Origin of the sequence: Thalassospira tepidiphila MCCC 1A03514, assembly GCF_001662875.1 — a bacterium.
In the GTDB taxonomy this organism is placed as follows: domain Bacteria; phylum Pseudomonadota; class Alphaproteobacteria; order Rhodospirillales; family Thalassospiraceae; genus Thalassospira; species Thalassospira tepidiphila.
In genome coordinates, this window is the sequence record NZ_JPVZ01000001.1 from 806,803 (window position 1) to 864,473 (window position 57,671).

Annotated in this window: 38 protein-coding genes (1 of these 38 running past the window's edge); 10 read left to right on the plus strand and 28 right to left on the minus strand. The window is 56.4% G+C overall.

What is annotated here, in order from left to right; translation table 11 throughout:
* The 3 genes from TH4_RS03570 to TH4_RS03580 form a co-directional block, all read right to left on the minus strand.
* On the minus strand, positions 1-18,332 hold the 5' portion of the coding sequence (locus TH4_RS03570; RefSeq protein WP_064779916.1) for a M10 family metallopeptidase C-terminal domain-containing protein. Its footprint begins 3,529 nt before the window's first position; only the first 18,332 of its 21,861 coding nucleotides appear in the window; its start codon is at positions 18,330-18,332; its stop codon lies off the left edge, out of view.
* A gap of 245 nt (positions 18,333-18,577) precedes the next feature.
* Entirely contained in the window at positions 18,578-19,885 is a 1,308-nt protein-coding gene (locus TH4_RS03575) for an HlyD family type I secretion periplasmic adaptor subunit (protein ID WP_008888392.1), read from the minus strand.
* Positions 19,885-22,371 carry a type I secretion system permease/ATPase gene (locus tag TH4_RS03580; protein ID WP_064779917.1) on the minus strand — a complete coding sequence of 829 codons (2,487 nt, stop codon included), beginning with the start codon at positions 22,369-22,371 and terminating at the stop codon, positions 19,885-19,887. The genes TH4_RS03575 and TH4_RS03580 overlap by 1 nt, the downstream gene beginning before the upstream one ends.
* A 419-nt stretch (positions 22,372-22,790) precedes the next feature.
* Between TH4_RS03580 and TH4_RS03585 the strand changes: the two genes are divergently transcribed.
* The 3 genes from TH4_RS03585 to TH4_RS03595 all read left to right on the plus strand — a co-directional run bounded on the left by TH4_RS03585 (position 22,791) and on the right by TH4_RS03595 (position 24,874).
* Entirely contained in the window at positions 22,791-23,684 is an 894-nt protein-coding gene (locus TH4_RS03585; protein ID WP_064779918.1) for a M48 family metalloprotease, read from the plus strand.
* Between the two features lie 6 nt (positions 23,685-23,690).
* Entirely contained in the window at positions 23,691-24,026 is a 336-nt protein-coding gene (locus TH4_RS03590; RefSeq protein ID WP_064779919.1) for an HNH endonuclease signature motif containing protein, read from the plus strand.
* A 110-nt stretch (positions 24,027-24,136) separates the two neighbouring features.
* A complete protein-coding gene (locus tag TH4_RS03595; RefSeq protein ID WP_083996959.1) occupies positions 24,137-24,874 on the plus strand; it encodes a MarC family protein in 738 nt (245 codons plus the stop codon).
* A gap of 38 nt (positions 24,875-24,912) precedes the next feature.
* Here the strand turns inward: TH4_RS03595 and TH4_RS03600 are convergent, their stop codons facing one another.
* Together TH4_RS03600 and TH4_RS03605 are read right to left on the minus strand one after the other, a co-directional pair.
* Positions 24,913-25,830 carry a calcium/sodium antiporter gene (locus tag TH4_RS03600; protein ID WP_008888398.1) on the minus strand — a complete coding sequence of 306 codons (918 nt, stop codon included), beginning with the start codon at positions 25,828-25,830 and terminating at the stop codon, positions 24,913-24,915.
* A 173-nt stretch (positions 25,831-26,003) separates the two neighbouring features.
* Complete coding sequence (locus TH4_RS03605) at positions 26,004-28,388, minus strand: transketolase (protein WP_064780035.1); 2,385 nt, start codon at positions 28,386-28,388, stop codon at positions 26,004-26,006.
* A 561-nt stretch (positions 28,389-28,949) separates the two neighbouring features.
* On the opposite strand from TH4_RS03605, the gene TH4_RS03610 reads away from it, so the two are divergent.
* Positions 28,950-29,837 (plus strand): substrate-binding periplasmic protein, encoded by an 888-nt coding sequence (locus TH4_RS03610; protein ID WP_157097703.1) that lies wholly within the window; start codon positions 28,950-28,952, stop codon positions 29,835-29,837.
* 63 nt (positions 29,838-29,900) lie between these two features.
* On the opposite strand, the gene TH4_RS03615 is transcribed toward TH4_RS03610, so the two are convergent.
* Positions 29,901-31,127, minus strand: coding sequence for a methionine gamma-lyase (locus TH4_RS03615; RefSeq protein ID WP_064779921.1), 1,227 nt, complete (start codon positions 31,125-31,127; stop codon positions 29,901-29,903).
* A 225-nt stretch (positions 31,128-31,352) separates the two neighbouring features.
* Here TH4_RS03615 and TH4_RS03620 point away from each other — a divergent pair, with 225 nt between their 5' ends.
* Entirely contained in the window at positions 31,353-32,987 is a 1,635-nt protein-coding gene (locus tag TH4_RS03620) for a sigma 54-interacting transcriptional regulator (protein WP_064779922.1), read from the plus strand.
* 104 nt (positions 32,988-33,091) lie between these two features.
* Positions 33,092-33,874, plus strand: a complete 783-nt coding sequence (locus TH4_RS03625) for a 3-hydroxybutyrate dehydrogenase (RefSeq protein WP_008888403.1) — start codon at positions 33,092-33,094, stop codon at positions 33,872-33,874.
* A gap of 86 nt (positions 33,875-33,960) precedes the next feature.
* Here the strand turns inward: TH4_RS03625 and TH4_RS03630 are convergent, their stop codons facing one another.
* Both TH4_RS03630 and TH4_RS03635 read right to left on the minus strand, forming a co-directional pair.
* Complete coding sequence (locus tag TH4_RS03630) at positions 33,961-34,143, minus strand: YegP family protein (protein WP_008888404.1); 183 nt, start codon at positions 34,141-34,143, stop codon at positions 33,961-33,963.
* A 69-nt stretch (positions 34,144-34,212) separates the two neighbouring features.
* Positions 34,213-35,097, minus strand: coding sequence for a LysR substrate-binding domain-containing protein (locus tag TH4_RS03635; RefSeq protein WP_064779923.1), 885 nt, complete (start codon positions 35,095-35,097; stop codon positions 34,213-34,215).
* Between the two features lie 120 nt (positions 35,098-35,217).
* Between TH4_RS03635 and TH4_RS03640 the strand changes: the two genes are divergently transcribed.
* Both TH4_RS03640 and fghA read left to right on the plus strand, forming a co-directional pair.
* Positions 35,218-36,342 (plus strand): S-(hydroxymethyl)glutathione dehydrogenase/class III alcohol dehydrogenase, encoded by a 1,125-nt coding sequence (locus TH4_RS03640; protein WP_064779924.1) that lies wholly within the window; start codon positions 35,218-35,220, stop codon positions 36,340-36,342.
* A 75-nt stretch (positions 36,343-36,417) separates the two neighbouring features.
* Entirely contained in the window at positions 36,418-37,275 is an 858-nt protein-coding gene (gene fghA, locus TH4_RS03645; RefSeq protein WP_064779925.1) for an S-formylglutathione hydrolase, read from the plus strand.
* Positions 37,276-37,382: 107 nt separating this feature from the next.
* Here the strand turns inward: fghA and TH4_RS03650 are convergent, their stop codons facing one another.
* From TH4_RS03650 to TH4_RS03735, 18 genes are all read right to left on the minus strand, one after another.
* A complete protein-coding gene (locus tag TH4_RS03650) occupies positions 37,383-37,979 on the minus strand; it encodes an energy-coupling factor transporter transmembrane component T family protein (RefSeq protein WP_064779926.1) in 597 nt (198 codons plus the stop codon).
* Entirely contained in the window at positions 37,976-38,650 is a 675-nt protein-coding gene (locus tag TH4_RS03655) for an energy-coupling factor ABC transporter ATP-binding protein (RefSeq protein WP_064779927.1), read from the minus strand. The genes TH4_RS03650 and TH4_RS03655 overlap by 4 nt, the downstream gene beginning before the upstream one ends.
* Before the next feature lie 80 nt (positions 38,651-38,730).
* Positions 38,731-39,279, minus strand: coding sequence for a biotin transporter BioY (locus TH4_RS03660; protein WP_008888412.1), 549 nt, complete (start codon positions 39,277-39,279; stop codon positions 38,731-38,733).
* A gap of 196 nt (positions 39,280-39,475) precedes the next feature.
* Positions 39,476-39,778: an ArsR/SmtB family transcription factor gene (locus TH4_RS03665; RefSeq protein ID WP_245227718.1), complete on the minus strand. Its 303-nt coding sequence runs from the start codon at positions 39,776-39,778 to the stop codon at positions 39,476-39,478.
* Between the two features lie 43 nt (positions 39,779-39,821).
* The gene (locus TH4_RS03670; RefSeq protein ID WP_064779929.1) at positions 39,822-40,268 is read right to left on the minus strand and encodes an SRPBCC family protein; all 447 of its coding nucleotides are present in this window, start codon (positions 40,266-40,268) and stop codon (positions 39,822-39,824) included.
* 198 nt (positions 40,269-40,466) lie between these two features.
* The gene (gene ureG, locus TH4_RS03675; protein WP_008888415.1) at positions 40,467-41,087 is read right to left on the minus strand and encodes an urease accessory protein UreG; all 621 of its coding nucleotides are present in this window, start codon (positions 41,085-41,087) and stop codon (positions 40,467-40,469) included.
* Positions 41,084-41,878 (minus strand): urease accessory protein UreF, encoded by a 795-nt coding sequence (locus TH4_RS03680; protein WP_342418094.1) that lies wholly within the window; start codon positions 41,876-41,878, stop codon positions 41,084-41,086. Before TH4_RS03680 ends, ureG begins: the two co-directional genes overlap by 4 nt.
* Positions 41,781-42,338 (minus strand): urease accessory protein UreE, encoded by a 558-nt coding sequence (locus tag TH4_RS03685; protein WP_064779931.1) that lies wholly within the window; start codon positions 42,336-42,338, stop codon positions 41,781-41,783. Before TH4_RS03685 ends, TH4_RS03680 begins: the two co-directional genes overlap by 98 nt.
* An 18-nt stretch (positions 42,339-42,356) precedes the next feature.
* Positions 42,357-44,069: an urease subunit alpha gene (ureC, locus tag TH4_RS03690; RefSeq protein ID WP_008888418.1), complete on the minus strand. Its 1,713-nt coding sequence runs from the start codon at positions 44,067-44,069 to the stop codon at positions 42,357-42,359.
* 17 nt (positions 44,070-44,086) lie between these two features.
* Entirely contained in the window at positions 44,087-44,392 is a 306-nt protein-coding gene (locus tag TH4_RS03695; RefSeq protein ID WP_008888419.1) for an urease subunit beta, read from the minus strand.
* Positions 44,393-44,405: 13 nt separating this feature from the next.
* Positions 44,406-44,708 (minus strand): urease subunit gamma, encoded by a 303-nt coding sequence (locus TH4_RS03700; RefSeq protein ID WP_044829632.1) that lies wholly within the window; start codon positions 44,706-44,708, stop codon positions 44,406-44,408.
* A gap of 27 nt (positions 44,709-44,735) precedes the next feature.
* The gene (locus tag TH4_RS03705; protein WP_064779932.1) at positions 44,736-45,668 is read right to left on the minus strand and encodes an urease accessory protein UreD; all 933 of its coding nucleotides are present in this window, start codon (positions 45,666-45,668) and stop codon (positions 44,736-44,738) included.
* Between the two features lie 161 nt (positions 45,669-45,829).
* Positions 45,830-46,525 (minus strand): urea ABC transporter ATP-binding subunit UrtE, encoded by a 696-nt coding sequence (gene urtE, locus TH4_RS03710; RefSeq protein ID WP_008888422.1) that lies wholly within the window; start codon positions 46,523-46,525, stop codon positions 45,830-45,832.
* An 11-nt stretch (positions 46,526-46,536) separates the two neighbouring features.
* Positions 46,537-47,337, minus strand: a complete 801-nt coding sequence (gene urtD / locus TH4_RS03715; protein ID WP_063086766.1) for an urea ABC transporter ATP-binding protein UrtD — start codon at positions 47,335-47,337, stop codon at positions 46,537-46,539.
* Complete coding sequence (urtC, locus tag TH4_RS03720) at positions 47,334-48,509, minus strand: urea ABC transporter permease subunit UrtC (RefSeq protein ID WP_064779933.1); 1,176 nt, start codon at positions 48,507-48,509, stop codon at positions 47,334-47,336. The genes urtD and urtC overlap by 4 nt, the downstream gene beginning before the upstream one ends.
* 3 nt (positions 48,510-48,512) lie before the next feature.
* Positions 48,513-50,216, minus strand: coding sequence for an urea ABC transporter permease subunit UrtB (gene urtB, locus TH4_RS03725; RefSeq protein ID WP_245227719.1), 1,704 nt, complete (start codon positions 50,214-50,216; stop codon positions 48,513-48,515).
* A gap of 126 nt (positions 50,217-50,342) precedes the next feature.
* Entirely contained in the window at positions 50,343-51,617 is a 1,275-nt protein-coding gene (gene urtA / locus TH4_RS03730; protein WP_008888426.1) for an urea ABC transporter substrate-binding protein, read from the minus strand.
* Positions 51,618-51,980: 363 nt separating this feature from the next.
* Positions 51,981-52,934, minus strand: a complete 954-nt coding sequence (locus tag TH4_RS03735) for a LysR family transcriptional regulator (protein WP_064779934.1) — start codon at positions 52,932-52,934, stop codon at positions 51,981-51,983.
* 100 nt (positions 52,935-53,034) lie between these two features.
* Between TH4_RS03735 and TH4_RS03740 the strand changes: the two genes are divergently transcribed.
* Positions 53,035-54,018 (plus strand): MBL fold metallo-hydrolase, encoded by a 984-nt coding sequence (locus TH4_RS03740; protein ID WP_064779935.1) that lies wholly within the window; start codon positions 53,035-53,037, stop codon positions 54,016-54,018.
* A gap of 106 nt (positions 54,019-54,124) precedes the next feature.
* On the opposite strand, the gene TH4_RS03745 is transcribed toward TH4_RS03740, so the two are convergent.
* Positions 54,125-55,321 (minus strand): urate hydroxylase PuuD, encoded by a 1,197-nt coding sequence (locus TH4_RS03745; protein WP_064779936.1) that lies wholly within the window; start codon positions 55,319-55,321, stop codon positions 54,125-54,127.
* Positions 55,322-55,621: 300 nt separating this feature from the next.
* Between TH4_RS03745 and TH4_RS03750 the strand changes: the two genes are divergently transcribed.
* Complete coding sequence (locus TH4_RS03750) at positions 55,622-56,533, plus strand: LysR family transcriptional regulator (protein ID WP_064779937.1); 912 nt, start codon at positions 55,622-55,624, stop codon at positions 56,531-56,533.
* A 56-nt stretch (positions 56,534-56,589) separates the two neighbouring features.
* Here TH4_RS03750 and TH4_RS03755 read toward each other — a convergent pair whose 3' ends face one another.
* Complete coding sequence (locus TH4_RS03755) at positions 56,590-57,627, minus strand: histone deacetylase family protein (RefSeq protein WP_064779938.1); 1,038 nt, start codon at positions 57,625-57,627, stop codon at positions 56,590-56,592.
* Between the last annotated feature and the right edge of the window lie 44 nt (positions 57,628-57,671).

The window sequence follows — 57,671 nt, forward strand, 5'->3', positions numbered from 1 at the left end:
ATGTCGGCTTCGACATTGTCAAACGTGTCATTACCCGCACCCAGATCAACTTCGTTGTTCTGGCTGTTGCCATAGACATAGTCGTCATGGGCGGATGCGATGACCTTTTCGAAGTTGGCAAGGATATCACCAACCGCATCGCCGCCAAAGGCACGTCCGCCCTCACCCGGGTTATGGGTATGGGCGTCGGTGTCACCAAGGAAGATTTCAACGCCTTCGTCGGATCCTTCGTAACTGATGGTGTCGCGGCCTTCACCACCATCAAGATAGTCGCCACCTGCGCCACCTTCGATGGTGTCATCACCCGCACCACCGATCAGCGTGTTGGCGCCACTTGATCCGGTCAGAACATCGTCGCCATCTGATCCGATGACATTTTCGATGTTGCTGATCGCATCCGTTCCGGTCTCGGCCGAGGTCGCGCTACCAGCCGACAGATCCACTGTCGAACCGTTGGCAGCAGACATATCAAGCGTATCTTCGCCGGCGCCACCATCAAGGGTGTCGTCGCCAGAAGACGCCATCAGGGTATCGTTACCCGCACCGGCATCGACCACGTCGTTGCCCGCACCATCATCAATGACATCCGCACCATCGCCAGCGGCAATCGTGTTGTTGGCCGCGTCACCGGTAATGGTGTCTGCCGCGGCACTGCCGATCACATTTTCAAAGCCGGAAATGGTGTCATTGCCGGTTTCAGAACTGCTTGCCGTACCGGCCACAAGGTCAACCGTGGCGCCGCTGGTGGCATCACTGAGATCAAGGGTGTCGTTACCTTCGCCACCGGCAAGAGTGTCATCACCTGCACCTGCCATGACGGTATCGTTGCCCGCACCACCATCAACGATATCCGCACCGGCACCGGCAGTGATCACGTCGCTGCCGTCACCGCCATTGATGGTGTCATTGCCTTCGCCGCCATCAAGGATGTCGTCACCGGCACCACCTTCAAGCAGGTCATCGCCCGCACGACCCGACAGGATGTCGTTACCAAGGCCGCCGGTCAGGGTGTTGTTATCGTCCGAGCCGGAAAGCCTGTCGTTGCCATTCGAGCCAATCAGGTTTTCGATGCCCGAAAGCTTGTCGGTTTCGGTTGTGCCGACCTTGGCCGTGCCGGTCGCAAGATCGGCATTTACCGGGTTGCTTGCGTTGCTGTAATCAGCGGTATCAACGCCTTCGCCACCAATCAGGGTGTCGTTTCCAGCACCGCCCGACAGCGTATCGTCACCGGCACCACCATCAAGAATGTTGGATTTCGCATCACCAGCGATTGTGTCGTCGTGATCAGAACCGATGACGTTTTCGACATGATAGATCGCGTCATTCCCGGCACCACCGGTCGCGGTGTAGTTCGCCAGATCAACATCAACAGCAGACGTCGCATCGTCGTACATGACGACGTCTTCATCTGCACCACCGACAATGATGTCATTGCCCGCACCACCGCGCAGGGTATCGTCGCCGATACCACCCTGCAGCGTATCATCGCCAACGCCACCATTGATGATGTCGTCGCCATAGCTGCCATCAAGGTAATCGTTACCCGCACCACCATGCAGGTTGTCATGACCAAGTTCACCATTGATGGTGTCGTCACCGGCGTTACCCCAAAGGGTATCGTTACCCGCACCACCATTGATGGTGACATCGCCATAGGAAAGGGTGTCACTGGTCAGGTCGACAACGTCATCGCCAGAACCGGCATTAATGACCTCGACCCCGTCAAGGCGTGCGCCGTCGGTCGTGGTTTCATCGACGGTGGTGTCGAAGCTGATCGAGCGGACAAAGAAGTCACTGCTGTCAGAACCGGTCGAGCCATTGGCATACGGCTCGCTTTCAAATGCGATATAGCGGAATTCGACCGCATTGCCAGTACCATCGGTGGCGTTGATGGTTGCCGTGCCGACACCGTTGCTGGTGTAGTTGACGGTGCTGTCATCAAGCGTGCCGGATGCGACAAGGTTGCCATCGGCATCAAAGGCCTTCCATGACCCGATCTCACCGCCGCCTTCACCGGCCATCAGGTTGGAAACCTGAACCGTGGCTGTTGAGGCATCCGAACCAAGATCGACAACGATGGCTTCGCTTTCGCCGGACTGGGCATCGTGGTTGATCTGACCACCAGCGATGCCGCCGCCGTCATTACCGATGCCATTGCCATCAAAGTTGACCGCGTCATCCGCCGCCGCGAGGTTCAGCTTGCCATCGACATCGACATAGGACGTTCCAAAGTCAAAGGCATAGAGGTTGGCATCGGACCAAGCCGCCTGAACATCAGCGGAGCTTGCCGATTCTGTCAGGCCAAGGGTGCGGGTTTCGGTCGTCGGCGTGGTGGTTTGACCATCACGAAGTTTCGAACCATCGAGAACCAGTGCGTCCTCACCATCGGACATATCAAGGGTGTCATTACCCTCGCCACCGATAAAGGTATCGTCAGAGATGTTCTTACCGCTGATATCAGCAACATCCCCGGTGCCATCAACACCCGGGCTGCCAGTGTTTTCGGTTGTATCACCGCTGGTGGCTGTGCCGTCTGCTTCGAAGTTCAGGACGTCGTCGCCTGCACCGCCATCAAGGGTATCGTCACCGGCACCGCCGCTGAGTTCGTCATTGTCGGCCCCACCCGAAAGGGCGTCGTCGCCTTCACCACCGGTCAGCGTATCGTTGCCTGCACCACCATCAAGGCTGTCACTGCCCGAACCGCCGTCAAGGGTGTCGGCACCGTCATTGCCAAGCAGGGTGTCATCGCCCGCACCACCGGCAACCGTGTCATCACCGGCAAGGGCATCGATGGTGTCATCATCATCGGTCCCTTGCAGGGTATCGTCGTACGGGGTCGCGCCATCAGTGATGTTGTTGAAATCATCAGCACTCAGGTCGCTGAGAGCAACATTGACGAAGGTCACCGTACCGCCAGCAGGCAGGGTCAGGACCGCGTTACCGTCGCCGTTCTCACTTAGCAGCGGAACCAGATCACCCCAGCTTTCGAGGCCAAGATCATCAATCGAGATTTTGTCTTCGCCAGGAGTGAAGTCGCTTACGACATCATCATCGGTGCCATCGGCAAAGATGAAGGTATCGGAGCCAGCACCACCGGCAACCGTGTCATCGCCAGCACCGCCGTCGATGGTGTCGTTGCCTGCGCCGGCCTTGATGACGTTATCGCCGTTCGATCCGGTAATCTGGTCATCACCGGCACCGGTCGTGACATTTTCGATGTTAGAGAACTGATCATTGCCGGTTTCAGTCGAGCTTGCCGTGCCCGCACCAAGATCGACAACCGCACCACCGGTTGCGTTCGACATATCAAGGGTATCAGTGCCGTCGCCACCATCAAGGCTGTCATTGCCTGCACCGGCAATGACCGTATCGTCACCGGCACCACCCAGGACAAGGTCGCTGCCCGCGCCGTCGGAAATGACGTCATTGCTTGCACCGCCATCGATCAGATCGATGCCATCGCCGCCATCAATGGTATCGGCACCGGCACCAGACGAAATGGTGTCATCGGCGCTGCTGCCGGTAATGACATCGTCACCTGTACCGGTGGTGACATTTTCAAAGCCGGAAATGACGTCATCGCCGGTTTCGCTGCTTTGAGCAGTGCCATCCTGCAGATTGACCGCGATGTCAGCCTCGACATCGGACATATCAAGCGTGTCAAAGCCGTCACCCCCCGAAAGGGTATCGTTGCCAGCACTGCCGACCACTGTGTCATTGCCTGCACCGCCATCAACGATGTCATTTCCTGCACCGGCATTGATGTGATCATTGCCATCACCACCGCTGATGCTGTCATTGCCTTCGTTGGTCCAGACGGTGTCGTCACCCGTTCCGGCATCAACCGATACATCGCCATAGGAATCCGTCTGGCTGGTCAGGTCGACAACGTCGTCGCCAGCTCCCGTGTCGATGACTTCGACGCCGGAAATCGACGGTGCGTTCGATCCATCGGCATGATCGTTATCGAGAATGATCGCGTCGCCACCCGATGTCCCGAGAAGGGTATCGATGCCTTCGCCGCCATCAAACTGATCATCGCTTAGACCAAGGCCCTCAAGGTCGGCAACATCACCTGTACCATCAACGCCCGGGCTGCCGGCATGGTCGGTTTCATCACCGGCCTGGCCAATACGGTCCGCTTCGAACTGAAGAACATCGTTACCGTCGCCGCCATCAAGGGTGTCAGATCCTTCGCCACCGCCGAGCGTATCATTGCCGCCACCGCCAATCACGGTGTCATCACCCGAACCACCACCGACAGTGTCATCACCATCGCCGCCGTCGACGGTGTCGTTTCCGTCGCCACCGTCGACCGTGTCATTCCCGGCACCGCCGCCGACAGAGTCATTACCACTGCCACCGCCAAGGGTGTCTTCACCCGGCGTGCCGACATTGTCGATACCGGTAAAGTGATCCGGGGTCAGGTCACCAACGGCCACACCCGACAGGGTCACCGTGCCGCCAGATGGCAGGGTAATAACCGCACCGTCAGGGCCGTCAGACAGCAACGGTTGCAGATCGGTCCAGGCCGAAATGCCCAGATCCGGCAGCGAAATCGTATCCGACGTCAGATCGAAATCAGTGACAAGGTCGGTATCCGTACCGTCTTCGAAGACAAACGTATCGGCACCTTCACCACCTGAGAGCGTATCGTCACCTTCACCACCATCAAGTGTGTCGTTGCCAGCCCCACCATCAATGATGTTGGCATCATCCGAACCGTTGATCACATCGGCATCGTTAGAGCCGGTGACATTTTCGAAGTTCGCAATACTGTCCGATCCGGTATTGGCACCACTTGCCGTACCAGCCGCCAGATCGACATTCACTCCACCCGTGGTGCCAGAAAGATCAAGGGTATCAATACCGTCGCCGCCATCGATGTCGTCATTGCCGCCATCAAGGGTAACGGTGTCATTGCCCGCACCGGCATCAATCGTGTTATCGCCGGACGATCCGGTAATGGTGTCATCACCATCGGTGGCGATGACATTTTCAAAGCCCGAAATGCTGTCACTGCCGGTTTCACCGCTGCTTGCGGTGCCTGCGCCAAGATCAATGGTCGCGCCATCAGCAGCGGACAGATCAAGCGTGTCATCGCCGTCGCCGCCCAGCAGGACGTCATCGCCAGCACCGGCTTTAATGGTGTCATTGCCGGTACCACCGTCGATGGTGTCAGAACCTTCGCCGCCATCAAGAACGTCGTCACCCGCACCACCATCAAGGGTATCGTTGCCGGCACCGCCATTGATGTTGTCGGCACCTTCGCCGCCCAGAAGGACGTCATCACCATCGTTTGACCAGATGGTGTCATCGCCCGCGCCGCCCTCAACCGTGACATCGCCATAGGAATGGGTGTTGCTGGTCAGGTCGACGACGTCATTGCCGTCACCAGCATCGATGTTTTCGATATCAACGATGGACGGGTTGGCCGCACCGTTTTCATGATCGCGATCAAGAATGATCGCATCGTCACCGGAACCGGCAACCAGCGTGTCATTGCCTTCGCCGCCAACGAAACTGTCATCAGACAGGTTCTTGCCCGAGATATCGGCAACTTCGCCAGTCCCATCGGTGGTTGGGCTGCCGACATGGTCGGTGGTGTCGCCATCTGCGGCAATATTTTCACCTTCAAACGACAGAACGTCATCACCGGCACCGCCATCAATCAGGTCGGCACCTTCGCCACCGGCAAGCGTATCATTGCCCGCACCGCCCGAAAGCGTATCGTTTCCGGCACCACCAGAAAGGATGTTGTCACCGGTCGACCCGGTCAGGGTGTCATCACCCGCACCACCTGTCGCACCTTCGATACCGTCAAGGGTATCGGTGCCATCGGTCGCTGTACCGGTGCCGTTTTCAAGATCGACAACCACACCATCGGTCTGGTCGGAATAATCGACGATATCGTCGCCTTCGCCGCCGATCAGGGTATCGTTACCCGCGCCGCCCGAAAGCGTGTCATTGCCTGCGCCACCATCAATGACGTTGTCGAATTCGTTGCCCGCCAGGGTGTCATCATGGTCGGACCCGATCAGGGTCTCGAAACCATCAAGCGTGTCATTGCCCGCACCACCGGTTGCAGTACCGGCATCAAGGTCGACATTCACGCCACTTTCAGAGTCTTCGTAGGACAGGACATCTTCGCCTTCGCCGCCGATCAGCGTGTCATCACCGTCATTGCCAAAGACCGTGTCATTGCCTGCACCACCATCAAGGATGTTGGCATTTTCATCACCGATCAGAACATCGTCACCATTACCGCCGGTAACGTTTTCGATGCTTTCAAGGGTATCGTTGCCAGCCTCACCCGTCGCGGTGCCTGCACCAAGGTCAACGGTGACGCCATCAGAGGTGTCGGAATAATCGGCGGTATCACTGCCATCGCCGCCGCGCAGGGTATCGTCACCTGCGCCACCGATCAGCGTGTCATTACCCTCGTCGCCATAGATATCATCATCACCGGCCTGACCGTCGACGATGTCGTCGCTTTCAAGGGCATGGATTTCGTCACTGATCTGGCTACCGGTGATGTCATCTTCGAACTCGGTGCCAAAGATGGCGTCATAGCCAAAGAAGTTTTTCTGACCAAGATCATCGACCGAGACACCTTCAAGGGTGATGCTGTCGCCATCGCCAAGGGTGATGACGGCATTGCCGTTTTCATCATCGGCCATCTGGTCACGAAGGGTGGCATAATCCTCGATGCCGTAGGCCGACAGATCGATGATGTCTTTTTCAACGTCAAAGTCGGTAACGGTGTCATGACCGCTACCAGGCTCAAGCACGATCAGATCTTCGCCTTCGCCGGTGATCAGGACATCATCGCCCGAACCGCCAACGAGGGTATCGTTGCCCGAACCACCATCAAGGGTGTTGATCCCGTCGCTGCCAACAAGGGTATCGGTGTAGTCGGTGCCGATGACGCGTTCGAAGTTACGAACAATGTCGTCCCCGCCGCCACCGGTCGCATATTCCTTGACCAGATCGACCGTGACACCAGCATCGACATTGGAATAGTCGACTGTATCGATATCATTCTCGCCGTTACCACCATCAAGGATGTCATCCCCGGCATCGCCAAAGACCCAGTCGCTGCCAGCGCCGCCTTCGACAATATCGTCGCCTTCGCCACCGCTGATGGTGTCGTTGCCAGCTTCACCCAGAAGGATGTCGCCACCGGCACCACCATCGATGATGTCGTCGCCTGCACCACCGCTGATTTCGTCAATGCCTTCGCCGCCATCAATAACGTCATTGCCAGCACCACCATTGATCGCGTCGCCACCGGCACCGCCGGAAATGGTGTTGTTGCTCTCGTCACCGGCAATCTTGTCGTTGAAGTCGGAACCAACGACGTTTTCGATGTCGACCAGCGTATCATTGCCCTGACCGGTTGCGATGCCCGCCCCCAGATCGACATCAACGCCCTGATCCGCACTGCTGTAATCGGCGGTATCGGAACCTTCGCCGCCATCAAGCACATCATCGCCCGCGCCACCGACAAAGGTGTCATCACCTGCAAGACCGGTTAGGGTGTTGTTTTCATCATTGCCCGACAGGGTATCGTCAAACAGGGTACCGGTGACGTTTTCAATACTTTCAAGGACGTCATCGCCGTCACCACCGGTGACTGTTCCCGCCTCAAGGTCGGCATTGATACCTGCGCCTTCGGTCGAGTAATCGGCGGTATCGTTACCGTCGCCACCACGCAGCAAATCCGATCCAGCATTACCAACCAGCGTATCATTGCCGATACCACCATCGACGGTATCGTTGCCTTCGCCTCCGATCAGGCGGTCATTGCCGGCACCACCATCAATCGTGTCGTCGCCTTCAAGGGCGTTGATGATGTCATCGCCACTACCGCCGATCATTTCATCGGCATTCTCAGACCCGAGCTGGACTTCAACACCGATGAAGTTGTCTGCGCTAAGCTCTGACGGAGTGACGCCTTGCAGCGTGATGGTGTCACCACTGTCAAACGTGATGGTCAGATCACCATTGGCGTCCGTGCCAAACATTTTCTCAAGCGCACCATAACCAGCAATGTTGAAACTGGTCAGGTCAATGGTATCGGCGAGCGGATTGAAATCAGTAACCGTATCCTGCCCGTCGCCCGGATTGAATATCACCTGGTCCGAACCGCTTCCAAGCGTCAGCGTGTCATCACCCGCACCGGCATCAAAGGTGTCATCCCCTGCACCCCCGATAAAGGTATCGCTCTGTTCACCACCGATAAAGGTGTCGCTGAACTCGGAACCACGGATCGCCTCAATACCCTCAAGGGTATCGGTTCCGGTTGCAGTGCCGGATACGGTATTGTTGCTGGTATCAACTGTGACGGCAGACTGAGAGTCGACATAGCTTGCAGTATCCAAGCCTTCGCCACCAATTAGGCGGTCATCACCGGCACCCGACTGCAAGGTGTCGTTGCCTGCGCCACCATCGAGCGTGTCACTGCCGGCACCGCCTGAAATGATATCATTTCCAGCGCCACCTTCGACAAGGTCATCTCCGCTGCCAGAAGAAATGACGTCGTCACCTTCACCGCCAAGAACGGTATCCGCCCCGTCACCGGTATTGATGGTGTCATTACCCGCACCGCCATCGACAATATCGGCGCCCTCGCCGGTGGTGATAACGTCACTACCGTCGCCGGCATTGACGGTGTTGTCGCCGTTACCTGCATTGATAACGTTGCCATTGTCGTCGCCAGTGATCAGGTCATCGCCGTCGCCGGTCGTGACATTTTCAATATTGGTAAAGGTGTCGGTATCAATGCCATTGGTGGCTGTGCCGTCGGTGAAATCAACGGTCTGGTCGCCGGAGATATCACTCAGATCGAGGGTATCGTTCCCTGCACCACCGTCGATGGTGTCGCTACCAACACCGCCGCGCAGCGTATCATTGCCAGCACCGCCCAGAAGGACGTCATCGCCGGCACGACCATCAAGGATGTCATTGCCCGCTTCACCTGACAGTGTGTTGCGTCCACCATCCCCACGCAGGGTATCCGCGCCAACGGTACCAGTGATGTTTTCAAAGTTCGAAATCGTATCACTGGTGCTGGTTCCGCCCGTCTGAAGATCAACTGAAACACCTGACTCACCGGTAAACGAGAGGGTATCTTCGCCCTCGCCTCCGTCAAGCGTATCGTTACCCGCACCGCCGGAAATAGTATCGTTGCCAGCGCCACCTTCGACAACGTCATTCCCGGCACCACCGGTGATGCTGTCATCGCCGTCGCCGGCAAGAATGGTGTCGTTGTTGCCACCACCGGTGATGACGTCATCATGGTCAGATGCAATGATCTGTTCGATGCCGCTAAAGGTGTCGGTACCGGTATCTTCACCGGTTGCCGTGTTGGTGCCCAGATTGATATTCAGGCCGGACGCAGCATCCGAGTAATCAAGCGTATCGGCACCCGAACCACCAATATAAGTGTCATCGCCAAGTTCACCGACGAAGCTGTCATCGCCTGCGCCGCCATCAAGGATGTCGTCTCCAGCACCGCCGATCAGCATGTCGTTACCGGCACCGCCAGTGATCACGTTATCGGCTTCGTCGCCCGTGATGGTGTCATTAAATTCTGTACCGGTGACGTTTTCGAAACCGGAAATCGTGTCATTGCCATCTGCGCCGGTCGCAGTTCCAGCAGACAGATCAATGTTCTGCGCCCCGGTTGCCTCGGAATAATCAAGGGTATCGGTCCCTTCACCACCCGACAGGGTGTCATCACCCGAGCCACCGGAAATCACGTCATTGCCAGCGCGACCTTCAATCGTGTCATTACCCGCCCCACCCGACAGGGTATTGGCTGCATCCGAACCACCGATGCTGTCATTGGCATCCGAGCCAATCACGTCTTCGATATTGCTCAGCAGATCGGTACCGTCAGATTTGGCGGCCGAACCGGCTTCAAGGTCAACATCAACGCCGGTTTCGCTGTTGCTGTAATCAATCACGTCCTGACCGGCGCCACCATCGATCACGTCATCACCGGCACTGCCGTTGATAATGTCGTTCCCGCCGCCAGTCAAAATGGTGTTATCACTATCCGAACCGGTAATAACGTCGTTCCGGTTCGAACCGACTACATTTTCAACATTAAGAACCGTATCACCAGTCTCTTCGTCGGTTTTACCCGTCGCAAGGTCGAGGGTTACCCCCTGCTCTGCGCCGGAGTAATCAACCGTATCAATCCCGTCACCACCATCAATCAGGTCTTTGCCAAGGCCACCGATCAGGGTGTCGTCACCGGCACCACCAAGAAGGGTGTCGTTACCTTTGCCACCTGACAGAATGTCATCACCCCCCTCACCGGACAGGACGTTGTTCCCCTGATCACCCGTGATGGTGTCATCAAAATCAGAGCCGCTGAGATTTTCGATACCCGAAAGCGTATCATTGCCAAGCCCGGTTACAGTGCCCGCGCCCAGATCAGCCGTAATACCGCCAGTCGCATTACCGTAATCAACGCCATCAACCCCGGTACCACCGCGCAGCACATCATCGCCGCCACTTGCGATCAGGGAGTCATTGCCTGCGCCAGCATCAATCGTGTTGGCACCAGCATCGCCAATCAGAATATCGTCGTGGGCCGAACCGGTGACGTTTTCGATGCTTTCAAGCGTATCTTCACCCGCCGCACCACTTGCCGTTTGTGCAGCAAGGTCAACAGTAACCCCGCCCTCGGCATTGGTGTAACTTGCGGTATCTTTGCCCGCACCGCCCGACAGGGTGTCATCCCCGCCCAGTCCTTCAAGAAGGTCGTCACCTTCGCCGCCTGCGAGGATGTTATCGACATCAGAACCAATCAGGACATCATTGCCCGCACCGGCAACGATGTTTTCGACATTCCGAATCTGATCATTGCCACTTTGTGCCGCGGCCGTCCCGGCGTTGAGATTGACATTGATACCAGCAGTTTCGTCGGAATAATCAACTGTATCGACGCCTGTGCCACCATCCAGGATATCATCACCTTGACCGCCAATCAGGGTGTCGTCGCCAGCACCGCCAAAGATGCTGTCATCGCCTTGAACACCATCAATGATGTCGTTGCCATCAAGACCCGACATCGTGTCCCGACCATCGGTCCCCGACATGGTGTCATCACCAGACGTTCCGACAATGTCACGCACCCCGATGAAGTTGTCTGCGGTGATATCTTCAAGGCTGACACCTTCAAGCACCATCGATGTGCCTTCGCCGAAATCGATGACAAGGTCACCGTTTTCGTTTTCGGACATCATCTCGTAAAGCGCGCCGTAGGTATCAACACCCAGAGCACGAATATCAATCTGGTCCTCGCCAACGGCAAAGTCGGTGATGGTATCGGTTCCGGCATCCGGACCAACAACGTAAACATCCGACCCCGTCCCACCGGTCAGGGTGTCATCACCCGCACCACCGGTGATGGTATCAGCACCGGCCCCGGCATTGATAACGTTGTTACCGTCATCGCCGGTGATGATATCGGCCTGGCCAGAACCGATGACATTTTCAACGCCACTAATGCTGTCAGTACCGCCGGCATTGCTCGCCGTTCCTGCCGACAGGTCAACGTTAACCGCGCCGCCATTCGCATAGGTTACAGTGTCGTCGCCGTCGCCACCTTCTATGGTGTCACTGCCTGCGCCACCGATCAGAAGGTCGTCGCCGGCACCACCATCAAGGATGTCGTCACCCGAACCACCGGAAAGGGTGTTGTTGGCATCGTCACCAATCAGGGTGTCGTCGTGATCTGAACCCAGGACACTCTCAATGCTTTCAAGGGCATCGTTGCCAGCGGCACCGCTTGCAGTCCCCTCGGAAAGATCAACGGTTACAGAGCCGTCGGCATCGCTGTAGTCAGCTGTATCTGTACCATTACCGCCGACAAGGGTGTCATTGCCAAGGCCGCCGGCGAGTAAGTCGTTGCCCGAACCACCCAATACGGTGTCATTGCCTTCACCGCCTGAAAGCCTGTCATTGCCTGTCCCACCAAGCAATGCGTCATCACCGGCACCGCCGGAAATGGTGTCATTACCAGCACCGCCGGACAATGTGTTGGCACCATCATTTCCGATGATCGTGTCGTTCTGGTTTGAACCAAGAACATTTTCGATATCAATCAGTGTGTCTTCGTTCCCGACACCGCCGATGCCAGCTTCGAGATTGACTGAAACGCCATTGTCGGCCGAATAGTCAACCGTATCTTCGCCGTCACCACCGTCGATGACATCCCGACCCAAGCCGCCGGAAATGGTGTCATCACCGCTGTTACCGAAAATTGTGTCATCACCTGCACCGCCAGCAATCGTATCATTGCCCGCAAGGCCATCAATCACCTCGGCCGCCAAGGATCCCTGCAAAACATCATTACCCTCGGTCGCACCCAGGGTTTCAATGTCAATAAAGTTGTCCGCGGTCAGGTTTTCGGGTGAAACACCATTCAGGACGATAGTGCTGTCATTTATAGTGATGACTGCATTGCCCGCATTGTCCGTACCGAGCATTTTCTTGAGTGCTTCAAAGTTCGGAACATTGAAGCCAGCAAGATCAATCTTGTCTTCTGCCGGATTGAAATCTGTGATGACGGTCCGGCCAGTCTCGGTACCAAAGACAAAGGTATCAGCACCTTCACCGCCGGAAACAACATCGTTGCCGCCACCTGCAGTGATGGTGTCATCACCAGCGCCACCTTCGATGACGTTACTAAACTGATCGCCAGTCAGCACATCATCGAAATCCGAGCCGACAATATTTTCGACAGAGCTTAGCGTGTCGTTGCCATCCGCACCCGATGCCGTGCCCACAGCAAGATCGACATTTACGCCACCGGATGCATCGGCATAGGTAACGGTATCGGAGCCAAGACCACCAGAAATCCGGTCATTGCCGGCGCCACCCGCCATTGTATCGTTACCGGCACCGCCATTGAGCACATCATCGCCAGCACGACCATCAAGAACATCGTTACCTGCGCCGCCATCAAGCACGTTCGCAATGTCATCGCCGGCCAGAGTGTCGTTAAAGGACGAGCCCGTGACATTTTCAAAATTGGCAATTGTATCTGTGCCGTCAGACGCAGTTGCCTGTCCGGTCGCAAGGTCGACAACAACACCACCGTCAGCACCCTGATAGCTTAGGGTATCGTTACCATCGCCACCATCAAGATCATCATTGCCGGCACCGCCATTGATCGCATCGTCACCCGTACCGCCGGTAATAGTGTCAGTGCCGGTTCCACCGGTTATGAAATCATTGCCAGCACCACCATCAATCGTATCGTTTCCGGCACCGCCGGAAACCATATCGTTGCCGTCTTTGGCACTAATCACATCACTTCGGTTAGTACCAATCAGGACGTCCCTGTCCTCGGTACCTTCCAGCGAACGGATGCCCTTGAAATTGGCATAGGTCAGGCTATCGGGATTAACACCTTCAAGGGTAATGACGGCATCGCCGACCGTAATTGTCGCATTGCCCGCCGCATCTTCGCCGATAAAGTCGGCGACATCAGAGAACAGCTCAAGACCGTCAATACCCTGAATATCAATGACGTCGTTCACAGGATCGAAATCGGTTACGAGATCATTACCGCTGCCAGCCCGAACAACGAAGGTATCGGCACCCGATCCACCGGTCAGCGTATCGTCACCGCCGCGACCATCAATGGTATCGCTGCCCGCACCGGCGAAGAAGATATCGTCACCGCCGCTGCCCAGCATGGTGTCGCTGGCCGATGAACCCTCGATCTTCTCGAAACCGGAGATAACGTCGGTAGAGTCGTTTCCGGAAACCGTTCCTGCCTCGAGGTCAACCGTCACGGCCGACCCAGGACCTGTCACACCAGCGTTATAGCTTAGGGTATCGTTGCCCTCGCCACCAATCAGGGTGTCATCACCGGCACTTCCAAAGACCGTATCGTCGCCAGCACCGGTATCAATGATGTTGTCGGACGCGTTGCCATAAACCGTATCGTCACCGGAACCGGAAACAACGTTTTCAAAGCCCGAAAGGGTGTCATTGCCGTCACCGGTTGCCGCGCCGGTCGAGAGGTCAACCGTCACACCGCCATCAACGTCGGTGTAATCAACTGTATCGTTCCCAGCACCGCCAGAAAGGACGTCGTCACCGCCGCCACCGGAAATGGTGTCATCACCAGCCATGCCCGAAAGCGTATTCACACCGTCGTCACCGGAGATGACATCGTTGTTTGCAGACCCGGTAATATTTTCGATGTTGGACAGTTGCGTCGTGCCGGAACCCATCGTGGCGGTACCGTTCGCAAGATCGACATTCAGCCCCGACTCATTGCCAAAGGAAACCGTATCATTGCCATCACCACCGTCGACGGTGTCGCTACCGCCAACGCCGCGAATGACGTCATCCCCTGCGCCGGTCGAAATGACATTGGCGTCACTGGACGCAATGACAGTGTCATCGCCAGCACCAGTAATTACGTTCTCAACACTAATCAGTGTATCAGTTTCGCCGGTTTGGCCGTCACGCGCGGATCCATCCTCGAGATTAACTTCCTGACCGCTTTCGCGCGCACTCAGATCAAGTGTGTCACTGCCTTCACCGCCGATGAGGGTATCGTTGCCTTCTTCGCCAACAAACAGGTCGTTGCCTTCGCCGCCATCAAGGGTGTCATTGCCACCACGACCAACAAGCGTGTCATTGCCCGCACCGCCGCGCAAAACGTTGACACCGTTATCGCCGTAAAGTTCGTCATCATAGGCGGAACCAGTCGCATTCTCGATACGATCAAGAACATCGTTGCCATCGGCACCCTTCGCAGTCCCTGCGCCAAGGTCAACCTGAACACCGCCATTCGCACCGGAATAGTCGACGGTATCAATACCTTCCTGACCACGCAGGGTATCGTTACCTGCCCCGCCCGAAACCGTATCATCGCCATAGCCGCCAGAAATGACGTCATCGCCACCCCCACCGCTGAGCGTATCGTCACCGCCATACCCATAAAGCGCATCATTGCCGTCTGTCCCGGCACCGACGTCATTGTCTTCGGTTTCGAAAATGCGACCAAAACCGCGGAAATCATCCGCGGTCAGGCTGTCGCTGCTGACACCTTCAAGGGTGAGCGTGCCCTGATCCCCGAAATCGATAACGGTGTTGCCATTACCATCATCGGACATCATGGTTTGCAGGTTTGCAAAGTCCTGAATGCCGAGTTTGGAAAGATCTATAATGTCTTCCGAACCGGCAAAATCAGTGATCGTGTCATTGCCGAAATTCTCGGTCAGCTCAAAGTCATCGGCACCCGAACCACCGGTCAGGGTGTCATTACCCGCACCACCGGTCAGCGTATCGATGCCCGCACCGCCTTCAAGGACGTTGTCGGCATCATCACCCGCAATGTGATCGTCAAAGTCGGAACCGACGACGTTTTCCACCATCTGAACGACGTCATTGCCTGCTCCGCCCGTCGCGGTTTCATTGGCGAGGTCAACCGTGACGGCACTTTCAGCATCGCTATAGCTTACAGTATCGACACCACTGCCACCCTGGATGTGATCATCGCCCTGGCCCCCACGCAGGAAGTCGTCACCCGATCCACCCGCCATGACATCATTGCCGGAACCACCCACCAGAAGGTCGTTGCCAGCCCCGCCCTGCAGCACGTCGTCGTCATCGCCACCAAACAGGCTGTCGCTACCATCACCGCCCTGCAGGATGTCGTTGCCGCTTTCACCGCGCAGGACATCATTGCCGCCACCACCCTGCAAAAGGTCATTGCCAGCACCGCCTTCAAGCGTGTCATCGCCGTCATTGCCCTGAAGGGTGTCATTTCCGCCAGCCCCACCCAGAGTATCTGTCTCGCCGTCGCCCTGAACGACATCGGCCGCACCCGAAGGATTATTGTCAAAGGCGTTGGCATCGCCGTCATCGGCATCGGTTACGTCGCCATCCGCTTCACCCTCAGCACTGCCGGTTGTTTCACCACCCGTTGCGTCCTCGCCCGAGGCTGCATCGCCAGAGGTTTCTTGTCCGGCGTCACCTTCGGGTGCTGCGCCAGCTTCGCCGCCTTCGGTGGTATCGTCCGATGCGGTTTCTTCACCGGTGGTTTCTTGGCTTGCGGTCTCATCGGAAGTTGAACCCGCGTCAGACGCCTGATCGCCATCAGCGGCACCGTCGCCTGATCCTGTCTCGCCGGAGCCTTCTGACGGTGTTTCGTCGCTGCCTTCGCCAGTGGTTTGAGAACCAGCCTGTGCCTCAGTTGTCTCACCGCCGGTTTCCGAACCAGCTTCGGCACCCGCCTGGGCACCGGTGCCTGTATTGTCTTCTGTCTTCGGGCTGGTTTCGCCAGCCGGGCTGTCGGCACCGGCTTCGTCACCCGCGGTTTCTTCACTGGTCTCTGCTTCGCCAGAGGAAGCACCCGCGCCAGCGGTTTCATCGCCGGATGTCTCGCCAGTTGCTTCGTCTACCGGCTGCTCAGTACCTTCGCCCGCAGCATCACCGGAATCCGTACTGCCAGTATCGGTTGCACCACCTTCGGTATCGCCGGAACCCAGCGTATCTTCACCGCTGCCAGCAGAAGCACTTTCAGAACCAGTCTCTCCGCTGGTTTCGCCGCCAGATGTGGCTTCACCAGAGGTCTCGGTGCCCGTACCAGCTTCTGAACCTGCGCCAGAACCCGTATCAGAACCGTCAACGACTTCAGCGCTGTCAGAGCCTGAAGCTTCTTCTCCGCCGGTTGCGTCATCAGAATCGGAACCACCCGTAACGGGCTCCGTCTCACCTGATGCGGTTTCGCCTGTCGTGCTTCCACCGTCCGTCGATCCGGAAGTTTCGCCCGAAGACGCACCGGTTTCGTTACCGGTCGCTTCGGAACCGGATGCAGCACCTGAACCGCCATCGGTTGGTGTTTCCGACGCGCTATCGCCGGTGCTGCCCGTTTCGTCTGTGCTTTCTGAACCGCCAGATGTGGCCTCGCCCGAGGTGGTATCTTCCTGTGTTTCAGAACTGCCCGTTGAACCGGTTTCCGTTACCGCATCGCCAGTCGTGGTTTCACCGGAACTGCTGGAATCACTAGTGGCCCCGCCATCACTCTGGGTGGTTTCTTCACTACCGGATGCACCGGTCGCGCCATCACCGGAAGCCTCATTAGAAGCCCCGCCAGAGGTTTCACCAGAATCTGTCGAACCCGCTTCCCCGGTGCTGCCGGAACCAGTTTCCGTACCACCGGCTTCCGTACCGCCTGTGCCACTATCGCCTGTCGCATCACCGCTTGCGGCACCATCGGCTGAGCTACCGGTATCGCTTTGCGACGGCGTATCTTGCGCGTCATTTGTGCGACCAGCGCCGGACTCCAGATTGACTTCAACACCCTTATCAGACTGGCTGTAATCAAGGGTATTTTCGCCCGCGCCACCGTCAACAACGTCCGCACCGTCGCTTGCGGCAAAGGTGTCGTCACCATCACCACCCGACATGCTGTTATTGCCGGAATCACCCGTCAGAACATCATCACCCGATGAGCCACGGAGATTTTCAATATTTTCAAATGACGTCCGATTGGCACCGGTGGCATCGGTTGAGGAACCTTGCGAAAGATCGGCGCGTACACTGTCAGAAGCCCCGTCAAATGACAGGGTATCTTCGCCAGCACCGCCATCAATGCTGTCAACACCAGCGCCCGGCAAAATAACATCATCACCATCCGAACCGATGATGATGTCGTCGCCTGTCCCACCTTGAATCACATTGGCTTCGCCATCGGTGGAGGCAGCATCCCCGCCCTCGGTCGCGACATAAACTTCGTTGATCTGCGGGACATCCACCAGCGTCACATTGGCAAGATCTGCCTTCGACACGCCCTCGAAAATCACCTTGTCGCCGGTGGCAAACACGATGAAGGCATTGCCGGATGCATCTTCACTGGCCAGCGCCATGAGTTCGCTGACACTGTCGACGCCAAGGTCGCTGAGTGCCAACTCATCTTCGTCAATGTTGAAGTCGGTGATTGTGGTTTGCTCGAAACCACTTTGGAGCACGAAGGTATCGCGCCCTTCGCCGCCGGTAACAACATCCTCACCCTCGCCCGATTCGAGAATGTCGTCGCCTTCGCCACCAATCAGGGTGTTGTCACCACCATCGCCCACCAGAACATCGTCATAGGCAGTGCCAATCACGTTCTGGATGTTGGTGAAAACCTGCGTTGCAGCGGATTGAGAGTTGCCTTCGCCCGAAGAGCCTGCCCCAGAATCATTTTTGACCGCAGCAGAATCCCCTTCTGCGCGGTCATCAAGAACCTGATCAATATCGGTGTCGGTAATTCCAACACCATCGTCTTGGTTGGCGGGCGAGACCAAAACACATACTCCCTACATGGGAATTATTTTTACCAGTACTGCGGCGAACAATCGGCCCCAGAATCGACTTATACCGTAGTATAAATTAGATTTATGCGAATCATCAATAGAAAATGACTCGCCCGGGTACGGTTGATGCGTTTTTTCTCATATTTTCCGGCGTTTTGGAAGGAAAAAGCCCGGCCTGTCAGAATCTGTCAGGTTGTATAAATTCACCTGCCATGACCTATACGTTATTTACCGGATCATTGTTCGCGGAATGCGCGATCAAAGCTGGTGGTGATCGGTGAAAACAGGTAAGCGAGAATCGTTCTGGCACCCGTTACGATCTCCAACTGGGCGGGCATGCCGGGCGACAAAATCATCCCTTCATGCTCTGCCAGGCTTTCGGCATCAATCTCGACCATGGCCTGGAAATAGGATCGGCCTTCGGAGTCCGTCAGCCGGTCCGGCGAGACATCAGTTACCGTGCCCTTGACCGGCGCAAACCAGCGCTGACTGAACGATGTCACCCGGATATTGACCGGGAGACCGGCCGAAACGACGTCAATATCGTTCGGGGAAACGCGGGCCTCGATCACAAGCCGATCATCCGCCGGCACGATTTCAAGCACCTGTGCACCGGGCGGGATGACCCCGCCGACCGTGGTGAACTGCATGTTGGTGACTGTGCCGTTGCGTGGCGCCTTGATGTCGGAACGCACCAGAATATCCTCGGCCGAGCGCAGGCGTTCGTTCAGATCGGAAATCTCGCTTTGGATATCGCGCAATTCTGTGTTGATCGATTGCAGGTGGTCGCGCATCAGCTGTGACTGGCTGGCCTTGACCTGCTGGATTTGCTGTTCGATCCGGGCAATGTCGGCGGAAAACCGCCCGATATTGCCAAGGGTTTCGACCAACCGGCTTTCGAGTTGCAGCAACCGGGTCCGCCGTGCATAGCCAAGATCGACCATCGGCTTGACCATGGCGAGCTCTTCCTTGACGATCCCGACCTGCTGTTCGGCAGCGGTCTTTTGTTCGCGTGTGCCAATAATCTCGCGACGCAATTCCTTGATGCGCTCGTCATAGAGCGCAAGTTCACCGGCAAAAGCACTGCGACGACTGTCAAACAGGGTGCGTTGTGCATCGGTGATGGAAAAATAGCGCGGATCTTCAAGCGGCGGCGGGAATGACAAGTAATCATCCTGCGCCCGTTCGGCAATCAGCCGCGTCTGGGTCGCCAGCGCATTGAGGTAACGGTTATTGAGCAGATCAAAACTTGCCCGTGAACGGGTATCATCAAGCCTGATCAGGACATCACCCGCCTGGACCCGCGTACCATTGCGCACAAGAATGTCGCGAATGATGCCGCCTTCAAGATGCTGAACGCTTTGCCGGCCCGAAAATGGTGCTACCACACCACTGGCCGTGGCCGCCGAATTAACCTCGGCCGTACCGGCCCACAGCAGGACCGAACCAAAGCCCAAAAACAGGATCAAAAAGCCGATCCGCACCAACGGCTTAACATCGGTACTAAGCTCGCGCGCGGTTGGAAGTTGCACACCACCAGACATCAGGCACCACCCTGTCGACGTTCAGCCGATCCTTCAACCACACGCAATTGCGGACGTCCGCGACGGGTATTTTGTGCACTTGGTTGTGCGCGATCCATCGGGCGGTCTTCTGCCTCGGCCGGTTTGCGGCGCGGTGCACGCGCAGCAGCGGCGCGTTCGGCATCTTCGCGCACTTTGCGCATGCGCATCGCGGCTTCTTCGCGGGCCTTGGCGATGGCTTCAGCTTCGCTCATTTTGCGCTGTGGCGCAGGCTTGCGGGCCGCTTGCGCTGCGCGTTCCGGCTGGGCCTTTGGCTTGGTCGGGGCGCGCTTGGGCGCAAGGTCGGCGGCACTTGCCGGACGGGCTTCACGCGATGCGCGGGCCGGTGGGTCCTTGCGGGCTGCGTCATTTGTCGCGGCTTGTTTCTTGCTGACCGGGCGCATGGTCATCATCGTGCCACCCGGGGTCGGCTGTGGTTTCATTTCTGTTTTGGCGATACCTGCCGCCTGCTTCGCAGCTTGTGCGCGACCAGAACCTGCTTCACCGGTGGCACCGAAATCCGCGATCTCAGGTGTTTCCTCGATCCCGACCTCAGGTTCCGGCGCGCTCATGGCTGCTGCCGGATGGGTATTGGGGACCGTGTTTTTCTCGACAATCGGGCGCGGTGCGTCGGGATTGGGCACGGCAATCTGTTTGGGGGTGATGCGCATTTGACCATCAGATGGCAACGCGTCGGCCATTGGCTCGGCCGGGCGGGACATTGGTGGCAGGCCACGCGCAATTTGATCACTTTCCGGAACCGGTTTTGATACTGCTGATTTCGCGCCACCCTTAACCGGCACAACCTGAATTTGCCCGTCGGCCAGTGCCAGAATGGCATCGGCGCGTGCCAGAATTTCGCGTTCGTGACTGACGATAAAGGTCGTGATGCCGTTTCGGCGCAAAACATCGATCAGTTCGCTGATATGGGTAACGCCATTGTCATCAAGGGCTGTTGTCGGTTCATCAAGCAACAACAAACGCGGACGCGAAAACAGGGCGGCAGCGAGTGCGATCAATTGTCGCTGCCCGCCCGAAAGATTGCGACCGCCACGATCAACCCGCGTGTCATAGCCATCTGGCAAATCCAGAATGAACTGATGCGCGCCTGCCAATTCAGCAGCCTGAATGATGTCGCGCATTTCCGCATTGCCAAGACGGGCAATGTTTTCGGCAATTGTGCCTGGGAACAGGAACGGGTTTTGCGCCAGATACCCTATCTGCGCGCCCATTTCGGTGCGATCTGCGCGGGATGCTTCAACGTCGTCAAGCTTGACCGACCCCGAACCCGGCAACCAGATGCCCATGATCAGCTTCAAAAGCGCGGTCTTGCCGACCCCGTTGAACCCGGCGATTGCAATGATCTGCCCCGGTCCGGCCTTGAACGAGAATCCCTTGAAAAGCACATTGCGGCTGTTGGGCGGCGCAAAGACAAGACGATCGACACTGACCGACATGCCGCGTCCGCGCGGCATGGGTGCCGGGACCGTCTGACGTTTTTCAAGCAGGATATTATTAAGACGCTCGAACGAACTGCGGGCCGCATTCCAGCTGCGCCATGCGGTCACTGCGCCATCAAATGGCGCCAAACCGCGCATGCCAAGGATCATGGACGCCACCATGATGCCGATCGTAATGCTTTCGGACAGAACCAGATAGGCGCCAACCCCGATAAAGCAGACCTGCATGGCAAGGCGGACAAAATGCGATAACGTGGTCGATGTGCCAACACGGCGGCTGGCCTGACCTTCCCAATAAAGCGAGTCTGACTGGTCCGCCTGCCAACGCTGACGGGCAGACTGGGTCATGCCCATCGCTTCCATCGCCTCGGCATTGCGGACATAGGTTTCTTCCTGCGCAATACCGCGGTTCTGGCTTTCTTCGGACCGGTCGACGGAAATCTTGGCCGCGGCTTCGTTGGCAATCGCAATCACGATCAAAAGCAACGCCCCACCACATGCCACCATGCCAAGCCGGGTATCAAAGATGAACACAACCCCGATATAGACCGGGGCCCACATGAAATCGATCAGGGCAAACGGCCCACTACCGGTCAGGAACCCGCGCAAACCATATAGATCGCGCAAAGGTCGCTGGCGCATCTGGCTGCCGCGTGCCGATTGCTGCACAACGTGGGCAAACAGCTCCCCGCCCAAACGCAGATCAAGTGCCGTCCCGACCCGGATCAAAACCCGTGATCGCAGCTGTTCCATTGAGGCGATGAAAACCAGAACAAGACCAATGCCCAGGGTAAGGAGGGCCAGCGTATCCACCGACCGGCTGGAAAGAACCCGGTCAAACACCTGCATGGAATATATCGGGATCACCATGTTCAGCAGGTTGATCACCATCGAGAATCCGCCGACAAGCGCAATCGACCGCCAGAACAACCGTTCCAGCGGGGTACGATCCCCTTCGCGTCCCGCATCCGATTTGCGGGTTGGTCGGATTCTATCCAACAGGCTCATCAAGTCCTTCCACTACCACCGCCCATGAAACAAGGGCAGATCTCTTATATCTGTTGCCGTTGACCATTTGGCAATTGCGCATGACAAACCACCCGCGCGGCAAAGCCACAACGGGTATCCTAGCCAATGGCATACTCCCACTATTCTAGTCGAATATATAAGGATGTGTTAAGATTTCGCCTCAAAGCCCTTTATTTCATTGCCTTACCGCGTCATCACATCGCGCAATTCTTCCCAAATTCCGGCCTCGAAACCCAACCGCGTCTTGGTGGCAGAAACCTGTGCTGGATCAATGCAAACAACCGATTGTTTGACATAAATTTTTCCGACCATCCCAAAGGTTGCATTTGCGTATCTGCAGTGATCATCCCTATCTTTGGATACGTCCCCCAACCCGAACCCTGACAGGCAAAACGCGAATGGCTGACAACACGCCGCAGCTTCCCGACTTCATTCAACGGTTTCTCGCCATTCAGCCCGGTGGAGTCTCCCATGCGGGCGGGCTGATGGCATGCATGATCGGCGTGCTTGCCGCCTGTGCATGGATGCTGGGCGGGATATCGATGATGATTTCGGCCGGTATTGCGGTTGCCCTGATGCTCGTACTTTCACCGATGATCTCGCCAGAAATCCTGATGAAAATGCTGCGCGCCAGTCCGCTTTCGGGGGAAGATTATCCCGCAATTCATGAAATGAGCCGCCTGCTTTCCGAACGCGCGGAACTTGGTCACAAACCAAAATTGTTCCTGCTGCCGGGCAAGGGGGTCAATGCCATCACGACCGGAACGGACGACAACACCACAATCGCGATTTCAAGCGATGCGGTTCATGGCCTGTCACCACGTCAAATGCGCGCCATTTTGGCCCATGAAGTGGCGCATGCATGGCATGGCGATACCCGTATTTTGCTGATTACCGATGTGCTTTATCGCGCAACATGGACCATCGCGCTGTTTGGGCTGGCGATCTTTATCTTTGGCGATTTCAATCCACCCACCTGGATGATTATCCTGTTTGGTGCGGTGCCAACTATCAGCTTTCTGTTCCAGCGCGCGGTCATTCGCGACCGTGAATTTGCCGCCGACCATGGGGCAAGTGATTTGCTCAATGGGCCGGAAGACATGATTGATGCGCTTTTGCATATCGATCAGATCAATCGCAAACGTCTTGGCCTTGTGCCATATCGCAGCACCCAGCCGCCAAGCCTGCTGGATACTCATCCATCGGTTGGGGCGCGGATCAAGGCGCTCCGCGCCCTCAAACCCGGCACATGGCAGAAATTCTTTGAAAACCGGCGGATGCCGCCGCAATAATCGGCCATGGCAATACCGGGAAATTCTGATCGTTCTGATCTTGGACAATGTGCGATCTGTGGTCGGGCGATGATCGCAGGCCCCAGTGTTGATCGCCATCACTGGCACCCGAAATCACAGGGCGGGACTGAAACCGAATGGCTCCATCGCGTTTGCCATCGCATGATCCATCGCCTGTTTGATGAAGCCACCCTTGCACGCGACTATAACAGCCCCGACAAGCTGCTTGCCCATCCTGACATCATCAAGTTCGTCAAATGGGTGCGCAAGAAACCGGTTGATTATGTCGACTGGCCGGAAAGTGCCGGGCGTTACGGACGCAATCGCGGCAAACGGCGATAAGGCCCTGCATTGCCAACCCACCCAAAAGAACTGCCCATTTAACCATTTACCTGCGAAGATGGGCACAATATACGCATCCATCGCGCAATCGCCGAAAGCAGGAAGAACCGATGCCAAGCCTTGATATGCTCAACGAATTGATCCCGGTCTTTGTCACGCTGTTTGTGATCATCGACCCGTTGGGTCTGGTGCCGGTCTTCATCGTCCTGACGCAAGGCACAAGTGCTGCGCACCGTCGGCGCATGGCGATCCGTGCCTGCTTGACCAGCTTCTTCATTCTTGCGGCCTTTGCCCTGATCGGCGAGGGATTGCTGGGCGTATTTGGCATTCACATGCCCGCCTTCCGGATTGCCGGGGGCACGTTGCTGTTTTTGATCGCGCTTGAAATGCTGTTTGAAAAGCGCAGCCAGAAACGTAACCAGCGCGCCGAACAGGTCCATCAGGAACTCGAAGAAGATCACGACACCGACAAGGCCGGAAAGACCGCCAAAGCCAAAACCAAGGCCGCAGCCACCAAAACGGCGGACGGGCCGACCATCCCGGATGACGAGGCCGATGATGTCTCGATCTTCCCGATGTCGATCCCGTTCCTGTCCGGCCCCGGCGCCATCGCATCCGTGATGCTTCTGATGGGCAAGTTCGAAGACAATATCGCCATGCAGGCCAGCGTCATAGGCGTGGTCGCCGTCGTGATGGTGATCGCCTTTGTCTTCTTCCTGCTGGCAAACGTGGTTGCCAAACGCCTCAGCCCGACCGTTGCCACCGTGGTATCGCGCCTGCTGGGCATGATCCTGGCGGCCCTTGCGGTTCAGTTCATTATTGACGGCATAAAGCAGGCGTTTTTCTAGGAACCCCAGAAAAGAAGCCTGCCCTGCGCCGACAATCCTTACTGGGCTGCCCAGACGTAACCGGCATACAGCACCAGCATGATGATGCCCGGTATCCGGCCGATCTGCGGACGGCGAAGCATCAGTGTCAGGCCAATCGAAACCGCAATCATCACCGGAAGGTCAAACATCAGGAACCGGTCTGCCACCGGAATCGGGGATACAACCGCCGTCAGGCCGAGAATCCCCAGGATGTTGAAAATGTTCGACCCGATAATATTGCCAATCGCGATTTCAGATTGCTTCTTCAATGCGGCAATCAGCGACGTTGCGAGCTCTGGCAGGGACGTACCAACCGCAACAATCGTAAGCCCGATAAAGGCTTCGGACACCCCAAAGGTGCGTGCGATGGTCACCGCCCCTTCGACAAGGTAATGGGCGCCAACCATCAGCATGGCCAGCCCCGCGACAACCCAGACAATTGACAGCCAAACATTTGAAACTGCTTCGGGCAGATCCGTCGATGACGCGGGTTCCGAACGCGACTGGCGATAGGCAAACACCAGATAACCAATCAATGCCGCAAACATAAACCCGCCAGCCACACGGCCAAGGTCACCAAGCGCAAAGAACGGCACCAGCACGACAGCAGCACCAAGCATCACAGCGGTATCGCGACCAAGCGTGCCGCCAGATACCGCAATTGGCCACACCACGGCAGAGACACCAACGATCAACAAGATGTTGGCAATGTTCGACCCGATGACGTTGCCAAGCGCGATATCCGGCACACCCCGCAATGCCGCATCCATGGAGACAAGAAGTTCCGGGGTTGATGTCCCGAAACCGACCACGGTCAAACCGATCAGAAGCGATGACATGGAAAGTTTGCGGGCGATCCCGACGCTACCGCGCACCAGAGATTCCCCCCCAAAGAAAAGCCCGGCCAAACCGCCGAGCAACATCAGATATTCCATGACCAACGTCCTTTCAGACCAGGAAACATAACAACGCACATCTTCAAGATGCTTTGCGCAGAGTTGTTCTGCCGACCGATCACTTGCAAGCGAACTCGTTCACCATTTCAAAATAAAAAAGGGACGACATCAACAACGTCGCCCCCTTTATAAATTTCACTGGATCAGCTTACTCAGTCCCAGCGTTTAGCCGCACGCAGGATCGCATCCGTACCGATCTGATAGTGATCATAAAGCGCGATGCTGTCGCCGCACTGGCCAAAGGCATTCACTCCAAGCGGCGCAACCGCGTGACCACGCACACCGCCAAGCCATGCAAGGGCAGCCGGATGACCATCAATCACCGTGACAAGGCGGGCATCGGATGCCAGCGGTTTCAGCAGGTTTTCAACATGCGCCATTTTACCATCGGCCTTGCCTTCAAGGCGGGCGCGCTCAAGATCCTGCCATTCGTTATAAAGGCGATCGGTCGAGGTGACAGCCAACAGGCCCAAGCCCGGATGATCTTCAGACAGCTTTTCCCACGCAGCAATTGCTTCGGGTGCCATGGCCCCGCAATAGGCAATCGCCATCTTGCAATCCTTACCCGGCTGACGCAGCCAATAGCCACCCGAAATAATTTCGGTCTTTTCAGACTCTGACAGGTCACGTTCCGGCTGCGAGAGCGGTTTGGTCGACAAACGCAGGTAAATCGATCCACCGTCCGGGTCCTGCATATGCTCAAACGACCAGCCCATGATGGCAGCCAGTTCGTCGCCAAAGCTTGGCTCAAAACTGGTCAGGCCGGGCTGCCCCATACCGATCATTGGCGTGCTGATCGACTGGTGCGCCCCGCCTTCTGGGGCCAACGTGATGCCGCTTGGTGTTGCCACGACCATAAAACGCGCATCCTGATAGCAGGCGTAATTCAGCGCATCGAGGCCGCGCGCAATGAACGGATCATACAGGGTGCCAATCGGGAACAGGCGCTGCCCAAACAGGCTGTGCGACAGGCCAAGGGCGGCAAGGTTGAGGAACAGGTTGTTTTCGGCAATGCCAAGCTCAACATGCTGTCCGCTCGGCGATCTGATCCATTTCTGGGCTGAGGGAACCTTGCGTTCCTTGAACTCATCGGCCAGTTCTTCGCGGCCAAACAGACCGCGCTGGTTCACAAACCCGCCAAGGTTGGTTGAAACCGTCACATCGGGCGAGGTGGTCACGATCCGGTCCGACAGGTCGCTGTTTTTCATCTTGGCCAGTTCATTCAGGATCTTGCCAAAGACTTCCTGCGTGCTGGACGTTTCGGCACGTGCATAGGGCATTTCGGGGATGGTGATGTGCTTGGCCGACTTGTTGCGCGGGGCGTCATCGTTAAACGGTGCCTTGGCGATATAGTCGCGAAGCGCATCGGCACTGATATCAAGGCCGGCTGCGACATCCCATTCCTGCCCATCGGCGATCTTGTTCTGAAGCTTGAAGGCATCCATCTGCGGCACGTTCATCAGGCCCGCATGGTTGTCCTTGTGCCCCTGAAGCGGGGTACCATAGCCCTTGACGGTATAGGCAATAAACACGGTCGGCTTATCATTGGGAACGGCGTCAAAGGCGCTGAGTACGGCTTCCATGCAATGGCCACCCAGATTGGTCATCAGATCATGAAGCTGGTCATCGTCATAGTCGCCCAGCAGGCTTGCCAGTGCATTGTCGCCTTCCATGTCCGATGTAATCTGCTTGCGCCATGCCGCCCCGCCCTGGAAGGTCAGCGCGGAATAGATGTCGTTGGGCACGTCATTCAGCCACTTCTTAAGCGATTTCCCGCCCGGCTTGGCAAAGGCGTCATGCAGCTTGCGACCATATTTGATGGTAATGACGTTCCAGCCAACCGCGCGGAAGAAACGGCCAATCACGCGGAACAGATGGGCATCAATCATGCCATCAAGGCTTTGGCGGTTATAATCGATCACCCACCAGACATTGCGAATGTCATGCTTCCAGGTATCAAGCAGCGCCTCATAGATATTGCCTTCATCAAGTTCGGCATCGCCAACAAGGGCAACCATGCGACCGGGTGTTTCATCCTTGGGCAGCATGTCCTTGTAGCGCAGGTAATCTTGCGTCAGGGCGGCAAAGTTAGTTACCGCTGCACCAAGGCCGACGGAGCCGGTCGAGAAATCGACCTGATCGCCATCCTTGGTGCGGGACGGATAGGATTGCGCACCACCGAACGAGCGGAATGCTTCGAGCTTTTCCTTGGTCTGACGGCCAAACAGATAGTTGATCGCATGAAATACCGGGCTTGCATGCGGCTTGACCGCAACCCGGTCCTGCGGACGCAGAACATTGAAATAAAGGGCTGTCATCAGGGTCGTCATCGACGCACAGCTGGCCTGATGGCCGCCAACCTTGATGCCGTCGCGCTTGGGGCGCAGATGGTTGGCATTATGGATTGTCCAACTTGACAGCCAGCGCACTTTCTTTTCAAGCAGACCCAGCATCTCAAGGTCCTTGGCATTGATATCGGCCGTGCTGCTTGCTTCGATGATTTCACCGATTTCCGGTGCGCTTTCCTGTACTGACATTTCCTGATTGCTTTCTTTTTTATCCGATATTGCGGGTTTCATGCGATGTCGTCTGGCGTCTCAATAATTCGGCACCACAATGCCGATTTTTAGGGGCACGTCGCGGAAATCAAGATGGCGGTCCGGCAATTCACACAAGATTCGGCAATTTCACTGAAATGTTGGAATCAGCTGCGACGATCACAGGGAAACTCTCGAATTTCCGTTCCAGCAAAAACTCCGGAAAATCACTGCCGCGCCCCTATTCCCGTGCGAGTCGATCAAACTCGGAAGACCGCCAAATTCGACCAGCGCCGGGTGGAAGATTGCGGCCTGGGTGCAACCCCGGCTCAAACTCTTTGCACTGAAATATCTTATACTGATATATAGATACCGCCTCTCCTAAAGTTCGCTTCCGGTGACGTCGAAATTGCCAAACTTCCTCTCGTTAAGATCTTTTTCCCTGACCAAAGTTATTCTATTCCGATGACAGTCCGGATCGGAGCAATTCGAGGCGTATTATCCTCTGTGGCCAACTGGTTCACAGCCATCAAAGATGTTGCCCGACAAGTTCTTTGCCTGATGATCTTCACTGCGTACCTGTTTGGTAGCATCCCCGCCCATGCGCAGTCGGCATCCACCAATGATCCACGCGTCGTGCGCATCCCGATGGATACACCATCGGAATTTTGCCGCGGCGAGATCACCTGGGAAGCACACCGGGAATATCACATTGATCTGTTGCGACTGGCCCTGAGACTGAGCGGGCACAACGCCACCCTTGTGCCGGTATGCATGGATTACCCGACCGAAGACCGGCGCATCCCGATGCTCGAAGCTGCCGACCAGTTCGACACGGTTTTCTTTGGTACCAATGCAGAGCGCGAAGAAAGGCTGCTTGCGGTCTATATCCCGATCTATCTTGGCACCACCGGTTTGCGGCTTTTTATGCTGCATAAAGACCTCAAAGAACCGTTCAGTCAGATTGAGACGATTGACGACCTCAGGAAACTCTCGATGGGTCAGGGACTTGGATGGCCAGACAATGAGATTTTGATCGATAACGGCTTTGACGTCGTTAGCGGACGTTACAGAACGCTTCATCGTATGCTCGACGCAAGGCGATTTGATCTTTATCCGCGTGCCTACTGGCAGATTGCCGGCGAATGGAACTGGATGAAGTGGGAAGCACCCGGTATCGAAATTGCCAAGAAAACAGCACTTTATTACCCGCAGCCGATCTATTTCTTTGTCAGCCCGCAAAATCCGGATCTGCGCGACATCATCGAAACCGGACTTAAGCGCGCCTTTTCAAACGGCATGATGCTGGATCTTTTGAAAACCCACCGCGATACCGCACCGTCATTCTCACAGATTGATCTGCACAACCTGAAAGTCATGCGGATCGAGAATAAACACCTGTCAGACCGATCACGCAAAGCAATGGCGCAATACAGTCTGTTTGACTAGCCCCGGATAAAAACAACAGACCGGGATGACGCCAGGCCACCCCGATCCGCATTTGATTTGCCGTTACTCGGCGGCAATCGCCATCTGATCGCCATCTAGCGCGTTCGACAGATCAGCCAGAATATCATCGATGCTTTCAAGCCCGGCCGACAGGCGGATCAGACCATCGGTGATCTGATATTCGGCGCGTTCTTCGGCGGTGTAGGTCGAATGGGTCATGGATGCCGGATGCTGGATAAGGGTTTCGGCATCGCCCAGACTGACCGCGCGCGTAATCATGTTAAGGCCGTTCATCAGTTTGCGGCCTTCCTCGATCCCGCCCTTAAGTTCGAACGCGATCATGCCGCCAAACCGGTCCATCTGTTTTTTCGCCAGTTTATGATGCGGGTCGCTTTCAAGTCCCGGATAGAAGACCTTCTCGACCTTCGGGTGCTTCTCCAGGAAATCGGCGATTTTTTCGGCATTGTCGCAATGGCGTTCCATGCGAAGCTCAAGCGTTTTAAGACCGCGCATCACAAGGTTGGCATCCTGCGCGGAAAGCACCGCACCGGTCATATCCTTAAGCCCGATCAGACGGACCTGCGTCATGTCTTCAAGCGTTCCGATCACTGCGCCAGCCATCAGATCGCCATGGCCACCCAGATATTTGGTCGCAGAATGCACGACGATATCAGCACCGAGTTCAATCGGGCGCTGCAGATAGGGCGTGCAATAGGTGTTGTCGACAACGACCTTGGCACCATGCTTGTGCGCGATGTCGGAAATGGCTTCGATATCGACCAGACGCATGTTCGGGTTGGCCGGCGTTTCGAAATAGACAATCTTGGTCTTGTCCGAAATCGCCTTTTCCAGCTCTGCCGGATCGGTCAGATCGACATGGGTATGGTTGATGCCGAATTTTTCCAGACCGTGGCGGAAATAGGCAAATGTGCAGCCATAAAGCGTGCGATCAACAATGATCTCGTCGCCCGGCGCAATAAAGGTCCAGAAAACAGATGTAATCGCGCCCATGCCCGATGCGGTTGCAACGGCGGCTTCACCGCCTTCCAGCACCGCAAGCCGTTTTTCGAGAAGATCCAGCGTCGGGTTGGCAATACGGGAATAGATAAAGCCCTGCTCGTCGCCAGCAAAGAACCGCCCGCCCTGCTCGGCTGTTTCGAACGCAAAGGTCGAAGACATGTAAACCGGCTGGTTCAGCGCGCCATTGTGGCTTTGCGGATCATAACCGTGATGGATCGCACGGGTGGCAAAACCGGTTTTGGCGCTGTTGTGTTTGTCATGGGCAGACATCGGAAGGCTCCTTGAAATGCGTTTATTCTGCCCTGACAGTCGCAATCACCATGCCAGATTTAAAAATCGCTTGTTTTCAAAGACTTGCGGAAATCGTCGCTATTTTGTATGTAAATATTAGTTTACACACCGACGATCATCATCATCTGAAAGCGCAAAGACGCTGGATTCCAGTCGCTTAAGACTGTACATTTATCGATACAATGTAAACTTATCGGTACGGATATGCGGTTCGAAATTCGCGGTGAAAACAGGCTCGGCATTACGCGCGACGTCATCAATGTCCTGACCGATCAGGGCCTGGACATCCGCACATTCGAAGTCACCACCCATCATATCTATGCCGATATCCCGGCCATTCGCCCGGAACGCTTCCCGGCACTTGCGAGCGCATTGAAGAAAATCCCCGGCATTTTCGACATCACCGAAATTGACCGCCTGCCAACCGAACGCCGTCGCGCACAGCTGCATGCAACGCTTGCCGCCCTTGGCGATCCGGTGATCGCGGTTGATGCCAATGGCCTGATTGCGCAGGCCAACCCGGCGGCACAGGCAATTTCGGCGACCCCTGAAAAACCTCTGCGTGATCAGGATATATCCAGCATACTTGGCGAACCATCTATTGAAGATTTGCGCCAAGGCGGTTTTCGCCTGCCGGAACGCGAAGTGGTTTTGGGTGGTCAGACCTATCTTTTGCAGGTCGAACCGATCGGTCATGTTGATGATGGATCGGACGCCAGCGATGATGCGCCCTGGGGCGGGGTGATGGTATTTCACCTTCCGGCACGATTGGGCCGCGTGATAACCGCCCTTCAGGATCGCAGCCACACTGGCTTTGACGACATTATCGGCACCAGCCGGGCCATGCTGCGCGTCAAATCACAGGCTGAACGGCTTGCCGCCATCGATGCCCCGATTCTGATTCTTGGTGAAACCGGCACCGGCAAGGAACTGTTTGCCCGCGCCTGCCACCGCGCAAGTGCGCGCGCTGATCAACCGTTTCTGGCCCTTAACTGTGCCGCCATGCCCGAAGGCCTAGCCGAAAGCGAACTGTTTGGGTATGCGGCCGGCGCCTTTACCAGTGCACGGCGTGGCGGCAAGCCGGGGCTTCTGGAACTGGCCGATGGCGGCACCTTGTTTCTTGATGAAATTGGCGAACTGACGCCTTATTTGCAGGCAAAGCTTTTGCGCGTACTGCAGGATGGCCGGTTCCGGCGCGTCGGCGGGACGGAGGAAATCACCGTTGATGTCCGCATCATTAGTGCCACCAACCGCGATCTTGAAGCCATGTCGCATGACGGCACGTTTCGCGAAGATCTTTATTTCCGCCTCAATGTTCTTGGCATCACCCTGCCACCCTTGCGCGATCGGGTCGAAGACATTGCCGATCTGGCTGCTGTTTTTATCGACCGCACCGCCCAGCAGACCGAGCGAACACCACCGCACCTCGCCCGAGACGGGCTTGACTGGCTGTGCCGCCACGACTGGCCGGGCAATGTGCGTGAACTTGAAAACACCCTGTTTCGCGCCGTCGCACTCCTTGATGGCGATGTCCTTGGCGCACGTGATCTTGCCGATGCTGCCACCGGCACGGCCATCACACCAGAACGAGACAGCCAACAGGCTCACGGCGCGCCGGACAGCGGCGAGGCTTCCCCCGCGGGCGAGAGCGAACATCCCGATCTGATCGCAAACGCCTTGGCACAGAGTGATTTCAATAGCGGCATGGAATTGCTTGAACGGGAAATGCTGGCCCGCCTCTATCCGGATTATCCAAGCTCGCGCAAGCTCGCCAAACGGCTTGGTGTTTCGCATACCTCGATCGCCAACAAGCTGCGCAAATACGGTATCGGCACCTAAAAGCCACCCTCCCGACCACAGCATTTCTTGCCACTTACATTGCACTGCGGCATGATCTTCCTAAATCAAAGGGCAGAAAGCCCATTTCACAGGGAGAAGACAAAATGCTGACAGGTAAACGCGCACTCGTCACCGGCTCGACCAGCGGGATCGGCCTTGCCATGGCCAAGGCCCTTGCGGGGGCCGGTGCTGATGTGATGCTCAATGGCTTTGGCGACGCCGATGAAATCGAGGCGACCCGCAAAGCTCTTGAAACCGAACATGGCGTCACCGCGCACTATAACGGTGCCGACCTGTCCAAACCCGATCAGATCGAAGCAATGATGAAAGACGCCGAAGCCAAATTTGGTGGCGTCGACATCCTGATCAACAATGCCGGCATCCAATACACCGCCAATGTCGAAGATTTCCCGCCCGAAAAGTGGGATGCGGTGATTGCGATCAACCTGTCATCTGTCTTCCACACCACCCGCCTTGCCGTGCCCTATATGCGCAAGAAAAACTGGGGCCGCATCATCAACACGGCGTCTGCCCACGGCCTTGTCGCGTCGGTCCAGAAGGCTGCCTATGTTGCCGCCAAGCATGGCGTGATCGGATTGACCAAAGTCACCGCGCTTGAAACCGCCGAAACCGGCATCACGGCAAATGCGATCTGCCCGGGCTGGGTGCGCACCGAACTGGTCGAACGCCAGATCGAGGCACGTGCCAAGGAAAACAACATCTCGGTCGAAGAATCCGCAACCCGACTTGTCTCGGACAAACACCCGTCCAAACAGTTCGTCAGCCCCGAACAGATAGGCCAGACCGCCCTGTTCCTGTGCTCGGACGCAGCCTCGCAAATGACCGGCACGCATCTTTCCGTTGACGGCGGCTGGACGGCGCAATAGCGCAATAGCGCAAACGCATCCCAGAACATCAAAGCCCCGCTGGCACAAGACTGCGGGGCTTTTTGTTTGCGCCGGATGACCTCGACCTAGCTCAGATCACAATCACACGCCGGACGTTTGGCATTGGCGATGCAATCAGACTTCTTCGAATAGCCTTGCGTCGACGCACCAACAATCTCGCCATTCTTGGCCGTACGCCGCCAACGCCAGCCGTCCTTTGCCTCATAAACTTCCCAAAGATCGCCGTTCGACCCTGTGCATTGTGACATCCGTTTTCTCCTTCAAACCGAAATGCTTTGCACGGTTTGACGCTGGAGAACCCCAGTTGTGACAGATCATCAGGATGCGGATCCCAGATACCTTCCCAAATGCTCCACCAGCATCCGGATCTTCGGACTCAGATGCCGGTTCGTCGGGTAGATTGCCCAGATGCCTTCATCGGACGGCTGGTATTTGGTCAGAACCGGGACAAGGTCGCCGCTGGCAATCCACGGATCGACGTAATAGTCGGGCAATTGCACGATGCCGATGCCTTTGCGTGCGGCATCCAGAAGCGCCTGACCGCTATTGGCGTGGATGGAGCCATGAATGCGCACGGTGCGTTCGCGGCCATCTTCTTCAAAGCGCCAGTAATCGAGCGTGCCGACCAGACAATTATGGTGGTGCAGTTCGGACAGGGAATAGGGCTCGCCGCGTTTGGCGATGTAGCTGGGTGCGGCACAGGCATAAAGGCGGCGCGTTGAAAGCTGCTGGGTCATCAGGCTGCCGGTTGTGCCTTCCAAGCGGCCCAGACGGATCGCCATATCGTAGCCTTCCAGCACCAGATCAAGCTTCTGGTTGGTGAAGCGGCATTGCACTTCCAGATCGGGATAGCGGGTGACGAAATCGTTGACCAGCGGCGCGATCACGGTTTCGCCGTATGTCGTCGGCGCGGTGAGTTTCAGCTTCCCGCGCGGCACTTCCGTCAGGTTGCCAATCGCGCGCTCTGCCTCGTCCAGCCCGTCGAGCAATTGCCGGCAATGCTGATAGTAAATCTGCCCGGCCTCGGTCACACTGACCTTGCGCGTGGTGCGGTAAAACAGTTGCGTGCCGAGCTTTTCTTCAAGCGCTGTGACCTGTCGGCTAACTTGGGCGACGGAAATGCCGAGCTGCTTGGCGGCATGGGTAAAATTCTGCCGCTCGGCCACGGCGATAAATTCGCTGATCCCGTCCCACGCATTCATGCCGCGACCCCGCCTCGATTGTTACACATACGTAAAAGTGATTTACCAAAATAGCGGATTATCACATCAAGGGAAATAAATAGACTGCTGGCATCCACATCAAACCATCGGAGTAGCGTCATGAGCGCCGAGACCATTACCTGTAAAGCCGCCATCGCCTGGGAAGCAGGCAAACCGCTGTCGATCGAAGAAGTTCAGGTCGCCCCGCCGAAAGCCGGCGAAGTGCGCGTCAAGATCGTTGCGACCGGCGTTTGCCACACCGATGCCTTCACCCTGTCGGGCGACGATCCGGAGGGCATCTTCCCGGCGATCCTTGGCCATGAGGGCGGCGGCATTGTTGAATCCATCGGCGAAGGTGTGACCAGCGTTTCGGTTGGCGATCATGTGATCCCGCTTTACACCCCGGAATGCGGCGAGTGCAAATTCTGCAAATCGGGCAAAACCAACCTGTGCCAGAAAATCCGCGAAACCCAGGGCAAGGGCCTGATGCCAGACGGCACCACGCGTTTCTCGCAAAATGGCAAGCCGATCTATCATTACATGGGGTGCTCGACCTTCTCGGAATACACTGTGCTTCCGGAAATCTCGCTTGCGAAGATCAACAAATCTGCCCCGCTTGAAGAAGTTTGCCTGCTTGGTTGCGGGGTCACCACGGGCATGGGGGCCACGGTTAACGCGGCCAAGGTGCAAAAGGGTGACTCTGTGGCCGTCTTTGGCCTTGGCGGCATCGGTCTTTCGGCGATCATCGGCGCGCAGATGGCCGGTGCCGGTCGCATCGTTGCCATTGATCTGAACGAAAAGAAATTCGATCTCGCCAAGAAACTGGGCGCGACCGATTGCATCAACCCGAAAGACTATGACAAGCCGATCCAGGAAGTCATTGTCGAGCTGACCGATGGTGGTGTTGACTGGTCGTTCGAGTGCATCGGCAATGTCAATGTCATGCGCTCAGCCCTTGAGTGCTGCCACAAGGGCTGGGGTGAGTCGGTCATCATCGGCGTTGCCGGTGCCGGTCAGGAAATCTCCACCCGTCCGTTCCAGCTGGTCACCGGTCGCGTCTGGCGCGGTACGGCATTTGGTGGCGTCAAAGGCCGCTCGCAGCTGCCCGATTATGTTGAACGCTACCTTGCCGGTGAGTTCAAGCTTTCGGACTTCATCACCCATACCATGAAGCTTGAAGACATCAACGAAGCGTTCGACCTGATGCATGAAGGCGAAAGCATCCGTTCGGTTATCCATTACTGATCAAAATATAAACGTTTGAATGATCGGCCACTGCCGGAAACCATCCGGCAGTGGCCGATCAGAAGGAGGCCCGATATGGGTATCGAGAATTCTTCAAGCAACAAGGTCTTTGGTGGCTGGCAAAAGCAATATACCCACCCGTCAACCACCCTTGGCTGCGACATGCGCTTTGCGATCTTTCTGCCACCACAGGCCAGCAATGGCACCAAGGTCCCGGTCATGTACTGGCTGTCGGGCTTGACCTGCACGGATGAAAACTTCATGCAGAAGGCTGGTGCATTTCGCATTGCCGCCGAGCTGGGCATCGCCATCGTCGCCCCGGACACCAGCCCGCGCGGCGATCATGTCCCCGATGATGAGAACGAGGCCTATGATTTCGGCAAGGGGGCAGGCTTTTACGTCAACGCCACGCAGGAGCCGTGGGCGCGCAATTATCGCATGTATGATTACGTGACCAAGGAACTGCCAGCCCTCATCAAGGATCACTTCCCGGTCAATGATGATGCGGTGATTTCCGGTCATTCCATGGGCGGTCATGGGGCGCTGATGATTGCGCTGCGCAATCCAGGCACGTTCAAGTCCGTCACCGCCTTTGCACCGATTTCCAATCCGATCAATTGCCCGTGGGGCCAGAAGGCGCTTGGCAATTATCTCGGTGATGACAAATCAGCCTGGAAAGACTGGGACAGCTCGGAACTGATGAAGGCCGCAAGTGCGCCCGATGTGCAGACCCCGGCCCTTGTCGATCAGGGCGGTGCGGATGGCTTTTTGGCAGAGCAGCTTAAACCCGAAGTGCTTGAAGCTGCAGCCAAGACATCAAACTACCCGGTCACCATCCGCATTCAGGATGGCTATGACCACAGCTACTATTTCATCTCGACCTTTATCGAAGATCATATCCGCTTCCACGCCAAGCATCTTGGACTGAGCTGATTGCACCAACGATCTTCGACTTCCCCGGCACGCCGCCCACTGACTTCCCCCCTCTGGCGTGTCGGGGCTTTTCTTTTAGGGGAAATCTGAAAACCTGGCGATGGTGCCTAGTCAAAGCTGCGTGCATCTATCGCATCGGCGACATCATCGGCCATTTTGAGCGTACGGATAATCAGCGGCACCACCATCGCAATGATGGATCGATCAAGGCCGCGTGCGCGTTGGGCATCACGAATTTCGGATGCCACGGTGGAGATCACCGGAATAAAACGCAGCACCATCGATATCGCCAGACTGACCTTTTCCGGGTTTACGCCAATCGGGCGCAAGGGCTGCATGGCGCGTTCCAGCGATGCCAGAAGATCCGATGTTTTGGTGGTCAGGGTCACAAGCGATGCAAACATCACAATTGCCGCAATCCGGGTGATGACCAGCAACCCCGCCTGCCAGTCATTCAGCCAAAGCTGAACGGCAAAAAAGATTACCAGCAGCCACAGGATCGGCTTGATCTGCGCCCACATAATGCGCGGGCCAAAGCCAGATACAGGATAAAGCAACAAGACAGTCGCCAGAACAAACGCCACCACTGGCCAATCGGGGATCAGGAACACGCCCGTGCCAAGGGCGACCATGGCAAGGATCTTGGCCCCGGCCGCGGCCCGGTGCAGGGCAGATTGCCCATGGATATAAAGCCCCGCGATCACGCCATCATCTCCCGATATTTCGGAAGGACGTCTGCCGGGGTGCCATCAAGCACCACACGGCCATCCTCAAACGCCAGCACCCGGTCGTAATCGGCAATCAGGTCAAGATCGTGCGAAACCGTAATCACCGTCTGATCCAGCTCGGCTATGGCGCGCTGCACCCGGTTGCGATTGCGCAGGTCCAAAAGCGTGGTCGGTTCGTCCAACACGATATAGCGCGGCTCCATCACCAGCACGCCCGAGATGGCAAGCAACTGCTTTTGCCCGCCACTCAGCAAATGACTGGGATGGGTTTTGAAATCCTGAAGATCATAGCGCGCCAGCACGTCATCGATCCGGCGATTGACCTCTTCCTTGGAAAGTTTCAAAGGCTTAAGGCCAAAGGCAATGTCTTCCTCGACCACCGGAAAGACGATCTGATTGTCCGGGTTCTGAAACACAAACCCGACATGACGACGCAGCTTGCGGCCATCCTTCGCCGCATCAAAATCATCGACCAGAACCCGCCCCGACGTTGCGGTTTGCAGGCCATTGAGTAACCTGACAAAGGTGCTTTTGCCCGACCCGTTCGCGCCGACAATCCCGATCCGCTTTTCACCAAGCGTCAGGTCAATATCAGAAAGCGCACGTCGCTGTTCAAACTGCACAGAGACATTTTCAATTCGGATCATGGAAGGACGTCCGGCGTTATCAGGGATAATTGGAATAGGCTTAAAACGGGCGCAAGCACATCACTTGCGCCCATAAGACGTTAGCCCGCCTTGGAAATCAAGGGATAGGCGCGCCGGACCGCAAGGCATGCCGCGGTCGCAATCGCAACCTTGATGGCATCCCCGATCAGGAACGGAGCCGCCCCGACAGTTGCCTGCCAATAGCTGATCTCGGCCACGACTGCGACCCAGGCATTGCCAATGGCGTACAGGACGACGATCCCGCCAAAGGCAATGGACAGCGCGGCATTGAAAACATTCAGGCGGTTCCAGAACTTCTCGATCAGAAGCCCGATGACAAAGGCCGAAATGGCCCAGCCAAACATGAAACCGCCGGTCACCCCGATCATCACGCCAAAGCCACCGCGCCCACCGGACAAAAGCGGCAAGCCAACAGCAACCAGAACAAGGAACAGAACAATCGAAAGCCCGCCACGACGGGCACCCAGAATGGCCCCGGCCAACATCGGACCAAGTGACTGTGCTGTGACCGGCACACCGGTGACTGGAAGGGTGATTGGCGGAAATAGCCCAAGAACGGCGGTCAGGGCTGCAAACAGGGCGACATAGACAATATCTTTGGTCTTCATGTAACGGTTTCCCATTCCCGTTATAAGGCCGTTCTGCAATCAACCCCTTGCGCAGAATGGCCTCCGTTAACCGGTCCGCCCGACCGGCTCAACGCGATATGGGATAACCGCAAATATCATCGACGCCAAGCAAAATGACACCGGATACTGCGTAGCTCATTTAAGAGAAACGCAATATCCGATATTTTTCAAAACCTTAGGCCTCGCCATCTTCGACAAAGGACTTAAGCCGCATCAGGGCAGATTCCCAACGTCCCGCCACCTGATCAAGATAGGCGCGCGCTTCGGCCAGTTGTTCCGGGCAAAAGGCATATTGGCTTTCGCGCCCGACCCGATGGTTCTGCACAAGCCCTGCCGCCTCAAGCACGCGCAGATGCTTGGTCACGGCCTGCCTGGTCATATCGGCATCATCAGACAACACCGAGATCGAGCGCGGCTTGCCATCGGCCAGACGATCAAAGATCGCCAACCGTGTGGGATCACCCAAAGCGGCAAACATGACGGAAAAATCCTTGTCAGATTTGCCATTGTCCAAATTATTTTCAGCTTTCGACATGTTTCTTGATGTTTTCAAGCTGGAAGCCCCAGCCGTTTGTATTGGCCCGCAACGCATCAGCAATGCGATGGGGTGGTAGATTATCAAATCCGGTTTCGCGCACCTTTACCGATGTCGTGCCGGACGTTTCTTCAAGCCAGAATTCGACAAGGGTTTCGGGTTCCCCACTGTAATCGACTTCGGGGTCAACCGCATAGGGGTGCCATGTGTAGGCGAAATAGGCTGGTTCCTCCATCGCCTTGATCGTTGAATTCCACGGCACATGGGTGAAACCGTCAATGGTGAACATGCCCTTGGAAACTTCGCCCACCGCAAACGGGTCTTCGATATTGATCCCGAACCAAGTGCCGAATTCCTTTGAATCGGTCAGGGCCTTCCACACGCGGGAACGGGATGCTTTGATTTCAATCGACTTCTCAATGGTATTTGACATAACGCAACCTCCTGGTTGCATTTAACCTGCCAGAAGATTTCCGATTATGCAACTAAAAAGTTGCGTATTTGATTTGAACCCAACAAACACAAACGCCCGGCTGTTACCAGCCGGGCGGTGCGTGCTCCCGTCATCCTTGGGTCAGTGCCGCGTTAATGTAACTGGCAAAGCCCGTGCAGCTATCCTTGTATCCCCATATCAGGATGCTGCGGATTGGCGGAGCCCCCCTGTCTCGATGATGAAGTTTTTCACGTCTTCAAGGCCGTCCATCGCCTTGAGATTGGTGAACAGGAACGGACGATCACCGCGCATTTTCTTGGCATCGCGGTCCATCACGCCCAGATCAGCCCCCACCAGCGGTGCCAGATCGGTCTTGTTGATCACCAGCAAATCAGATCGGGTGATGCCCGGGCCACCCTTACGCGGGATTTTGTCGCCTGCCGAAACGTCGATGACGTAAATCGTGATGTCGGCGAGTTCTGGTGAAAAGGTGGCTGACAGGTTGTCGCCGCCCGATTCAATAAAGATTGCCTCAAGCCCGGCATGCTTGGCGGCCATATCTTCGACAGCCGCCAGATTGATCGAGGCATCTTCGCGAATGGCCGTGTGCGGGCAACCACCGGTTTCAACACCGGCAATGCGGTCTGCGGCCAGTGCGCCCGAACGGGTCATGAATTCGGCGTCTTCGCGGGTGTAGATATCGTTTGTGATGGCGGCGATGTTGAACTCATCGCGCATCGCCTTGCACAGCCGTTCCAAAAGGGCGGTCTTGCCCGAACCAACCGGGCCACCAATTCCGATACGAAGGGGAGAGCTCATGATCTAAATAGCCTCGTATATTGGGTTTCGTGTTTCATCGACGTCCAGTCGACCATCGGTGCCGCGGCACCAAGATCGGAAAGTTCAGCCTGCATGGCGTGATCAACAGCAACCGATACTGCACCATCAAGCGACGACAGGGATCTGACACCATCGGTCTGCCCCAGCGGCACCAGACGCACTGCACTGGACACAAGATTTGCCGCCATCGCATGCAAATACGCGGTCAGCGCATCACGCAGCGGTACATCAAACTGGGCTGCGGCAATGCCCACCGCCACCGGATAGGATGGCAAACGATCATCTTCGCGCATGGCACTGGCCCAGCGGGTTATCATCCCATCACCCCAGACCTTTTGCATGGTCGAAACAAAGGCGCGTCCCTGTGCAGTTGCCTCCAACGCCATCTCGGACGTACCACGCCAGCAATCGGCCTCGACCCCGATGTCAAACAGGGCCGCTTCATCACCAGCGCGGGCAGCACGCCATGCGGCACAAAACAGCACCGCATCAATCCGCCCGGCTCCGAATTCCAGAACCCCTTCAACCCAGTTGATCAGGCTATCGGCCGATGTCACCCGGCCGTCTTCGACGGCATATTCCACGCCATGCGAATAGGTATAGGCACCCACCGGGAATGACGGACTTAGCCACGTCATCAACCGCATCAGGCCTGCGGGGTTAAGGGTCAGGTCATCCGTGGTCATGGGAATGCCCGTGGTGATGGCTGTGCTTGTGATCATGCCCGTGATCATGTTCATGATCGTCATGGTCGAAATGATCGTTGCCATGGCTGTGACCATGCGCGCCGCCAAGCCCGTGATAGGCGCCATTCAGCGGATCAAACGGTGCGATTTCGTTTTCCACCACACCGCCAAGGCCCGTGATCATGTCGCGCATCACATGGTCATCAATGATGCGCAGACGCCCGTCATTCAAAACCTGAACCGGGGTGTGCCGGTTGCCGATATGCCAGGCCAGTTTGGCGGTCGCAATCGGACCGGCCGCCGTAATGGTCAGAACCGGCTCCTCGGCTGCGCGGACGACAATCACCCCGCCATCGACAAGGCGCAACCGATCGCCATCCGCCAAACGCACCGCATGCGGCAGATCAAGCAAGAATGGCTCGCCCGCATCATCATGCAGACGAATGCGGCGGCGATGCCGGTCAGAAAAGGCCAGGGTCACCGTGCCGCGCACTTCTGACGTGTCGGCGCGATCAACCGGGATATGTTCAATGGCGTGACGCATGGAGTTCGCTACCACCGATCAGAACAGGAAGTAACGCTGCGCCATCGGCACAACATCAACCGGCTGACAGGTCAGAAGTTCACCATCCGCCGTCACCTGATAGGTTTCCGGATCAACTTCCATCACCGGCAACGCATCGTTCAGCTTCATGTCCTTCTTGCCGATATTACGCGTGTTCGACACGGCCAGAAGTTCCTTCGACAGGCCGAATTCGGCGGCAATACCCGCATCAATGCCCGCTTGCGATACAAACGAGAAGCTCGATTTCGCAAGCGCATTGCCATAGGCACCAAACATCGGACGGTAATGGACCGGCTGCGGCGTCGGGATCGATGCGTTCGGATCGCCCATGGCGGCGGCGGCAATCATGCCGGCCTTGATCACCATGTCGGGCTTGGTGCCAAAGAACATCGGTTTCCAAACCACAAGGTCGGCAATCTTGCCCACTTCGATGGAGCCGACATGCGCCCCAATCCCCTGCGCAATCGCCGGGTTGATGGTGTATTTCGCAACATAACGCTTGGCGCGGAAGTTATCGTTACCCTTGCCAGAATCCTCGGGCAACGCACCGCGCTGCTTTTTCATCTTGTCGGCGGTCTGCCATGTGCGGGTGATGACTTCACCAACACGGCCCATCGCCTGACTGTCTGATGAAATTATCGAAAATGCGCCAAGATCATGCAGGATATCCTCGGCCGCGATGGTTTCGCGGCGAATACGGCTTTCGGCAAATGCGACATCTTCGGGGATCTTCGGATCAAGGTGATGGCAAACCATCAACATGTCCAGATGCTCGTCAATCGTATTGACCGTGAACGGTCGGGTCGGGTTGGTCGAGCTTGGCAATACGTTGGCTTCGCCGCACAGCTTGATGATGTCTGGTGCGTGGCCACCACCGGCACCTTCGGTGTGGAAGGTGTGAATGGTCCGGCCCTTGAACGATGCACGGGTGTGCTCGACAAAGCCGCTTTCATTCAATGTATCGGTATGGATCATGACCTGTACATCAAGGTCATCGGCAACTGACAGGCAGGTATCAATCGCCGCCGGGGTCGTGCCCCAGTCTTCATGAAGCTTCAGGCCGCACGCACCTGCCTTGACCTGCTCAATCAGCGATCCGGGCAGGGTCGCATTGCCCTTGCCAAAGAAACCGATATTCATCGGAATGCCATCAGCTGCCTGCAGCATCCGGGCAATATGCCACGGACCTGGCGTACAGGTTGTGGCGTTCGTGCCCGCCGCCGGGCCGGTACCACCGCCCAGCATGCTGGTCACGCCGGAATAAAGCGCGTCTTCAACCTGCTGCGGGCAGATCCAGTGAATGTGGGCATCAATCCCGCCGGCGGTGATGATGTTGCCTTCACCGGCAATAATCTCGGTGCCCGGACCGATGATGATATCAACACCGGGTTGCACATCCGGGTTTCCGGCCTTGCCGATCCCCGCAATGCGGCCATCGCGGATGCCAATATCGGCCTTGATGATGCCGGTATAATCAAGGATCAGCGCATTGGTGATCACGGTATCAACGGCACCATCAGCACGCGTTGCCTGTGACTGGCCCATGCCATCACGGATCACCTTGCCGCCACCGAATTTGACTTCCTCGCCAAGGGTTGTGAAGTCTTTTTCAACCTCGATGATCAGGTCGGTGTCGGCCAGTCGCACCTTGTCGCCAACAGTCGGGCCAAACATTGCCGCATAGGACGGACGATCAATTTCATAAGCCATTTATTCCATCCCCCCGCTTAAAGCTTGCCGTTGATTTTGGCGTTAAAGCCATAGACCGTGCCGGTACCGGCATATTTCACCAGATTGACTTCGCGCGACTGGCCCGGCTCGAAACGAACTGCGGTACCCGCCGGGATATCAAGGCGAAAGCCACGGGCGGCTTCACGATCAAAATCAAGGCCCGGATTGGTTTCGTAGAAATGATAGTGCGACCCCACCTGCACCGGGCGGTCCCCGGTATTGGCAACGGTGATGGTTTTGGTTTCACGCCCCTCGTTCAGGATGAGGCTGCCTTCCTTGGTAATGATTTCACCTGGAATCATATCAGTAGCCCCCTTAGCGAATTGGTTCATGAACGGTCACAAGCTTCGTCCCGTCGGGGAAGGTCGCTTCTACCTGAATTTCGTGGATCATTTCGGCAATGCCATCCATTACCTGATCGCGCGTGATCACGGTCGCCCCGTCGCGCATCAGATCGGCAACAGATTTGCCATCGCGCGCGCCTTCAACGACATAGTCGGTGATGATCGCGATCGCTTCGGGGTAATTAAGCTTCACCCCCCGTGCAAGGCGATTGCGCGCCACCATGGCGGCGACCGAGACCAGCAGTTTGTCCTTTTCGCGTGGCGTCAGATTCATGCCTGCCTACTCCTTGGCTTCATTTTTTTAAATTTCCCACAAACGCGGCAAGCGTGCGGGAAGCCCCCTTGTTTGATGGCGGAATGTTTTCCACCACGCGCCATACACCCGGCGCAGTTTCATCGGATCGCGCGCCATGAAACGGGCAATCACAATTCCCTTCATCGCGGTCGCGGCACACAACACATCGCGCGCCTCAAGCCCCTCAGATGCCTGCGCCAGACAATCCCGCGCAGCCTCCAAATGATCTTCCGCGCCCTGCCCGACCAGAATGGCGGTCGCATTGGCACGCGCGCCATCAAAGGCCGCTTCGTGATCAAGCATGCGCAACACATCACCTTCCAGATGCAGCGCATCGCGCCAGATCGGGCGACCCTCAATCGAAACATCCCACGCATCACGTGCCAGGCCCGTGGTAAACACCTCGCCGCGCGCAAGGCGGCCAAACACCATCATCTCGCCGGCCATCACCATGCCGCTGCCAGATGCACGCACGGTGGTTTTGCGTTTCAGCCGGGCCTGATCAAACAGGATGCTTTCATGGGGCAACCATTCAAGCCAGCCACCATCGGCGACATCCAGATCAACCGACATTTCGCAATCCGGTCCGACCGACCGGTAAATCTTTTCTGCCGCCTGCGCGGTAAACAGCGCCGATGCGCCTTCTTCGACCTTGCCGGCAAAGGCAAGCTTATCACCGCCAACCATGCCACCCGATGTGGTGACCAGAACAGCCGTCGCCAGATCCCCCGCAACCGGGCGCGGGAACAGGATTTTCATCGGGTCACGGTAATAAAGATGATCAAGGGCTGCATGCCCGCCCTGATGCGCTGCACCCGTGCCCTGACGAAACTTCACCTCGGCCCGGCCATCGGTGATGATGCGGGCGGGCGTTACTGGCGTTTCCATCTCCGCATTCGGAATTGCGGATGTTGTCGGTTCAAGTTTGCGAAGCTGCACAAAGTCACCTGATTAATGCGGCCCACTGACAGGACCTTAATACCAAGGGTCCTAACAGCAAGATGCGGGCCAACCGCCACCCCCCTGCCGATACAGTGAGTTTGGCGGTATTTGGCCCGATTGACAGCATCAAGTTTGCGCAAAATTTTGGCAAATGCCGATCAAACAGTCAGATAGGCACGGACTTTTTCACGATCGAGCGTTTCCTTCGCGCCCGACAAAACAACCTCGCCACGTTCAAGCACGACAATCTCGTCGGCCAGTTCATGGGCGAATTCAAAGTACTGCTCCACCAGCAGGATTGCCATATCACCGCGGTCGGCCAGCTGTTTGATAACGCGCTGAATGTCCTTGATGATGGATGGCTGAATGCCTTCGGTCGGTTCATCCAGCACCAGCAACCGTGGACGGGTGACAAGCGCCCGCCCAATTGCAAGCTGCTGTTGCTGCCCACCCGAAAGGTCGCCACCACGACGGCCCAGCATGTCACGCAGCACCGGGAACAGTTCGAAAATCTCGTCCGGGATATGGCGCAGGGCACGTGGCAAGGCGGCAAAGCCGGTCTCAAGATTTTCCTTCACCGTCAGAAGCGGGAAAATCTCGCGCCCCTGCGGGACAATCGCGATCCCATTGGCCGAGCGACGATAAGACGGATCGCGCGAGATATCCTTGCCTTCCCATTTGATGTTGCCTTCCGTTATCGGGTGCTGACCAACCACGGCCCGCATCAGCGATGTTTTGCCAACCCCGTTACGGCCCAGAACCGCGGTCACCTTGCCGGTTTCAGCACTCAGCGACACCTTGCGCAACGCATGGGACGCGCCATAGAACAGATCAATATTGCTGACATCAAGCATGTTCAACTCCCCTAGCGGCCCAGATAGACTTCAATGACCCGCGGGTCTTTCTGCACGTGATCAAGGCGCCCTTCGGCCAGAACCGATCCTTCGTGAAGCACGGTCACCTTACAATCGAGGTCACGGACGAATTCCATGTCATGTTCAACCACCACGACCGAATATTCCTTGGAAATCGACCGTAAAAGTTTCGCCGTTTCCTCAGTCTCGGAATCGGTCATCCCGGCAACCGGCTCATCGACCAGAAGAAGTTCGGGTTCCTGCATCAACAGCATGCCGATTTCCAGCCACTGTTTCTGCCCGTGCGAAAGATTGGCGGCCATCTCATCACGCTTGTCTTCCAGCATTATGGTGACCAGCGTCTTTTCGATCTTGATCTTTTCCGCATCAGAAAGGCGATGGAACAGGGCCTGAAACACCCCTCGCCCGCCCGAACACGCCAAAAGCAGGTTGTCGAACACCGTATGGCTTTCAAACACTGTCGGCTTCTGGAACTTGCGGCCAATGCCCAGATTGGCAATCTCGGCCTCGTCCAGCTTGGTCAGGTCGATCTCGCTTTTAAACAGGACATCACCGGTATCAGGTCGGGTTTTGCCGGTGATGATATCCATCATGGTTGTCTTGCCCGCCCCGTTCGGGCCGATGATGGCGCGAAGTTCGCCCGGCTCGACATAAAATGACAGGTTGTTGAGTGCGCGGAACCCGTCAAAGGTCACCGACACACCATCGACATAAAGAATGGTTTCCGACCGCGCGGATTTGACCTGTTCCTCGTCCGAGGCATTCTTTTGAATGGCGGCTGCTTCGCTCATGCCTTGCCTCCCTCATTTGCGCGGCGTTTACGCCAGGTCGTGAACAATGATTGCCGATCTGTCGATCCGAATGCCGGGATGGCACCGATCACACCTTTTGGCAGGAACAAGGTCACCGCAATGAACAGCCCACCCAGGAAGAACAGCCAGAAGTCCGGCATCGCCCCGGTAAAGAAGGTCTTGGCATAGTTGACGATAAACGCGCCAAGCACCGCCCCATAAAGCGTGCCACGCCCGCCAACCGCAACCCAGATGACGATTTCAATTGAAAGGGCCGGGGCGAATTCGCCCGGGTTGATGATCCCGACTTGCGGCACATAAAGTGCGCCAGCGATGCCCGCCATCACCGCCGAAACGGTAAAGACAAACAGCTTGTAATATTCAACCCGGTAGCCTGTAAAACGCACGCGACTTTCGGCATCGCGAATGGCAATCAGAACCTTGCCCAGACGCGACTGGGTAATGCCACGCGCCACCGTATAGCAGATGCCAAGAAACACACAGGACGCGACAAATAAACCAGCCCGCGTGCCATCCGATTGCAACGAGTAGCCGAGCAAATCCTTGAAATCGGTCAGACCGTTATTGCCACCAAAGCCCATATCGTTGCGGAAGAAGGCCAGCAACAACGCATAGGTCATGGCCTGCGTGATGATCGAAAGATACACTCCCGTCACCCGCGACCGGAAGGCAAGGAAACCAAACACAAAGGCCAGAAGCCCCGGCACAAACATCGCCATAACGATGGCAAACCAGAACATGTCAAAGCCATACCAGTACCATGGCAATTCCTGCCAGTTCAGGAAGACCATGAAGTCCGGCAGGATCGGATCACCATAAACACCGCGATCGCCGATCTGACGCATCAGATACATGCCCATGGCATACCCGCCGAGCGCAAAGAACGCCCCGTGGCCAAGCGACAAAATCCCGCAGAAACCCCAGATCAGATCGACACTGAGTGCCAGCAGCGCATAGCAAAGATACTTGCCCAGCAGGCTGACCATCCAGGTCGGCACATGGAAGGCGGAGCTTTCGGGCAACAAAAGGTTACTTGCCGGCACCAGAATGGCGGCCGCAATCAGGATACCCAAAAGGATCATCCCGCCGCGGTCTTTCAACAGCCAGCCAATAACCGGTGTCATTTGATACTTTTGACGATAATCGGTCATGGATCAGGCCTCCACCGCGCGACCTTTAAGGGCAAACAGCCCCTTGGGTCGTTTCTGGATAAACAGGATCAGCGCAATCAGGACAAAGATCTTGGCCAGAACCGCACCTGCCATCGGCTCAAGGAACTTGTTGACGATACCAAGGCTGAATGCGCCCAGCACCGTGCCCCAAAGGTTCCCGACCCCGCCAAACACGACAACCATGAAACTGTCGATAATGTAAGTCTGACCAAGGTTCGGGCTGACATTTGAAATCTGGCTGAGCGCCACACCGGCAATGCCTGCAATCCCCGATCCCAGACCAAAGGTAAGCGCATCGACATAGCCGGTGCGAATACCAACCGATCCGGCCATCCGCCGGTTCTGGGTAACGGCGCGCATCTGCAAACCAAACGCGGTATAACGCAGCACGGCTGCAATACCCGCGACCACGATGATGCTAAACAAGATGATCCACAGCCGGTTATAGGTCAGCACCAGACCGGTCGAAAATTCAATCGCGCCACTCATGAAATCAGGTGCGGTGACCTGCTGGTTGGTTGCACCGAAAATCGTTCGAATTGCCTGCTGCAAGACAAGGCTGACACCCCATGTCGCAAGCAGCGTTTCAAGTGGCCGACCATAGAGGAAACGGATCACGGATCGTTCGATCACAACCCCGACCGCACCGGCGACCAAAAAGGCGGCTGGCACTGAAATCACCAATGACCATGCCGACCCGGATGGCAGAATGGACCCAAGCGCCTGCTGCACCATAAAGGTGGTATAGGCACCGATCATGATCATTTCGCCATGCGCCATGTTGATCACGCCCATCACACCAAAGGTGATGGCAAGACCGACCGCCGCAAGAAGCAAAACCGACCCCAGACTGATACCGCGATAGACATCCCCGATCGTCTGCCAGGTCGACAGACGACCTTCGACGGATGCAAGCGCATCCTCTGCGGCCGCAACAACTTCTGGCTCGTAACCTTCTGCCTCGGCACTGGCGACAAATTGCGACAGCACCGCACGGATTTGCGGCGTGGTTTCGCTGGCCAGAACATCAATCGCGCTTAGGCGTTCTTCGGTGGTGTCACCGGCCGCCAGCGCCATGGTGGCCTGCGCCAGTTCCATGCGTGCCAGAAGCGTTTCATCCTCTTCGCGATCAATCGCGCGCAGAAGCAACGGCAGCATCGCCGGATCGCGGGCATCCATGATCTGCTCGACCGCAGCACTTCGGATATTGAGATCCGGGCTAAACAGGTTCAGCGTCGCCAACGCATCGCGCAGCGCACCCCGCAAACGGTTGTTGATCTTGATCTTGGAGAGTTCCTTGGATGAACTTTCACCAACTTCTTCGCCGCTGACGATGTCGATATGTGTAAAGACCTTGCCCTTTTTGGTGGCGATGACGACATGCTCGTCGCTGTCGCGAACATAAAGGTCACCATCAAGCATGGCTTTGAGGATCGGGGCGACACGCGGATCACCGTCCGCTGCCATTTCTTCGATCACCGCGACCTTCTTGGTTGCACTTTTATCATTTAACTGTTCGGCGATGTTTCGCAGTTCTTCGTCGCTAAATGCCTGTGCGCTATTGGGTGTTGCGATCACAAGCAGGGCCAGACACGCGATCATGGCACCCAGTCGAAGGGCGACGTCACGCGTTTTGGCCAATGAGAACGGAGAACGGCGCAGCACTGAAAACATGTCATTGCGCATGATCACCAAACCTTTGAATTCAATATGGAAAATTGGATAAAGAAAACGCGGACAGCAGGCAGGTGCTGATTGCGTTGAAAATGAACAGGCCGGTCGCGTTGCCACGACCGGCCCATCCGAAACCAATTAGTACATCGGTTTTTCACAGTTGCCGCAGACCCACGGATAGGTCCAGTCGGCGGTCAGCTTTGCGCTTTCCGGCAGGAAGTCCGACCATGCATCGCCAACGACGGTGCCTTCGGTTTCCCAAACGATGTCAAACTGGCCATCATCCTGCACTTCGCCGATCAGAACCGGCTTGGACAGGTGGTGGTTGGTGTTCATCACAGCGGTACCGCCGGTCAGGTTTGCAACTTCCTGGCCATACATTGCCTGACGAACCGCATCAACATCGGTGGTGCCAGCCTGCTCAACAGCCTGTTTCCACATGTTAAAGCCGATATAGGTTGCTTCCATCGGGTCGTTGGTTACGCGCGACTCATCACCGATGAAGGCGTGCCATTTTTCGATGAAGGCCGTGTTGGCATCAGACTCAACCGACTGGAAGTAGTTCCAGGCAGCAAGGTGACCAACCAGCGGCGCTGTATCGATACCAGCCAGTTCTTCTTCACCAACCGAGAAGGCAACAACCGGAATGTCTTCGGCTTTGATGCCCTGGTTTGCCAGTTCCTTGTAGAACGGAACGTTCGCGTCACCGTTAATGGTCGAAACCACGGCGGTTTTCTTGCCAGCAGATGCGAATGCTTTCACGTCAGCAACGATCGACTGCCAGTCAGAATGACCGAACGGGGTGTAGTTCTCCATGATGTCTTCATCGGAGATACCCTTGCCGTTCAGGTAAGAACGCAGGATCTTGTTGGTGGTACGCGGATAAACATAGTCGGTACCCAGAAGAACGATACGCTCGGCAGAGCCACCATCTTCGCTCATCAGGTAATCAACAGCCGGAATGGCCTGCTGGTTCGGAGCTGCACCGGTATAGAACACGTTGCGCGAGCTTTCCTCACCTTCGTACTGAACCGGATAGAACAGCATGCTGTTGAGTTCTTCGAAGACCGGCAGAACCGATTTACGCGAAACCGACGTCCAGCAACCGAACACAACAGCAACCTGTTCCTGTTCGATCAGTTCGCGTGCTTTTTCAGCAAACAGCGGCCAGTCAGAAGCCGGGTCAACAACAACGGCTTCGACTTGTTTGCCAAGCAGACCACCGTTCTTGTTCAGGTCATCAACCAGCATCAGAACAGTGTCCTTCAGCGTGGTTTCGGAAATCGCCATCGTCCCGGAAAGAGAGTGCAGCACACCAACTTTGATGGTTTCTGCTGCTTGTGCGGCTGACATTGCCATTGCAGACACTGCCATGGCCCCGGCGCCAATGAGCGCCTGAAGCTTCTTATTCATTTATAGCCTCCACTGAGTTTTTATTGCACCGCCGTTGCACTTGCTAAAACCGTGCCAGACTCAGAGGCCATATCGAATAAAATCGCGAATCGAGGGATTCTCACGCAATAAGAAACCATTTTACAGCTATTTCGGGGAAAATATTTGCGTAAGCCGTGTTTTGAATGACTATTTTTCAATCATTGATTACATTTTGATTAATTTTTGATCATGTTGACGTCAGGGTTTTCACAGCCTATCTGGAGCGCGGAAGTTTCGCCTGCGCTGAGCTTATTGCACCACAATCTGCCCTGTGTCGGCCAGCTTCCCGCCCCGTCGGGAGACCGGCGGGGCGTTTTGATTTCTGGCTGTATTTGTCCGGGATTACTCGGCCGCCTGCAATTCGCGGTCCGGCGCGATCGCGTTAATTGCTGCGCGAATTTGATCACGCAACCAGATCAGACCAACATCCTTGTCTGTCCAAACAGCCCAGTTCATCGTCACCGGCGGGAACGCCACATCAATCGGCATCGGGCAATAAGACAACCCGAATAACGGCGCATACTGGTTGGCAATGCGACACGGCACAGTGGCAATCACGGCACTGTTTCGGGCCGCTGCCAGAAGCGGCATGAAATCAGGTGCCGCCAGAACAACATCAAGTTCGATGCCCATCCCCTGAAGCGCGACGCCAACACACCCGGCGACATTCTCGGTCTGGGACAGAACCGCATGCCGCGATGCCAGATATTGCGCACGCGACATCGGCAGCGGCAAATCCAGAATATCTGGATTAAAACAACAGGCGACTTCCGAGTTGAACAGAACCTCGCCGAAATGGCCTGTGTTGAGTTGGCTTTTGCAGCCAATCGCAAGATCGATCTCGCCGCCATTGATCATTCCATCAACCGTTTCAGATGTAATGGTACGGCTCAAAATCTTGATACCCGGTGCCTGCTGCTGCAAATGCTGCATCAGAACCGGCAACAAAATCATGTCCATTTCACCGGTCACGCCCAACCGGAAAACACGTTGGGCGGATTGCGGATCAAAAGAATCCGTCGCATGAAGGGCGTTTTGTGCCTGCGAAAGGGCGGTGCGCACCGGCCCGGCCAACGCACGGGCTTTTGCTGTCGGCTGCATTTTCTGACCGACACGCACAAACAGATCATCGGCCAGCAACATGCGCAAGGTATTGAGATTGTGGCTCATTGCCGACTGCCCGATGCGCAGTTTCTCGGCCGCCTTGGTCACGCTCATTTCCTGCATCATGGCGTCAAACGCAATCATCAGGTTGAGGTCAAATGACCGTAAATTGAAATGATCAATATTATCCATGACTGGTATCGATTTGATTACTGACTGATCGCACTATAGCCTTTCCCCATCAGCTTACAACCCGCCGGTGCACACCGGCATGATTTGAGGGAAAAGAAAAATGCTATCACGTCGTGATTTGCTCAAAAGCACGCTTGCCGCCGGTGCCGTTGGCGCGATTGGCAGCACCGTCTTTGTGCCACTGGCCGCAAAGGCAAAGGCACCGCTGGTCGGCACTCAGGCACCGGGCTATTACCGTGTCATGGTCGGCGATGTCGAAGTCACCGCCCTTTCTGATGGCGCGGCCCAGTTCCCGATCGCCGATCTTTACGTGAACACCACGCCCGAACAGGCACGCCTGGCCCTTGCCAATGCGTTTCAGGGAACCCCAACCTATCTTTCGGTTAATGCCTATTTGCTGAATTTCGGGGATCGTCTTGTGTTGCTCGATGCGGGCACCAGCGATCTGATGGGACCGGCACTTGGCAAACTTCCGGCCAACATGATTGCCTCGGGCTATCACCCTGATCAGGTCGATGATGTCGTGATTACCCACATTCATCCCGACCATACCGGTGGCCTGACACTGGCTGGCAACAAGGTCTTTGCCAATGCCACGGTGCATGTTCCCGAGGCGGATGCCGCGTTCTGGCTGAGTGCCGAAAACAAGGCGACCGCGCCTGAAGACGCCAAGGCGTTCTTTGATCAGGCGGTCGCGGCCCTGACCCCCTATATCGATAGCGGCAAGCTTGCCAAATACGCACCCGATGCCCCGGCGATCGAAGGCATGGTCAACACCACTTTCCGCCCCGGCCACACGCCGGGCCACAGCGCGCTTTGGATCGAAAGCAAAGGCGAGAAGTTTGTTTATTGGGGCGACATTACCCATGGCGACGTCGTGCAGTTTGATGATCCGAAAATTGCCATCGCCTTTGACGGCGACACCGACATGGCAATCAAATCACGCGAAGCGGCCTTTGCCGAAGCAGTACAGGAAAAGTACCTGGTTGCCGGTTGCCACGTCGCCTTCCCGGGATTTGGTCATGTGCGCGAAGATGCCACGATGTATGACTGGGTGCCGATGAACTATCGCGCTGACGTTTAGGTTGGAATTGATCCCCCATCCCCGCCGACCTTAAAGCAATCCGTCAACGCAAAAGAGCGGTCGTGGTGTACGACCGCTCTTTCCTTTGGATCTTGTCCCTGTCTGCTTATTCCGGCATGCCGGCCCGGATCCACTGACCAAGCTGCGCACGCTCTTCGTCGGTCATTTCCGTCATATTGCCAAGCGGCATGGCCCGACCAATAACCGCCTGTGCCAGAACACGCTGCGCATTGGCTTCGATCTGGGCCAGATCATCAAACATCACGCCTGCCGGGGCTTCGTCAAAGCCCTCGTCACTCGGGTTGGCCGAATGGCAGGTCGAACAACGGGTCTGAACGATGGCCAAGGCATGGTTGGCGGTAATCACGTCTTCATCGGCACGCTTGACCGCGTTCGGATCATAAGATGCAAACATCGCAAGGATCGCCATACCGACCGCAGCCGACGGAAGCTGCCATGCAATCGCCTTGCCGGTGCCGCCAGCATTGCGCGTGTTAAAGAAGTGGCGCACCAACCCGCCGATGATCAGGATCAGACCGACAATCAGCCAGGACTGATCATGGGAAAACAGCATCGAATAGTGATTGCTGATCATCATCAGCAACACCGGAAGCGTCAGGTAGTTGTTATGCGTTGAACGCTGCTTGGCCTGGAGACCCAGTTTCGGATCGGGCTTTTCCCCGGCCATCAGGCTGGCGACGACCTTTTTCTGGTTGGGAATGATGATGCGAAACACATTGGCGGCCATGATCGTACCAATCATCGCACCGACATGGATAAACGCACCGCGCCCGCTGAACACATGGGTAAACAGATAGCTCGCCGCCATGATCAGGATGAACAGCGCGACCGCCAGCGTATCGGTGCGTTTGCCAATCGCGCTTTTGCAGATGATGTCATAGATCACCCAACCGGCAAACAGGCTGCCAAGCCCAATCAGGATCGCATCCATCTTGGTCAGCGCCAGAACGCTTGGGTCGATCAGATAGCTTTCGGCACTCCAGTAATACATGGTGACCAAAAGCGCAAAGCCGGTAATCCAGGTGAAATAGGCCTCGTATTTGAACCAGTGCAGTTCGGGCGGCATGGAACTGGGTGCTACCATCCATTTGTTCACATGATAGAACCCGCCACCATGAACCATCCAGGCTTCGCCATAGACACCTTCATCCATGTCCGGGCGCTTGCGCAAACTCAGGTCAAGCCAGACGAAATAGAACGAAGACCCGATCCAGGCGATGCCCGTAATCAAATGCGCCCAGCGCAGGATCAGATTGATCCAGTCCTGAAACAGAATATCCACGGTGCTTGAAACCTCCGTCTCGCCTGTGCGCGGTTTCCGGCGCGCTGGCAGCCCTGCCTTGATGATGCCCCGGGACGCATGAATGGCTCTGATGGCAGCATTTTGCCCGGGTTTAATTCAGTCGATCTGTAACACAGTCCCCCGACCGCCTCTATTATTTAGGGGTTGAGCATAATCGAAATGACTTTCAAAATAATCTTTAAAATGGCAGAGTGTGGCCGCTAATCTGCACATATAATGACTTAAAACGCCCACCAGAAATCAAGAAACAGCCCTCAGACATCAGGAGCTTCCCGCGCCATGTCCGACTTTGAGGACATCCAGATTTTTGTCCGTGTTGCCGAACTTGGCAACCTTTCTGCTGCCGGGCGCGAATTGCGCCATTCGGCGGCTGTGGTGTCAAACCGGATTGCCCGCCTTGAAGAACGGCTTGGGGTGCGTTTGCTAAACCGCACAACGCGCCGGGTCAACCTGACGACCGAGGGGGATGTTTATTACCGGCACTGCCTGCGCATTCTTTCGGAAATGCAGGAAGCCGAAAACGCCATCGCCAATCAGAAAAACACCACCCGCGGCCCGGTCACGCTGACCTGCCCGGTGGCATTCGGCAACAAGTTTGTCGCCCCGATCATTCCGAAATTCGTTGAACAGAACCCGGATGTGCAAATCCGCCTGCATCTGTCTGATCGGTTGCTGGATCTGTTGCAAGACAAGGTCGATCTTGCCATCCGCATTGCCGAGCTTAAGGAAAGCTCGCTGATTGTCCGCAAGCTGGCCACCAACAAACGCATGCTGGTCGCAAGCCCGGATTATCTCAAAAAGAACGGCGCACCCAAAGTTCCGGCAGACCTTTTGAACCACAATTGCCTGCTGCTGCGCTTCCCGGGATCACAGCAATATCAATGGACCCTGCAAGGACCAAATGATGAACCACCGGTAACCCTGGCCGTCGCTGGTTCGATGGATTCCGATAACAGCGAAGTGTTGACCCGCTGGTGCCTTGACGGGCATGGCATTTCGCTGAAATCCAATTGGGAAGTCGACGAATATCTGCGCGACGGACGCCTTCAACGCGTCCTGCCCGATTACCAGCCACCGTCACATGCGGTCTATACGCTCTATCCGGAAAACCGTTATCTGCCGACGCGGGTCCGCGCCTTTGTCGATTTTCTCGTCTCGGAATTTGGCGGAACACCGCCCTGGGAACGTTAAACAAAAAACGCCCCGGCATCTGCTCGGAGCGTTTTTTGTGTTCGATTTAGACCGGTCTAATTTTTGGCAAGCGCCAGATACCCGCTCAGAACCGCAGCAACGTTTTGCCCAATCACATCATGGGCATAACCACCTTCCATGGTGAACATGGTTTTAAGCCCCATACGCCCGATCATCTGCCCGATCCGGTTGAAATCATCGGTCTGGAGTTTGAAGTCGCAAATCGGTTCGGCTTCGTGCGCATCAACACCAAGAGCCACCACCAGCGCATCGGCCTGCCAGGTCAGAAGTTTCTGCATCGCCTTGGCAAAGCCAGCCCCCCAACCCGCGAAATCCGTACCCGCCGGCAGCGGAATATTCAGGTTGGCACCCTGCCCGTCATTGCGCCCGGTTTCATTGGCATAGCCCATGAAGAACGGGAACTGATGGGTTGGATCGGCATGGATTGAAATCGTCAGAACATCGCCACGCTCATAGAAAATGTCCTGCGCACCGTTGCCGTGGTGGTAGTCGATATCAAGGATGGCGACCTTTTTCGCCCCCTTGGAAATCATGTGCTGGGCTGCGATGGCGGCATTGTTCAAGAAGCAATATCCACCATAACGGTTGGCATGGGCATGATGCCCCGGCGGACGGGTCAGGGCAAAGGAAGCTTCGCCTTCGCTCCAGGTTGCCTCGGCTGCCGATATGACGGTTTGCGCCCCCCAATAGGCCGCCTTCCAGGTGCCTTGGGTGATCGGTGTATCAGATGAAATGGCATACTGCCCCAGACGCGCACTGATATGTTCGGGCCTGCCGCCTGAAAAACCGCCCGTCGGCCAGACATAGGGGAAGGCGTCACCGCTTTTCCCTGCCTTGGTCCATTCGCTCCAGGCGTTTTCCAGAAAATCAATATAGTCCGGCTCATGGATCGCGCGGATCGGGCCGATGCCGTGATCGGTCGGATCGACCAGCTGCGCCTTGATCGCGTGCGCTACGGCATCACGAATGATCGGAATACGCCGGGCATTCTCGAAACATGGCACCATGCGTCCGTGATGCATTTCGCCTGCCCCGTCATGGGCATCGTGGCGCGAATTGAAGAAAACCCGCATGGCACCGCTCTCCTGACTGAAAATCCTGACCGGGTACCATCATG

Excerpts from the sequence above, each read along its gene's own strand:
- TH4_RS03575 (WP_008888392.1), bottom strand. The coding sequence starts at position 19,885 with ATGTCTGGTGGTGTGCAACTTCCAACCGCGCGCGAGCTTAGTACCGAT.
- TH4_RS03580 (WP_064779917.1), bottom strand. The coding sequence starts at position 22,371 with ATGAGCCTGTTGGATAGAATCCGACCAACCCGCAAATCGGATGCGGGA.
- TH4_RS03585 (WP_064779918.1), top strand. The coding sequence starts at position 22,791 with ATGGCTGACAACACGCCGCAGCTTCCCGACTTCATTCAACGGTTTCTC.
- TH4_RS03590 (WP_064779919.1), top strand. The coding sequence starts at position 23,691 with ATGGCAATACCGGGAAATTCTGATCGTTCTGATCTTGGACAATGTGCG.
- TH4_RS03595 (WP_083996959.1), top strand. The coding sequence starts at position 24,137 with ATGCCAAGCCTTGATATGCTCAACGAATTGATCCCGGTCTTTGTCACG.
- TH4_RS03600 (WP_008888398.1), bottom strand. The coding sequence starts at position 25,830 with ATGGAATATCTGATGTTGCTCGGCGGTTTGGCCGGGCTTTTCTTTGGG.
- TH4_RS03605 (WP_064780035.1), bottom strand. The coding sequence starts at position 28,388 with ATGTCAGTACAGGAAAGCGCACCGGAAATCGGTGAAATCATCGAAGCA.
- TH4_RS03610 (WP_157097703.1), top strand. The coding sequence starts at position 28,950 with ATGATCTTCACTGCGTACCTGTTTGGTAGCATCCCCGCCCATGCGCAG.
- TH4_RS03615 (WP_064779921.1), bottom strand. The coding sequence starts at position 31,127 with ATGTCTGCCCATGACAAACACAACAGCGCCAAAACCGGTTTTGCCACC.
- TH4_RS03620 (WP_064779922.1), top strand. The coding sequence starts at position 31,353 with ATGCGGTTCGAAATTCGCGGTGAAAACAGGCTCGGCATTACGCGCGAC.
- TH4_RS03625 (WP_008888403.1), top strand. The coding sequence starts at position 33,092 with ATGCTGACAGGTAAACGCGCACTCGTCACCGGCTCGACCAGCGGGATC.
- TH4_RS03630 (WP_008888404.1), bottom strand. The coding sequence starts at position 34,143 with ATGTCACAATGCACAGGGTCGAACGGCGATCTTTGGGAAGTTTATGAG.
- TH4_RS03635 (WP_064779923.1), bottom strand. The coding sequence starts at position 35,097 with ATGAATGCGTGGGACGGGATCAGCGAATTTATCGCCGTGGCCGAGCGG.
- TH4_RS03640 (WP_064779924.1), top strand. The coding sequence starts at position 35,218 with ATGAGCGCCGAGACCATTACCTGTAAAGCCGCCATCGCCTGGGAAGCA.
- fghA (WP_064779925.1), top strand. The coding sequence starts at position 36,418 with ATGGGTATCGAGAATTCTTCAAGCAACAAGGTCTTTGGTGGCTGGCAA.
- TH4_RS03655 (WP_064779927.1), bottom strand. The coding sequence starts at position 38,650 with ATGATCCGAATTGAAAATGTCTCTGTGCAGTTTGAACAGCGACGTGCG.
- TH4_RS03660 (WP_008888412.1), bottom strand. The coding sequence starts at position 39,279 with ATGAAGACCAAAGATATTGTCTATGTCGCCCTGTTTGCAGCCCTGACC.
- TH4_RS03665 (WP_245227718.1), bottom strand. The coding sequence starts at position 39,778 with ATGTTTGCCGCTTTGGGTGATCCCACACGGTTGGCGATCTTTGATCGT.
- TH4_RS03670 (WP_064779929.1), bottom strand. The coding sequence starts at position 40,268 with ATGTCAAATACCATTGAGAAGTCGATTGAAATCAAAGCATCCCGTTCC.
- ureG (WP_008888415.1), bottom strand. The coding sequence starts at position 41,087 with ATGAGCTCTCCCCTTCGTATCGGAATTGGTGGCCCGGTTGGTTCGGGC.
- TH4_RS03680 (WP_342418094.1), bottom strand. The coding sequence starts at position 41,878 with ATGGCAACGATCATTTCGACCATGACGATCATGAACATGATCACGGGC.
- TH4_RS03685 (WP_064779931.1), bottom strand. The coding sequence starts at position 42,338 with ATGCGTCACGCCATTGAACATATCCCGGTTGATCGCGCCGACACGTCA.
- ureC (WP_008888418.1), bottom strand. The coding sequence starts at position 44,069 with ATGGCTTATGAAATTGATCGTCCGTCCTATGCGGCAATGTTTGGCCCG.
- TH4_RS03695 (WP_008888419.1), bottom strand. The coding sequence starts at position 44,392 with ATGATTCCAGGTGAAATCATTACCAAGGAAGGCAGCCTCATCCTGAAC.
- TH4_RS03700 (WP_044829632.1), bottom strand. The coding sequence starts at position 44,708 with ATGAATCTGACGCCACGCGAAAAGGACAAACTGCTGGTCTCGGTCGCC.
- urtE (WP_008888422.1), bottom strand. The coding sequence starts at position 46,525 with ATGCTTGATGTCAGCAATATTGATCTGTTCTATGGCGCGTCCCATGCG.
- urtD (WP_063086766.1), bottom strand. The coding sequence starts at position 47,337 with ATGAGCGAAGCAGCCGCCATTCAAAAGAATGCCTCGGACGAGGAACAG.
- urtC (WP_064779933.1), bottom strand. The coding sequence starts at position 48,509 with ATGACCGATTATCGTCAAAAGTATCAAATGACACCGGTTATTGGCTGG.
- urtB (WP_245227719.1), bottom strand. The coding sequence starts at position 50,216 with ATGCGCAATGACATGTTTTCAGTGCTGCGCCGTTCTCCGTTCTCATTG.
- urtA (WP_008888426.1), bottom strand. The coding sequence starts at position 51,617 with ATGAATAAGAAGCTTCAGGCGCTCATTGGCGCCGGGGCCATGGCAGTG.
- TH4_RS03735 (WP_064779934.1), bottom strand. The coding sequence starts at position 52,934 with ATGGATAATATTGATCATTTCAATTTACGGTCATTTGACCTCAACCTG.
- TH4_RS03740 (WP_064779935.1), top strand. The coding sequence starts at position 53,035 with ATGCTATCACGTCGTGATTTGCTCAAAAGCACGCTTGCCGCCGGTGCC.
- TH4_RS03750 (WP_064779937.1), top strand. The coding sequence starts at position 55,622 with ATGTCCGACTTTGAGGACATCCAGATTTTTGTCCGTGTTGCCGAACTT.
- TH4_RS03755 (WP_064779938.1), bottom strand. The coding sequence starts at position 57,627 with ATGCGGGTTTTCTTCAATTCGCGCCACGATGCCCATGACGGGGCAGGC.